General features: G+C 40.4%; 60 protein-coding genes and 1 riboswitch (1 of these 61 cut by a window edge). Of the genes, 25 read left to right on the forward strand and 35 right to left on the reverse strand.

The features are described from left to right. The first annotated feature begins 18 nt into the window (after window positions 1-18). Window positions 19-579 (forward strand): DUF4879 domain-containing protein, encoded by a 561-nt coding sequence (locus OA91_RS01665; RefSeq protein ID WP_197477694.1) that lies wholly within the window; start codon window positions 19-21, stop codon window positions 577-579. 87 nt (window positions 580-666) lie between these two features. Here OA91_RS01665 and OA91_RS01670 read toward each other — a convergent pair whose 3' ends face one another. After that, complete coding sequence (locus OA91_RS01670) at window positions 667-2049, reverse strand: flavin monoamine oxidase family protein (RefSeq protein WP_063337761.1); 1383 nt, start codon at window positions 2047-2049, stop codon at window positions 667-669. A 215-nt stretch (window positions 2050-2264) separates the two neighbouring features. On the opposite strand from OA91_RS01670, the gene OA91_RS01675 reads away from it, so the two are divergent. Both OA91_RS01675 and OA91_RS01680 read left to right on the forward strand, forming a co-directional pair. Beyond that, window positions 2265-2954 carry a response regulator transcription factor gene (locus tag OA91_RS01675; protein WP_063337762.1) on the forward strand — a complete coding sequence of 230 codons (690 nt, stop codon included), beginning with the start codon at window positions 2265-2267 and terminating at the stop codon, window positions 2952-2954. Between the two features lie 15 nt (window positions 2955-2969). After that, the gene (locus OA91_RS01680; RefSeq protein ID WP_063337763.1) at window positions 2970-4256 is read left to right on the forward strand and encodes an ATP-binding protein; all 1287 of its coding nucleotides are present in this window, start codon (window positions 2970-2972) and stop codon (window positions 4254-4256) included. An 11-nt stretch (window positions 4257-4267) separates the two neighbouring features. On the opposite strand, the gene OA91_RS01685 is transcribed toward OA91_RS01680, so the two are convergent. Next, complete coding sequence (locus OA91_RS01685; protein WP_197477695.1) at window positions 4268-5038, reverse strand: MipA/OmpV family protein; 771 nt, start codon at window positions 5036-5038, stop codon at window positions 4268-4270. Window positions 5039-5333: 295 nt separating this feature from the next. Between OA91_RS01685 and OA91_RS01690 the strand changes: the two genes are divergently transcribed. After that, the gene (locus OA91_RS01690; protein WP_063337765.1) at window positions 5334-7199 is read left to right on the forward strand and encodes a di-heme-cytochrome C peroxidase; all 1866 of its coding nucleotides are present in this window, start codon (window positions 5334-5336) and stop codon (window positions 7197-7199) included. Between the two features lie 71 nt (window positions 7200-7270). Here the strand turns inward: OA91_RS01690 and OA91_RS01695 are convergent, their stop codons facing one another. Next, a complete protein-coding gene (locus tag OA91_RS01695; RefSeq protein ID WP_063337766.1) occupies window positions 7271-7879 on the reverse strand; it encodes a LysE family translocator in 609 nt (202 codons plus the stop codon). A gap of 37 nt (window positions 7880-7916) precedes the next feature. After that, on the reverse strand, window positions 7917-8402 hold the full coding sequence (locus OA91_RS01700) for a GNAT family N-acetyltransferase (RefSeq protein WP_082827735.1): 486 nt from the start codon (window positions 8400-8402) through the stop codon (window positions 7917-7919). A 135-nt stretch (window positions 8403-8537) separates the two neighbouring features. On the opposite strand from OA91_RS01700, the gene OA91_RS01705 reads away from it, so the two are divergent. Further along, window positions 8538-9443, forward strand: a complete 906-nt coding sequence (locus OA91_RS01705) for a LysR family transcriptional regulator (protein WP_063337768.1) — start codon at window positions 8538-8540, stop codon at window positions 9441-9443. A 15-nt stretch (window positions 9444-9458) separates the two neighbouring features. Here OA91_RS01705 and OA91_RS01710 read toward each other — a convergent pair whose 3' ends face one another. Continuing rightward, entirely contained in the window at window positions 9459-10214 is a 756-nt protein-coding gene (locus OA91_RS01710; RefSeq protein ID WP_046018331.1) for a helix-turn-helix domain-containing protein, read from the reverse strand. 154 nt (window positions 10215-10368) lie between these two features. Here OA91_RS01710 and OA91_RS01715 point away from each other — a divergent pair, with 154 nt between their 5' ends. Further along, window positions 10369-11322: a hypothetical protein gene (locus OA91_RS01715; protein WP_063337769.1), complete on the forward strand. Its 954-nt coding sequence runs from the start codon at window positions 10369-10371 to the stop codon at window positions 11320-11322. 33 nt (window positions 11323-11355) lie between these two features. Here the strand turns inward: OA91_RS01715 and OA91_RS01720 are convergent, their stop codons facing one another. The 6 genes from OA91_RS01720 to nadN all read right to left on the reverse strand — a co-directional run bounded on the left by OA91_RS01720 (window position 11356) and on the right by nadN (window position 17439). Then, window positions 11356-12024: a glutathione S-transferase family protein gene (locus tag OA91_RS01720; RefSeq protein WP_082827736.1), complete on the reverse strand. Its 669-nt coding sequence runs from the start codon at window positions 12022-12024 to the stop codon at window positions 11356-11358. A 28-nt stretch (window positions 12025-12052) separates the two neighbouring features. Continuing rightward, window positions 12053-13054, reverse strand: coding sequence for an LLM class flavin-dependent oxidoreductase (locus OA91_RS01725; RefSeq protein WP_063337771.1), 1002 nt, complete (start codon window positions 13052-13054; stop codon window positions 12053-12055). 164 nt (window positions 13055-13218) lie between these two features. Beyond that, window positions 13219-13575, reverse strand: coding sequence for a nuclear transport factor 2 family protein (locus OA91_RS01730; RefSeq protein WP_269447891.1), 357 nt, complete (start codon window positions 13573-13575; stop codon window positions 13219-13221). Between the two features lie 162 nt (window positions 13576-13737). Beyond that, window positions 13738-14439 carry a hypothetical protein gene (locus OA91_RS01735; protein ID WP_063337772.1) on the reverse strand — a complete coding sequence of 234 codons (702 nt, stop codon included), beginning with the start codon at window positions 14437-14439 and terminating at the stop codon, window positions 13738-13740. Window positions 14440-14735: 296 nt separating this feature from the next. Further along, the gene (locus OA91_RS01740) at window positions 14736-15263 is read right to left on the reverse strand and encodes a hypothetical protein (RefSeq protein WP_063337773.1); all 528 of its coding nucleotides are present in this window, start codon (window positions 15261-15263) and stop codon (window positions 14736-14738) included. A 337-nt stretch (window positions 15264-15600) separates the two neighbouring features. Continuing rightward, complete coding sequence (nadN, locus tag OA91_RS01745; RefSeq protein WP_063337774.1) at window positions 15601-17439, reverse strand: NAD nucleotidase; 1839 nt, start codon at window positions 17437-17439, stop codon at window positions 15601-15603. Between the two features lie 425 nt (window positions 17440-17864). Between nadN and OA91_RS01750 the strand changes: the two genes are divergently transcribed. Further along, window positions 17865-18731 (forward strand): hypothetical protein, encoded by an 867-nt coding sequence (locus tag OA91_RS01750; protein ID WP_082827737.1) that lies wholly within the window; start codon window positions 17865-17867, stop codon window positions 18729-18731. Between the two features lie 23 nt (window positions 18732-18754). Here the strand turns inward: OA91_RS01750 and OA91_RS01755 are convergent, their stop codons facing one another. The 5 genes from OA91_RS01755 to OA91_RS01775 all read right to left on the reverse strand — a co-directional run bounded on the left by OA91_RS01755 (window position 18755) and on the right by OA91_RS01775 (window position 23586). Beyond that, complete coding sequence (locus OA91_RS01755; RefSeq protein ID WP_063337775.1) at window positions 18755-18955, reverse strand: DUF1289 domain-containing protein; 201 nt, start codon at window positions 18953-18955, stop codon at window positions 18755-18757. A gap of 26 nt (window positions 18956-18981) precedes the next feature. Further along, entirely contained in the window at window positions 18982-19419 is a 438-nt protein-coding gene (locus tag OA91_RS01760; protein ID WP_063337776.1) for a hypothetical protein, read from the reverse strand. A gap of 86 nt (window positions 19420-19505) precedes the next feature. Then, window positions 19506-20180, reverse strand: a complete 675-nt coding sequence (locus OA91_RS01765) for a glutathione S-transferase family protein (RefSeq protein WP_063337777.1) — start codon at window positions 20178-20180, stop codon at window positions 19506-19508. A gap of 181 nt (window positions 20181-20361) precedes the next feature. Beyond that, entirely contained in the window at window positions 20362-22356 is a 1995-nt protein-coding gene (locus tag OA91_RS01770; protein ID WP_063337778.1) for a methyl-accepting chemotaxis protein, read from the reverse strand. Between the two features lie 330 nt (window positions 22357-22686). Beyond that, the gene (locus tag OA91_RS01775; protein WP_063337779.1) at window positions 22687-23586 is read right to left on the reverse strand and encodes a LysR family transcriptional regulator; all 900 of its coding nucleotides are present in this window, start codon (window positions 23584-23586) and stop codon (window positions 22687-22689) included. Window positions 23587-23747: 161 nt separating this feature from the next. Between OA91_RS01775 and OA91_RS01780 the strand changes: the two genes are divergently transcribed. Next, window positions 23748-24197 carry an SRPBCC family protein gene (locus OA91_RS01780; protein ID WP_063337780.1) on the forward strand — a complete coding sequence of 150 codons (450 nt, stop codon included), beginning with the start codon at window positions 23748-23750 and terminating at the stop codon, window positions 24195-24197. A gap of 92 nt (window positions 24198-24289) precedes the next feature. Here OA91_RS01780 and OA91_RS01785 read toward each other — a convergent pair whose 3' ends face one another. From OA91_RS01785 to OA91_RS01805, 5 genes are all read right to left on the reverse strand, one after another. After that, entirely contained in the window at window positions 24290-25141 is an 852-nt protein-coding gene (locus OA91_RS01785) for a nuclear transport factor 2 family protein (protein WP_063337781.1), read from the reverse strand. Between the two features lie 119 nt (window positions 25142-25260). Beyond that, on the reverse strand, window positions 25261-26157 hold the full coding sequence (locus tag OA91_RS01790; protein ID WP_063337782.1) for a helix-turn-helix domain-containing protein: 897 nt from the start codon (window positions 26155-26157) through the stop codon (window positions 25261-25263). A gap of 109 nt (window positions 26158-26266) precedes the next feature. Continuing rightward, window positions 26267-27103 (reverse strand): AraC family transcriptional regulator, encoded by an 837-nt coding sequence (locus tag OA91_RS01795; RefSeq protein WP_331709776.1) that lies wholly within the window; start codon window positions 27101-27103, stop codon window positions 26267-26269. Between the two features lie 117 nt (window positions 27104-27220). Beyond that, window positions 27221-27565 carry a DUF1330 domain-containing protein gene (locus tag OA91_RS01800; protein WP_063337783.1) on the reverse strand — a complete coding sequence of 115 codons (345 nt, stop codon included), beginning with the start codon at window positions 27563-27565 and terminating at the stop codon, window positions 27221-27223. A gap of 11 nt (window positions 27566-27576) precedes the next feature. Then, window positions 27577-28086 carry an SRPBCC family protein gene (locus tag OA91_RS01805; RefSeq protein WP_063337784.1) on the reverse strand — a complete coding sequence of 170 codons (510 nt, stop codon included), beginning with the start codon at window positions 28084-28086 and terminating at the stop codon, window positions 27577-27579. Between the two features lie 256 nt (window positions 28087-28342). Between OA91_RS01805 and OA91_RS01810 the strand changes: the two genes are divergently transcribed. After that, window positions 28343-29287, forward strand: coding sequence for an aldose epimerase family protein (locus tag OA91_RS01810; RefSeq protein WP_063337785.1), 945 nt, complete (start codon window positions 28343-28345; stop codon window positions 29285-29287). 84 nt (window positions 29288-29371) lie between these two features. On the opposite strand, the gene OA91_RS01815 is transcribed toward OA91_RS01810, so the two are convergent. From OA91_RS01815 to OA91_RS01825, 3 genes are all read right to left on the reverse strand, one after another. Next, complete coding sequence (locus tag OA91_RS01815; protein WP_063337786.1) at window positions 29372-31516, reverse strand: methyl-accepting chemotaxis protein; 2145 nt, start codon at window positions 31514-31516, stop codon at window positions 29372-29374. Window positions 31517-31807: 291 nt separating this feature from the next. After that, entirely contained in the window at window positions 31808-32017 is a 210-nt protein-coding gene (locus OA91_RS01820) for a hypothetical protein (RefSeq protein ID WP_063337787.1), read from the reverse strand. Then, on the reverse strand, window positions 32018-32320 hold the full coding sequence (locus tag OA91_RS01825) for a monooxygenase (RefSeq protein WP_063337788.1): 303 nt from the start codon (window positions 32318-32320) through the stop codon (window positions 32018-32020). A 151-nt stretch (window positions 32321-32471) separates the two neighbouring features. Here OA91_RS01825 and OA91_RS01830 point away from each other — a divergent pair, with 151 nt between their 5' ends. Together OA91_RS01830 and OA91_RS01835 are read left to right on the forward strand one after the other, a co-directional pair. Further along, window positions 32472-33392: a LysR family transcriptional regulator gene (locus tag OA91_RS01830; RefSeq protein ID WP_063337789.1), complete on the forward strand. Its 921-nt coding sequence runs from the start codon at window positions 32472-32474 to the stop codon at window positions 33390-33392. A 267-nt stretch (window positions 33393-33659) separates the two neighbouring features. Then, a complete protein-coding gene (locus tag OA91_RS01835) occupies window positions 33660-34475 on the forward strand; it encodes an SDR family NAD(P)-dependent oxidoreductase (RefSeq protein WP_063337790.1) in 816 nt (271 codons plus the stop codon). A 76-nt stretch (window positions 34476-34551) separates the two neighbouring features. On the opposite strand, the gene OA91_RS01840 is transcribed toward OA91_RS01835, so the two are convergent. Beyond that, window positions 34552-34986, reverse strand: coding sequence for a hypothetical protein (locus OA91_RS01840; protein WP_063337791.1), 435 nt, complete (start codon window positions 34984-34986; stop codon window positions 34552-34554). Between the two features lie 33 nt (window positions 34987-35019). Between OA91_RS01840 and OA91_RS01845 the strand changes: the two genes are divergently transcribed. After that, window positions 35020-35397, forward strand: a complete 378-nt coding sequence (locus OA91_RS01845; protein WP_063337792.1) for a hypothetical protein — start codon at window positions 35020-35022, stop codon at window positions 35395-35397. A gap of 105 nt (window positions 35398-35502) precedes the next feature. Here OA91_RS01845 and OA91_RS01850 read toward each other — a convergent pair whose 3' ends face one another. After that, complete coding sequence (locus tag OA91_RS01850) at window positions 35503-36492, reverse strand: zinc-dependent alcohol dehydrogenase family protein (RefSeq protein WP_063337793.1); 990 nt, start codon at window positions 36490-36492, stop codon at window positions 35503-35505. 170 nt (window positions 36493-36662) lie between these two features. Between OA91_RS01850 and OA91_RS01855 the strand changes: the two genes are divergently transcribed. Next, window positions 36663-37553, forward strand: coding sequence for a LysR family transcriptional regulator (locus OA91_RS01855; RefSeq protein WP_063337794.1), 891 nt, complete (start codon window positions 36663-36665; stop codon window positions 37551-37553). A 27-nt stretch (window positions 37554-37580) separates the two neighbouring features. Here OA91_RS01855 and OA91_RS01860 read toward each other — a convergent pair whose 3' ends face one another. From OA91_RS01860 to OA91_RS01870, 3 genes are read right to left on the reverse strand one after another with little or no spacing between them, the layout of a single operon-like run. Further along, a complete protein-coding gene (locus tag OA91_RS01860; protein WP_063337795.1) occupies window positions 37581-38168 on the reverse strand; it encodes a Crp/Fnr family transcriptional regulator in 588 nt (195 codons plus the stop codon). Between the two features lie 33 nt (window positions 38169-38201). Next, on the reverse strand, window positions 38202-39185 hold the full coding sequence (locus OA91_RS01865; protein ID WP_063337796.1) for a DMT family transporter: 984 nt from the start codon (window positions 39183-39185) through the stop codon (window positions 38202-38204). Between the two features lie 2 nt (window positions 39186-39187). Next, on the reverse strand, window positions 39188-40042 hold the full coding sequence (locus tag OA91_RS01870) for an arylamine N-acetyltransferase family protein (RefSeq protein WP_063337797.1): 855 nt from the start codon (window positions 40040-40042) through the stop codon (window positions 39188-39190). Between the two features lie 215 nt (window positions 40043-40257). On the opposite strand from OA91_RS01870, the gene OA91_RS01875 reads away from it, so the two are divergent. Further along, window positions 40258-40611: a hypothetical protein gene (locus tag OA91_RS01875; protein ID WP_063337798.1), complete on the forward strand. Its 354-nt coding sequence runs from the start codon at window positions 40258-40260 to the stop codon at window positions 40609-40611. 43 nt (window positions 40612-40654) lie between these two features. Here the strand turns inward: OA91_RS01875 and OA91_RS01880 are convergent, their stop codons facing one another. Further along, the gene (locus OA91_RS01880) at window positions 40655-40972 is read right to left on the reverse strand and encodes a helix-turn-helix transcriptional regulator (RefSeq protein WP_063337799.1); all 318 of its coding nucleotides are present in this window, start codon (window positions 40970-40972) and stop codon (window positions 40655-40657) included. Window positions 40973-41235: 263 nt separating this feature from the next. Between OA91_RS01880 and OA91_RS01885 the strand changes: the two genes are divergently transcribed. Then, complete coding sequence (locus tag OA91_RS01885) at window positions 41236-42789, forward strand: MFS transporter (RefSeq protein ID WP_063337800.1); 1554 nt, start codon at window positions 41236-41238, stop codon at window positions 42787-42789. 86 nt (window positions 42790-42875) lie between these two features. On the opposite strand, the gene OA91_RS01890 is transcribed toward OA91_RS01885, so the two are convergent. The 3 genes from OA91_RS01890 to OA91_RS01900 all read right to left on the reverse strand — a co-directional run bounded on the left by OA91_RS01890 (window position 42876) and on the right by OA91_RS01900 (window position 45583). Then, complete coding sequence (locus OA91_RS01890; protein ID WP_082827738.1) at window positions 42876-43889, reverse strand: Kelch repeat-containing protein; 1014 nt, start codon at window positions 43887-43889, stop codon at window positions 42876-42878. A gap of 110 nt (window positions 43890-43999) precedes the next feature. Further along, complete coding sequence (locus OA91_RS01895; protein ID WP_063337801.1) at window positions 44000-44941, reverse strand: NADP-dependent oxidoreductase; 942 nt, start codon at window positions 44939-44941, stop codon at window positions 44000-44002. A gap of 15 nt (window positions 44942-44956) precedes the next feature. After that, window positions 44957-45583, reverse strand: a complete 627-nt coding sequence (locus tag OA91_RS01900) for a putative quinol monooxygenase (RefSeq protein WP_063337802.1) — start codon at window positions 45581-45583, stop codon at window positions 44957-44959. 181 nt (window positions 45584-45764) lie between these two features. Between OA91_RS01900 and OA91_RS01905 the strand changes: the two genes are divergently transcribed. Then, the gene (locus tag OA91_RS01905) at window positions 45765-46682 is read left to right on the forward strand and encodes a LysR family transcriptional regulator (protein ID WP_063337803.1); all 918 of its coding nucleotides are present in this window, start codon (window positions 45765-45767) and stop codon (window positions 46680-46682) included. Window positions 46683-46734: 52 nt separating this feature from the next. Here OA91_RS01905 and OA91_RS01910 read toward each other — a convergent pair whose 3' ends face one another. Both OA91_RS01910 and OA91_RS01915 read right to left on the reverse strand, forming a co-directional pair. Next, window positions 46735-47874 carry an L-dopachrome tautomerase-related protein gene (locus tag OA91_RS01910; RefSeq protein ID WP_063337804.1) on the reverse strand — a complete coding sequence of 380 codons (1140 nt, stop codon included), beginning with the start codon at window positions 47872-47874 and terminating at the stop codon, window positions 46735-46737. Between the two features lie 225 nt (window positions 47875-48099). Beyond that, entirely contained in the window at window positions 48100-48990 is an 891-nt protein-coding gene (locus tag OA91_RS01915; protein ID WP_063337805.1) for a LysR family transcriptional regulator, read from the reverse strand. Window positions 48991-49140: 150 nt separating this feature from the next. On the opposite strand from OA91_RS01915, the gene OA91_RS01920 reads away from it, so the two are divergent. From OA91_RS01920 to OA91_RS01960, 9 genes are all read left to right on the forward strand, one after another. After that, window positions 49141-49758, forward strand: coding sequence for a cysteine hydrolase (locus OA91_RS01920; RefSeq protein WP_197477697.1), 618 nt, complete (start codon window positions 49141-49143; stop codon window positions 49756-49758). Window positions 49759-49903: 145 nt separating this feature from the next. Next, the gene (nhaC, locus tag OA91_RS01925) at window positions 49904-51376 is read left to right on the forward strand and encodes a Na+/H+ antiporter NhaC (protein ID WP_063337807.1); all 1473 of its coding nucleotides are present in this window, start codon (window positions 49904-49906) and stop codon (window positions 51374-51376) included. 98 nt (window positions 51377-51474) lie between these two features. Beyond that, window positions 51475-52395 (forward strand): DMT family transporter, encoded by a 921-nt coding sequence (locus tag OA91_RS01930; RefSeq protein WP_063337808.1) that lies wholly within the window; start codon window positions 51475-51477, stop codon window positions 52393-52395. A gap of 173 nt (window positions 52396-52568) precedes the next feature. Further along, on the forward strand, window positions 52569-53063 hold the full coding sequence (locus OA91_RS01935) for a hypothetical protein (RefSeq protein ID WP_063337809.1): 495 nt from the start codon (window positions 52569-52571) through the stop codon (window positions 53061-53063). 12 nt (window positions 53064-53075) lie between these two features. Next, a complete protein-coding gene (locus OA91_RS01940; protein WP_063337810.1) occupies window positions 53076-54707 on the forward strand; it encodes an ABC transporter ATP-binding protein in 1632 nt (543 codons plus the stop codon). A gap of 137 nt (window positions 54708-54844) precedes the next feature. Beyond that, window positions 54845-55153 (forward strand): DUF6482 family protein, encoded by a 309-nt coding sequence (locus tag OA91_RS01945; RefSeq protein WP_063337811.1) that lies wholly within the window; start codon window positions 54845-54847, stop codon window positions 55151-55153. A gap of 251 nt (window positions 55154-55404) precedes the next feature. After that, a riboswitch (guanidine-I (ykkC/yxkD leader) is annotated at window positions 55405-55515 on the forward strand. Between the two features lie 58 nt (window positions 55516-55573). Beyond that, window positions 55574-56623 (forward strand): putative urea ABC transporter substrate-binding protein, encoded by a 1050-nt coding sequence (locus OA91_RS01950; protein WP_063337812.1) that lies wholly within the window; start codon window positions 55574-55576, stop codon window positions 56621-56623. A gap of 69 nt (window positions 56624-56692) precedes the next feature. Then, window positions 56693-57508, forward strand: a complete 816-nt coding sequence (locus tag OA91_RS01955; RefSeq protein ID WP_063337813.1) for an ABC transporter permease — start codon at window positions 56693-56695, stop codon at window positions 57506-57508. Window positions 57509-57516: 8 nt separating this feature from the next. Beyond that, window positions 57517-57671, forward strand: the 5' portion of a protein-coding gene (locus tag OA91_RS01960; RefSeq protein ID WP_063337814.1) for an ABC transporter ATP-binding protein. 676 nt of this gene lie beyond the right edge of the window; only the first 155 of its 831 coding nucleotides appear in the window; it begins with the start codon at window positions 57517-57519; the stop codon falls past the right edge of the window.

Here is a 57671-nt window from a genome sequence, read left to right on the forward strand (position 1 = left end):
TTTAAAGGATTCAAACACATGAAAAAGCAACTTATTAGCCTTGCTCTTATTACAGCAGGCATGACAGGAAATGCAATTGCTGCTGATATTGAAGCAGGCGTGGTAAAACGTATAGCCGATCAGAGCAAAATGGCACCAAAAGGTATCGCACCATTAGACCTATCGAACATCAGCATAGACACAGGTGCCAAAACGCTATCAAGTTTTGCTCCTGCAACAGGTATTACTTATTTTGAAATAGGTCACATAGGCTCTACTAACTATGGCGGCTGGGAAGCTGTTTCAAGCTACCAAAGCAGCACAGTCAATGACCATGGTGGTACAGAGTTATACGCTTATGTATGGCAGTTTGGTTACGGTAATATTAGTTCTGCTACATTTAACGGAGTTAGTAAAACACCAGAGCAAAGCCAATATCGCTGTGGTACCGATTTGCATGTTTGTGCAACAGGTGAAACAGTGACAGGCTGGGCTTATCTATACAATTTAAGTGGCCAAGAAAGTGGCACCTTCAACGTTTCTGCTAATTCAGTCGCATCCCCGTTTGGTTATTGGAGCGATTCAATCTATATCCAATAAAATTTTGTAGGCCTGTATTCAATCACTTTACTCAATACAGGCCATACTACAAGCGGCTCTTTTTATAGATGCATGCTTAATAATGCTCTACTCAAGATGCATAGAAATAATTCGGTTCGCTTCCCTCTCCCCAGATAAATAGGCCCCATGAACTGTGGCAGAATATTTCGCATGGGTGGCTTCTCCAGCGAAAAACACCTTGTCATACATGGGTTCAGCTAACTTATCCCTCATACTGGCACTCACACCTTTAGGCACATAAGAGTAAGAACCATAACTAAAAGGATCTTGGCTCCAACGGGTAATAATGTTGCCTGTAGGGTCTGGAATATCCTTCCCATAAATCTTTCTTAATTCCCCCATAGCCAAACTGATGATTTCTTCATTCGAGAAGTTCTCAACTTCTTTGCCATACTGGGCCACATTAAATGCAGTCAAAATTGGTAAACCTGTCGCTGGCTCAAGGTTAATCCAGTAACTCCAATGGCCTTTTTGCTCACTTACCTTAGCAAGATTGGTCACATCCTTATCCCAAAATACATCATCAAAGGCTAGATAGACCTTATTAAGTACCCCTATAGAAAGGCTATTGATCGCCGCTTGTTTTTGCTCTGGTAACTGAGGCTCAAAGGCAATTTTGTTTTTCTTCAACACCCCTAAAGGTACAGTCACTATCACGTGATCCGCTTTAAACACACCATTACTGGTACCTACTTCAACTTGCTTATTGGTGTAATTAATACTGCTTACCCAAGTATTTAGGCGAACATCGAGACCTCTCGCTAATGCTTTTACTAAAGCATCATAACCTTCTGGAAAAATAACATCTGGGCCATCAAAACCTTCATCCTTCCATAAACCTGCCAATGAGATATCTCGGCTATCGGCTGCTGCATCTTGCTCTATCATGGCATTGGCAAAAAACTCGACTTCAGCTTGGCTGAAGTTGTTAAAATCGCCACTTTTTACACCCACATCAATGGCATCCTGCACACTTGCTTCACTGTCATTAAACAAGGCTTTGGCTGCCCAAAAATAAAAGCTATCTTGCTTCTCTGCTAAAGCATCATCTATTTTTGTCGTCTCATTACCATCAATGTCATAGGTAACTTGGTTTTCATAATCCCACTCGTACATGGGGAGGCCCAAATCTTTCGCTAAAGTATGGATAGGGTTACCTTCTATTCCATGAATCCAACTGGCGCCAAGATCCACAGGCCTACCAAGAGAGTCATCACTCCAGACACGCCCACCAATTCTATCTCTACCTTCAAGCACTGTGACATCAAACCCTTGTTGGTTTAATTGATTGGCCGCCTTGATACCAGACATACCAGCGCCAATAACAAGCACACTGATTTTGGCATTCTTCGCACCTTGGCTAACAGACTGCTGATTATCTGTTGTGGCGCTACATGCAAACAGTGTCACGGTTGAGAGCATAAGCCCTAATTTTTTATATAACCCCATCCTAAACTGCCTTGATCGTTTCGATTATCATGTCTAAATCAGTCTAAAATTTAACAAACTCACTCAGGTAAGGCTGTCAGCCAGTCTTATATTTTGTCAGCTGATGTAAGCTTGTCACTTTTAATAGATGAAAAAGCTTAAAATGACTGTCACCTGTTAAATAAGCTCAGCACCTTTAACAGAATGAAAGAAAGCCATAAAAGTAAGGATAGTAGGTGAAAACTAACGATAAGTTTAATCTTCTCATTGTTGAAGATGACCAAAGAATCGCCAAGTTATTAATGCAATTTCTTCGCTTAGAAGGCTTTGAAGTAGACTGGCGAGATACAGGAGAAGCCGCCATTGACTATCTTCAACAGCACTCCCCCGACCTTATTATTCTAGATTTAATGCTACCTAAAATGGATGGTCTCGAAGTTTGTGAAGCCATTCGCCCCACATTTAAAAACAGCATATTGATGCTGACAGCCAGTGAAGGCGACCTACAAGAAGTCACAGCATTAAACGCAGGCATTGATGATTTTTTAAATAAGCCTATTCGCACTCATGTGTTACTGGCACGCATCAATGCGTTAATGCGCAGACAAGCCCCCAAAGAATTGAGTGTTTTAAAAATAAAAGACTTGCTGATTGATAATAAAAAGCGCCAAGTGACTCGAAATGACACCCTGATTGATCTCTCAGGTTCTGAATTTGAATTACTCTGGGTCATGGCAAATCGCGCCGGTACAGTGATAAAAAGGGATGACCTTTTCTATCAATTAAGAGGAATAGAATATGATGGCTTAGACAGATCCATTGATATGCGAATCTCTCAACTTAGAAAGAAATTAGCAGCACCAGATATCAGCACAGATTACATCAAAACATTACGCCAACTTGGCTACTTATTTATGCAGGATTAAAGGAAGACTCTTTCCATGCGCTCATTGGTCATCTCACTCTACATTTTAGTGCTTGGTTGCATGTTTCTCATTAGCTTTGTGGTGGAACAATGGGGCGAATCTTATTACAAACAAGAGACAGGTGAAGAGTATCTTGCCTATTCGCAAAAACTGGCGCCTTTAATTGAAAAAGACATTTTAGAAAACCCGCAGGACACTCAAGGTATTTTACGATTTTGGTCCGACATTATTGAAGATGACCCTGAGGCAATTCAGATCATAGAACTTGGCGCTCTAAATCAAAAAAGCACAGCAAGTTTAGAGGCTTATATCGATACGCTAGACATCACAAACCAAACGGATCATGTGCATATCATTAGCCCGTTTAAAGACAGTTCACTGCAAAACCAAGCCATTTCATTCACTTATTACGACAGTTTCTCAGATGCCATAGTGATTAAGTATTACATTGGCCGCTTTATTATTTATGCCTTCATGACATTAATTCTGACCTTAATCGCTTGGCTAGTTTATCGTTATATCAATCAAATTAGCCAAGTAGCTAAATCTGTCTCCTCTGGCCGTTTTGATCTTAGAATGCCTAATAGCAGGCTTCAAGCTGTGCAAAATTTGGCAACAGACATCAATAATATGGCTGCCAGTATCGAAGAGAAGAACAATGAAAACCTGATTCTCACTGGCGCAATACACCACGAACTTCGTATCCCCATCACGCGAATACGTCTCGCCTTAGATATGCTAATTCAGATGAAGCAGGACACTACGTCATTAGAGTTATTAGCAGATATGGATCAGGACCTTGAAGAGCTCTCAAGTTTGATGGAAGAATTGCTTACTATCTCACGTTTACGCTTAAGAGGAGTCGAGCTGGATAAAGAAGATATTTCCTTATCTCAGCAAGTCTCAACTCTGGTTCAAAAGCTGAATCACGACAAGGTTCATCTTAGTATCCATGAAGACTTAACCCTTCAAGCCAATCAAACTCTGTTAGACAGAGCCTTAATCAACATTATCAATAACGGCATTAAATACTCAGACACAAAGCTCGTCATTTCAGCGAGAAAAGAAGCAAATCTCTTTATTCTAACCTTCGAAGACGACGGTATTGGTATCCCAGAAAATGAAAGAGACATGATTTTAAAGCCTTTTTATCGAACAGATAAAAGCCGCAACAGAAATACTGGCGGCTTTGGTTTAGGCTTGGCTATTGCTGATCTTGTGATTAAAGATTGCCAAGGTCAGATTAAAATAGCGCAAAGCGAGCTTGGTGGCGCCGCTATCTCTATTCACTGGCACCTTTAGTTTTAAAGCTCTTAAAACATGTAAGAATAAAGCAGTCCAAAGCTCGTATTATGGGATTTATCCGCTATGCTACTTTGCTTAATTTCATCAGAATAAAACGTTGTAATAAGCGATAATCCAATCGAGTTATGGCTATTTAATTCATATTCTGCATTGATACCAGCTGCGTAATTTATCCCAGAATCTGGTGTATATAAGGCTCTGGAAGCGGTTACATCCTCCGCTTTGACGCCGTAATAATACGCCGCTGATTTCTTATCAAACCATTGAGCACCCACCAAGGGCATCAGGCTCCAGTCCTCTAAATACACTGGGTAGCTATAACTCAAGCTAGCAAGGTTACCCTTATGTTTGCTCGACACATCGGTTGTTAATGTGGCTTCTATCGCACCCCAAGATGCTTCTTGCTCAAAGGTTAGATTCATCACCACTACATCCGATAGCTTCGTCATATCTGCCAATGCTTTACTGTCGCCCCTATCACTATCACCTAGAGAATCGGAGCTGATAGAGGCTGAAATACCCCAAGAGTCTTCACCATATAGATAAGCTCCTAAAGACTCTCCATCAAAAAATAATGGCCCCCAGCTAATGCTAAGATAAGGCGTAATTTCAGACTCTTGCTGGCTACCTATATAGGGTGTTTGAGAAACAAAGTAACCTAAGCCGATGCTAGTTTCCCATTCAAACGCTTCTTTCTCAGTGTATTCATTTGCCAATGTGTTCCCAGCACTTAATACCAAGACCCCAGTTAAACTTAATGCCTGAATATAATTCGCCATGCTCTGCCCTTCCATACTGTGTTTAAGCCTTTAATTTCTCATAATAAATAACTTAGGTGACAGGACACATAGCGGCTGACACTAGCTGACAATTCGCCGCTTAAATTGACATTAGAAAGTAGTTGAACTCGCCTTAATAACCTTTTCTTGCTCACTAAATAACCATGCTGTAAGTAGGTGTAATATCACTTATTACTCATATAGGATTAGCTTGCAAATATGTTTAAGCAGTATCAAAAAATGACACTTTTTGATTTGAGCACTTATGCCATTAATTTATACAAGGAATTGTAATATGACATTGCCCTCTTACTCGAACAAGCTAATAGGCGCCTCTTTGGTATTAGGCCTAGTTGGCTGTAGTAGCCTCTATACCCATCATGAATGGTACAGTGAAGCCGAAGACATCACGCCACTGCAATCAGAACAAGATGTACCAGAAAGGGTGACCTTAGAACAAGCATGGAATGAAGACACACGACAAGGCTTTTGGTACACAAGCCAAGGCTCACAAATCATCCCTTATTCTTGGTTCACCTGGCTTGAAGTCGCCGATTCAAAAGACCTGTTTCGCAGTAACGAACACATGAGCTACCTAGGTTACTTACCTATGGAATCTTCCAAGATGAATCCATCGGGTCTGCCTATTGGTTTTGCTTTGAATATGGATAAGAAAGGCGATGCTTGGATGGGGATGACCTGTGCAGCTTGCCATACAAATCAGCTAGACTATCAAGGGACACAATACTTAATTGAAGGTGCACCAACATTAGGTAATTTTGTTCTTTTCTTCGATCGTCTTACCGAGGCAATGAACGCGACAAACTCTGATCCTCTTAAATTTACCCGCTTCGCTAAAAACGTCCTAGCAGATGACTACTCCCTTAAAAGTGCCGCCAAATTGAAAGTCGCATTTGATGCTATGGCATTTAAAATTGCTCAGCGACAAGCGGTGAATGCGCTACCTACAGATTACCCTGAAGATTTTACCAGTTATGCCAGACTCGATGCTTTTGGCAATATTCAAAACGAAGGCACAGCCTTTGCTCTTCATGATGTTTCCAATAAAAATACACCTAATGGCCCAGTGTCCTACCCATTTTTGTGGGGCACACATCAATCTGATGTAGTGCAATGGAACGCCTCTGCGCCTAATACACCTATCGTTGGCCCCCTTGCTAGAAACATAGGCGAAGTCGTCGGTGTATTTGGTGGTTTAAGTATTGAGAAAGCCCCTTTCTGGAAAAGAATCTTTGGTATCAAAACTACCTATTCATCCAGTGTCGACATGCTAGGTTTAGGTCAATTAGAGACTTGGGTTAAAACATTAAAGTCGCCACAGTGGCCAGAAAAAATGCCAGCGATTGATATGCAAAAAGCCGCTTCTGGTAGCATTCTTTATCAACAACAGTGTGCAAGTTGTCACCAAGTGATTGCCCGTAAGAATGAATACAGACTGTACGATGCGGTTAAAACACCAGTTGCTGATATTGGCACAGATCCTAAAACGGCATGGAACGCTGAGTTCCATCAAGCCAAGTCGCTTATATTAGAAGGCACTAAGGAATTTATCTTAGCGGGTGATAAATTTAAAGCCGAAACCGATGCCATCAGTGTGCCGGTAAATGGGGTTGTCGGTATCATTCTAAAAGACCCTGAGACAGCACTTAAAGCAGGCCTGATGCCACTGGGTGAGAATGCAAAATCTCGCACTAAGTCCTTGGTTGAATATGCTGAGCTTAACGTACTAAAGAGAAAGACAATTCACGACCCTACCGTGAACAATACTGGCTTTAAAGATAATGGCGAGCTCAACCTAGCAGGTTTAGTGTATAAAGCGCGTCCTTTAAATGGCATCTGGGCAACAGCCCCTTATATGCATAATGGCTCGGTCGCGAACCTTTGGGAAACTTTACAAAAACCAGAAGATAGACAAACGAATTTCTGGGTAGGTAACCGTAACTTTGACCCAGTGAAAGTCGGTTTTGTGAATGAGGCAGCACCTGCAGGCAAGCTCTACCCTAGTCCATCAAATAAATTTGAAGTATTGGGTAAAAACGGCAAAATTTTTCCAGGTAACTCAAACCTAGGACACGATTTTGGTACAGACCTAACGGATAAAGAGAAATGGGAACTGGTTGAGTTTATGAAGACTTTATAAATCAAAGCGTTAAGTCGAGCTTACTTTTTAAAAGTAAGCTCGACCATTTCCCCGTTACTTTGAGAAAAACGTCAAGCTTTTAAAACAAGTAACGCGCCACAAGAAGCTAAAATACTACTCGATATTTTATTCAAAATACCTTTATCACCTCTTATAAAGTTTCGTGCCTTAGCCCCTGCACAAGCGTACATTGTTAATACGCCACCTATGGCAAAGCTGGCAATCATTATTATGGTTAGCACTTCGTAAAAACCAATACTCGATAACTCAACAAAAGCAGGAAAAAAGCCCATATAAAATAAGATGGCTTTAGGGTTTGAAATGCCCACTAACAATCCCATAATTCCATTAGATATCAGCCCCGTATTTTTCTGCTCTTCGGGTTGATCCAAACTCACATCAGCCCGCCAAGTAAAATACGCTATTACCATCAAATAAAGTGCGCCAATGTATTTTAGATAAATAGAAAGCTCACCTAATAGTGAGGCTACTGCTAGCAACCCAGATAAAGCAAGGGCAATAAATATATAGTCAGCCAGCAGTATTCCAAGGGTCACCATCAAGCCACTTTTCACGCCAAAAGTGATAGATCGAGAAATCACTGTCATGACACTTGGTCCTGGGATAAGCGCAGAAACTAACATAGCAAAGAAGAGCGCAATTGCAGAAAGTAATGTCATTCAATCTCCTTACAAATCATAGCGTCAGAGCGAAGTGTTACCCTTTTGCAAAATCCACCAAGGTTTGCCCTGTCATACGATAGCCAATCCACTCATCTTGCGATTTTGCGCCAATGGCTTCGTAAAACTCACGGGATGGCGTATTCCAATCTAAACAGCTCCATTCAAACCGAGCACAATCTTTTTCCAAAGCAATTTGAGCCAAGGTTTTAAGCAATTTAAGCCCAGCCCCTTTACCTCTGTATTCAGGCGAGACATACAAGTCTTCTAAATAAAGTCCAGATTTTGCTAACCAAGTTGAATAATTAAAGAAGTAAATGGCAGAACCCACTGGCACACCATCAAGCTCACAAATCAAAGCATAAGAATGAGTGTCGGAGGCAAATAAGGTGTTGTTAATCGTCTCTTCTGTGGCGAGTACTTCATGCTCTGCTTTTTCATAGATGGCAAGGTCAGTGATAAATTTCAAAATGGTCTTGGTATCTTTGCGGCTGGCTTCTCTTACAATTAAATTGCTCATCATTTTTCCTTTTCAGATATAGGGCTAACTTACGTTTAAAACCAGATTAATCCGCTTTTCAATATGACACCAGTGCATTCTAATCAGATACAGCTGTATAATATTCATATCACTAGTTTGCTTAATCCAGAGGTATCGATGGACCTTCATCAAATCGATTTAAATCTACTGATATTATTTGATGCTCTTTATCGCCATCAGTCTGTCTCCCTCGCCGCCGACGAAGTTTGCATCAGCCAATCCGCCTTTAGCCATGGCATAGCAAGATTAAGAAAGCGTATGAATGACGAGCTTTTCGTACGGGTAAATAACCAAATGCAGCCCACTCCAAGAGCCGAAGAGATCGCCCAACATCTACATCAGGCCCTGCCATTTATTCATAATGCGATTAACGACAGCGATCACTTTGATGCCAGCATGGATAAGAGTGAGTTTAAAATCTCAGCAACAGATTATACCGAGTTCAGTTTGCTTCCTAAGTTGGTTGGCCAAGTCAGTCGCCAAGCGCCAAATATCAAGCTCACCGTGGTGGGTGCCAAAGCGCCACAGCCTTTGACTCACTTAGAAAATAACGAGGTAGATTTTGCCTTAGGTTTTAGCCATGAAATAGAAACATCTAGCCTGATAGAGCACCATACTTGGTTGACTGATAACTATTGCACAGTGGCTCGAAAAAACCATCCTGCATTAGCCCAAGGGTTAGATTTAGACTCTTTCTTGGCATTAAAGCATGTAAGAGTGTCACCTTGGGGCGAGAAGCAAGGCATAGTCGATCAGGTGTTAGCTCAGCATAAATTGAAGCGCCATGTGAGTCTGCAACTGCCCAGTGTCTTGGTTGCACCCCACACCATCATTCACTCAGACATGATACTCACCATGCCACGTATCGTGGCCGAACAAGTCGCAAAACAGGTTGAAATAGAAATCTTCACGCCTCCTATTCCTATCCCTGATTACCATTTAAATATCTACTGGCACAAAATCAATGCCGATAAAGCCAGCTTCAAATGGATGAAGCAGCTGTTTCAAAACTTAAGCTTTTAGCCTTTTCTATCAAGCTTAGCGCTCCAGTTCGGGCAACTCCCATTCCCCACAAATATTAAAAGGCGAGACCAGTGTGGTCCATTTCACCGGAATAAGTTTGTCCTTGGGTAAAAAGCTTTCATCTTGATAAGCCTGTTTACGATATTGGCGCGATAAGTTAGCTAAATCTTGATTTAACGCCATCAAGGTATGCTCACTCATAAAGCGAAAGGCACTGCTAAACTGTGTTCCTTTCTCGCCATCATGTTGCACTACATAGTTAAGAAACTGCTCGTTCTTTTGCAAAATATTATGATGCACAGGCCCATGTAACTGCATCAATAACTTGCCTTGAATACGCAGTTTATAGCTATTATTTGGGCCTAATTCGATCAAACCTTCTCTGTCTAAATCCCTTAAATAACGAAACACACTCACATCACTTAAGCCATAGGTGGTTTGTATTTGTTCAATTGGGTGGTCAGTGGTCAGCAGAATCAAAAAGTTAAAATGGTATGGGTTTTCTCCCAAATACACCTGTTGTTGGTAGCTTAATTTAGCCAAAGGCTCATTGTAGTTTTTGGCAAAATCTAACAAGTCGAATATAGATAAATCGATCAAATCACAAATGTCATTCAATCTGGTTAAAGAACAATCTTTATCTCGAAATAAGCGTTTTATCGTCTTCTCTGAAAGGTCTAGTTTTTCGGCCACTTCTCGATACGTCATCCCTTTGGATTTCAGTGCGCCTTTCAAAGCATTGGTAATTTCAGCATTTGCCGCGGTTCGCATATGTCACCTTAAAGTCAGAAATAGAGACATATATTGTCCCTTATTTTTACAAGCTTGAAGCTTGGTGTCGTTAAAGGCACCTTAGCACAAGCTTTAGAGCAGACACAATTGCTCAAATCTAAATTAACTAATTCTTAAAGACAGGATGACATTCATGAAAAATACAAGACTAAAAGCACTTACCAACTCACTAACAAGTGCCTTAACACTTTCTACTATCACACTCACGGCTTTCTCTTTTGCATCTCACTCCCTAGCATCTCAATCAGTAGAAAGCACACAGTTAAAACCCGTGTGGGAAGTTTCAGGTTTTAAAACCCCAGAGTCAGTCGTATATGACAGCCAAAGGCAGCAATATTATGTGGCCAACATTAACGACAACCCAATGTCAGCAGATGGTAATGGCTCAATTGGCTTAATCAAACAAGACGGGAAATCGTCTGTGATCGAATGGGTAAAAGGTCTTAGCTCACCAAAAGGGTTAGAGGTAAAAGGGAATAAATTGTATGTGGCAGACGTACACGAACTTGTGGTGATTAATCTTGATGACGCCAATATTATTGCCCGCTATCCAGCCCCAAAAGCCAAGGTATTAAATGGCATTGCCATTAGCGATTCGGGCCAGGTTTTTGTTTCCGATTGGGCAGGTAACGCCTTGTATCAATTACAAGATGGCGAGCTAGTTAACTGGCTAGACAGTGCCAAGCTTGAAAGCCCAAATGGGCTATTCGTCAATCAAGATTACCTTTACATCGCCGCTTGGGGTGCCGATATTCAAGCCGATTTCACTACCCTAACCTCAGGTAACTTAAAGCGTGTTGCCATTACTAAAGGAGCTCAAATACCTCAAACAAGTAAGGTAGAAAGTCTAGGTGATAAAGCTAGTTGGCAGAACCTTGATGGTCTTCATGCTTATCAAGAGAGTAACTGGTTAACCACTGACTTTCTCAAAGGCCAGTTGCTTAACATGAACTCTCAAGGTGACATTGAAACCATCTATAAACTAGAGCCAGGTTCTGCTGACTTCTATTACCGTAAAGATAAAGACTTGGTGATAGTGCCTTACTTTATGTCTAATAAAGTCGTAGCTTACAAGCTAAATAAATAAGCTATTAAAAGGTAAAAACTTACTTTTGAGCCGCTAGTCCAGCTCAAAAGTAAGTGACTCCTGTGCCATCATGCTTTGAATAGAGGGCAAGGCTAACATAGCCTGCATGTGCTGTTTTAAATGAGGAAAGTCCTGTGCTCTAGAACCATAACGTCGACTCCAATAGGCGATCATGAAAAGGTGATAATCTACCCCAGAAACACTATCACCTAATAACCAAGGCCCTTGTTTTGCAAGATCATTTTCTAAAATCTGCCAACATCTTGCGAGTTCTTGAGTCGCTTTATCTACCACATAACTAAGGCTCTTTGCCCTATCTTCAGACACGTTAAACTCAAGATAATGTTCAGGGTGAGCCCAACGATTTGCCGCTTCTTGTAAGGTACTCGCCATCCAAAATAAGTACTGATAATAAGACCCTCGTTTGGACGAATTTAACCTTGGAGCCAAGCTAGATTCAGGATGTTGATCCAACACATAAGCCAAAATTGCAGCCGACTCATACACAAGGTGATCACCCTCACTTTTATGATGAATAAGGCTAGGAACCTTGCCATTTGGGTTAATGGCCAAATACTCAGGAGACTTTTGCTCACCTTTTGAAAGGTCAATTTCTACCAATTTATAGTCCACACCTAGCGCTTCAAAAAGTGCATGAGTGGCCATATTAGCGCCACCTTTGTCCCAGTATAATGTATAGATATGACTCCCCTCTTCTTTCTATTTAACGTTAAGATTGTGTGTTCAGCGTTAGAATTGCTTGTGAAGCTAAACTAAAGGATTTATGCCGCGCTTCTTGATCAAAAATAGGGCCGTTTATCATAACTTCATCTGGCTGGTATTGATCAATCAAGCCTGCAAGTTGTGCTCTCACCTTGTCTGGCGTACCTGAAGCGGTGCAGCTTAATGCTGAATTCACTCTCGCTAAGGTTAACCCGTCCACATGCTGCTCGATATTTTCAACTGGCTTAGGTAATAAGCCAGGCTTACCCAAAATCAAGTTGGCAAACGCCTGTTGATGAGATGACATAAGATAATCTGCTTCGGCCTGAGTGTCTGCTGCAAATACATTCACGGCAAACATAAAGTAGGGTTTATCTAACACCTTCGAAGGCTTGAATTTTTGACGATACACTTTAGCTGCTTGCCCTAAAGCATCAGGGGCAAAATGGGAGGCGAACACATAAGGCAAGCCAAGTTCTGCCGCTAAATTCGCACCATAAAGGCTAGAGCCTAATATCCAAATCGGCACATTCGTCCCTTCACCGGGTATAGCACGTACATGCTTTTGCAAAGGGTCGTAGTCGCTTAAATAGGCTTGTAACTCAGCAAGGTCTTCTGGGAATCTATCTTGGTTTGCTAAGTCTCGTCTTAGGGCTTTAGCCGTTATCCCATCAGACCCTGGCGCTCGGCCAACACCTAAATCAATCCGATTTGGGTACAAACTGTCTAAGGTGCCATATTGCTCCGCAATCACAAGAGGTGAATGGTTAGGCAACATAACACCACCCGCCCCTACTCGTATTTTTTGTGTGCCAGAGGCGATATGCCCCACCACGATCGACGTGGCCGCACTGGCAATGCCCGGCATACTGTGATGCTCAGCCACCCAAAAGCGCTCAAAGCCTAGTTGCTCTGTATGTTGTGCTAATTTTAATGAGTTATGCAGCGACACGGCCGCGTTAGAGCCTTCCACGATAGGAGAAAGGTCCAATACTGAATAAGGAATCATAAGCGCCTTCTTTGATGTCAGCCATGATCTTAAATCAGGCTAAAAGAATAATGTTTGAATAGGAGAGATATGGTGCTGGCCGATTAGGATTAAAAGGGTGAAGGCGTTAAACAATTAAGAAAAGAATGAGGATGGGGGCACATAAAAGAGCTTAATTATCTACCCTACCCAACTACCGCTGAAACAAACTCAAAACTCGCACAAGGCGTACCTTGGTGGTATTGCATTTGCCAGCTTTGCCCTGTGAATACCCAAATAGACGAACACTGAGTAAAGGTACTAATCACACAACTTTCATCAACCCAAGCTGATTTATATAACAGCAGCTGTGTGTAAGGTTCTAACTCAATACATTCATAGTCTTGAGAGTGTATAAGTCCTGCTGAGTTCGCTTCCCCCTTTAACGACGCTAAGGTTTCTTCGTAGTCAAAGCGGTTGCCTGAGCGGCCGACTTCTCTAAAACTTGGGTGTAACAAGCGAGTGACAACATCAGGATTCTGACGAGTATTATAACTATGCAGCGCTCTTTCCTACTCAATTAAAACATCCATTGTTTCTCCCATTCTGAAACGAATAAACACTTAAAATTGATTTAAATACAATACATAACTACTTAAAATAATACTAAAGCAGACAGCCACCTAAAGGATAGATGGCAGTCTCGTTCGGTTTGATAAATAATTCTAATTTAATTCAACCCGAACTTTTTCCCATTGCCCATATTTATTTTTATTAAGTTGATAAAGCAACATTCCATTTTTATCATATACTTCTTTAACCAAACGACGACTAGAGCCTGAACCTGGCTGACTACTAATCCAAACGCCTGACTTAAAGAGCATTTTATTAGCCTCAATCCTCTCTCCATAAGTTTCATAAGTACATAGTCCAAGAACAAACTGACATTTACTATCATAGCCTCTTGCTCGATAAACATTTCCCTCTGATCTAACATGCATCACTCCATTTTTCCACATTACATAATCAACATCTTGATTTTGTATAACTCCATTTTCATCAAGAGGAGAAAAGTAAGCTGCATTATCAACAGTCTTACTAAACTTATATCTATGAGGGAGGTCGAGTGTTCCATCGCTATTTGGTGTAAGGTTTTGAGTTCTATATTCAAAACCTTCCTTAATATCAGACATATCAATTAAATCAATGTCGGATGGGCTAAGAATATCATCATGGTACTTTTCTAATATGTTTAACAAGACTTGAGAGTGAGGTTCATCACGTATCTCAAAGTTGTAAGTCATCAATGAATTACAAGCACTCAATTTATCAGTATTAGCAGTCATGAGACGAACTTGTTCAGAAATTGCTTCATTACCCCCTTTGGAAATTAAAAGCTTTGTTGATTCAGGTGTTATGTCATCCATTACACCTACCCAACAATCACAATATTTTTGATTCCCATTATGCCTTCTCGAACAAAGTAAGTTATTAGCATAATTGTACATACCATTCACATCATTAGCTTTAGGTATACTATTATACTGAGACTTATGTGTTGAACCACAGGCACTAAGAAGTATGCCTAGTCCAAAGATTATAAATATTCGGCTCATAGTTTTTTTCATCTCGATATTTGATATATTTTTTCAGGGAATAAAAAATGGGCAGGCACGATTTAGCTTTAGAAACTGCCCAGTTACGCTCTTTACTGCTCTGATACTTAAAGATTAATCGCTTCCGGTTCAACGCTTTCCTCTTCCATAATACAGTTAACATTGTAATTAAAATAATATGGTGTAAATACAATTGACCAGAATATGTTAAACCTACTTAGATCACCTTTATTTAATTCACAATAGGTATTCATTCTATTTCTTACTTTTACAGCCCAAACTACAATCATGATAAAGATGACTAAACCTGAATATGTATCAATATCTAGTAATAAAAGGTATATATTAGAAGCAACATCAGAATTAATTAAAAAAGCCACAAAAGAATCTCGAATAGAATCAATTAAGAGCAAAGCTTCAATAAAAACCATTGAAAGTGAAAAATAAGATAATACAAATAATACTGATATAAACTCTTTAGAAATTTTTTCTTTATCACTCACTACTGTGTTAATAATTTTAGATTGCCTTGCTATATAGTGAGCCCAATACACTGTAAGAGTAACAATTGACAGTATAACTAATCTCCATGTCCCCTGATGTTGTAGCTCTTTTATTAGATTTAAATTTTTCACTGACTCTCCTTAGTATCACAGGGCACTTTTCTCATTAAAAAGCTTATATCCCTATTTTTGCTATTAACTTGTATATTAATAACCAAGTTCTAATGAATAGTGAGTGTACAACTCATTGTTTCAAAAGTGAATAAAACTCAACGCCAGCAGAGCTGACAGGTATGCATTCCAATCGTGGAGCATTGGAACGAGTAGAGAATTTCTTTATCTTTTAGAGAGTTTGATAAGCACTGATCTGGTTTAAGTTTTTTAAACCGCACAAAAAAACGGGGAAGTATTTCTACTCCCCCGTTTCATACTCAGATTTTATAAAATCCGTATTTATTAAATCGAGTGATTATTGCTGTACACCCTTTTTATTAATATAAACTTGGGTTGAGTACTCATCTAGCGGCAGTTTTTCGATTGTGCCGACTTTGATTACGTAATCAACAAAGCTTTGAGCATAATCTAGGTAGGTGTCGACTACACGGCCTTCTTTAACGACTTTACCAAAGGTTTTGTAGCCGTCTTTTCCGCCTGCGATATAGTCATTGGTAGCGACTTTATAAGAAGCGTTTAGATCAAGAGCCGTCCAGCTTTCGCCTTTTCGCATTACTTCTAATTCAGAGAAACGCTCGCCTTTAGGATGAGACGCATCGACTTTCCAACGCATACCAGAGGCATAAGGGTAAGCACCTGATGAACCGCCTTCGCTGATTGCATAATCCAAGGCTTCTTCTAGAACGGTTTTCAGTTCATTACCTGTCATATCCAATTCAACAATGGTGTTTGAGAAAGGCAGTAGTGTGTAAGCATCACCAATGGTTAGCTCACCTTCAGCGATATCAACACGTACACCACCACCATTTTGAATCGCAATATCAGAGGTTTTACTCATATCACGGAAGGCTTTAGCAACAATGTTTGAAATATCGGCACCATGGCTTGCTGTCATAGCGCGATCACACAGCTTAGAACGACCTTGACCAGGAATACGCTCTAAACATAGGTTTGATGCTGATTTACCAATGACTTGGCCTTTCATGGCATCAACTTGTGAAGAGAATGTCGCCAAAGTTGCCGCTGCCGCGGCATCAGCTTCGACAATAGATACGGCGCTATTCGCTTCGATATCTGCGTAAACGGCTTGACGTGCTTGACCTGTTAACTCAACACGCTTGCCGTCAGCGTTTTTACGTTTAAAGCTATCAGCCAATAACAAATGTGGTGTACCAGAACAACTAGTCACAACGCCGTTCTCATCCCATGCAACGTTTAACTCACCAACGACTGCAGAATATTGCCATGCTTGAGCAACACATACAGGGTTACCTGCTGCATCGGTTAATTGAGTTGGGTAAGGCCCAGCTGAATCAAGACCAACTGACTTAAAGTCACCTAATAGCGTATGTGAGTCACCGCCAATAATAACGTCTGCGCCTTTTAATTTAGCCGCTAGTTTTACATCATTTTGATATTGGTAATGGGTCACAAGAACAATTTTATTGATGCCCATACCTTGCAGTTTATCTATGTACTTCTGAGCTGTTTTTGCTTCATCTAAGAAAATGGTTGTCTCATCTGGGCTAGACGAGTTTTTGGTTTTCTTGGCAATATCAATACCAATGAAACCCACTTTTTCACCATTATATTCTTTGATTGTATAAGGCGTGAAATAGTCTTCTGCACTATTTAGCGTTAAAGGAGAGACACCAACTTCTGGTTGAACATTGGCAGAGATGACATCTGTGCTACAGCCAGGATCAGACTTTAACCAATCTAGGAATTTAACCAAGCCAGCATCGCCCGCATCAAACTCGTGGTTACCTAAGGTAAAGATATCAAAACATGCTTCGTTCATTAATGCAGCGTCTGCTTCACCCTTAAACAAGGTATAAAAAAGGTCACCTGTGATAGCATCACCCGCGTGAACTTTTACGAAAGGCTCGCTGGTGTTTGTTAACTCATTAATCTTGGTGACAACAGAAGGGAATCCACCCACTGCGACACGCGTTTTCTCACCACCCAATTTCATGTCTACACCTTTATCAGCACTTAGGTGAGAGTGATGGTCGTTTACGTGAACAATTTTGAGTTCTAGAGGTTGTGTTGCCACAGAAGATGTCGAGATTGATTGACAGCCAGTCAGAAAAATAGACGCAGTGGCCGCTGCTACTAAGGTTTTTCTAAACATAGAAATTTCCTTTATGATTATTGATGTTTAAAAATTCGTGTTAGTTCCGATTTATAAAAACAGTCATCGGTCCGATCGTCTTTCTACTTTTTATTATTAATCTGTAAATTGTCAGCCTCATAAAGAGTTTGAGACGGCAGTTAAAGATTTGAAAACTTGAAGGAAATCCCAAAAGAATCAATTATTTAGTAAGCAGTATTTTTACTCTCAGATAAATTGACCTTATCACTTAATAGAAAGAATTCTTTGTATCCCACACCCTTCAAGCGATAAAACTATGCATTAACTTGTCTAAATGATCAACAATATTGAAAGCTTATTCATTTTAATCTTCAGAAGCTGCAATTAAATGACACAGCTTTTAATATATCTTGATGTTAAGCCAGCGATTCAGCCGAACAATAGAATAGGAGACAGAACAAGAAATGGAACTGAAGATGGATATCCTAACGCTAGATCAAGAACTCAATGATAAAGAGAGAGCCGAGCTTTTATTTGCCGGCAATTTGCTGGTATTTAAACAACGCCCTGCCATGCTTGAGTTAATCAAGGTTTGTCAGCAACAACTCGAACGCGCCCTATCCGGCTTAGATCCCATGTTTGCACAACAAGCATTAGGGGAAACTGAGTTCATTAGGATAACAGCCCAAGTACAGGCTAAATTCAAGCAAGATAAAGACGTGAGGCAACTCTTTTTCCAAGTGCTTGAGGAATGCGGACTTGATACAGAATCCGCCTATTACGATCATTTCCCTTTAAGAGTGGTACCTGCTAATCATGAAAAGAATGGTACCCACAGATCTTCCATTGCTCACCATAGAGATACTTGGGGCAGTAACTTAGATAGCCAACAAAATTGGTGGGCACCTTTATACCCTCTTACTCAAGAAAGAACCATTGCCTTCTTCCCTGAATATTGGACAACACCTTTGGCAAATAATACGGATACTTGGTCCTTCGAAGACTATCTCGCTAAGCGCAAGCAAACCTTAAAACAAGATGAAGTGGGCTACCCTATTGCGCCCATGGCAAAAGAAGCCGTGGATGAAAGCCAGATAATTAAACTGGTAATCGGACCTGGGGATGTTCTCAATTTTGCCAGCGCTCAATTACATGCCAGCGTCCCTAATACAACAGATGCAGCGCGATATAGTGTGGAAATGCGAACCCTTAGTTTAGAGGATATAAACCATGGCAGAGCGGCCCCCAACGTCGATAATGCTGGGACAACCCCTATGTATAATTGGTTTAAACGAATTACAGATGATGAGAGGTTAAGGTTTAAACCCTAAACTTTAAACTCTGGTTTTTCGGCTTATTTATTTGACTCTCTATTCGAGTGGCTCTGTATCTGTGACATTCTCTTCTTAAGCTCTTTCTGAAGAATATTCATGTGATAAGGCTTCATTGACTTCCATTTCTGGCATTCAGGTTTTGTTCTACCACAACCTAAACACCATCCCTTAGGGCCTGAAAAATCACATACATCGATACAAGGGCTCTTTTGCATTTTCATTTCTTTGATCTCAACGTTTAACGGGCTTAAAGCTTAAACAGTACCTTTTCAACACTGGCTTCAAGCACTCGCAGACGGTTAAATTCTTCAAATAACTTTTGCTCTAAATTTTTAAAGTTTAGCGGCATTGTGCGTCTGCAAATATCATAGTTATTTTCTAAGGTTTTATAGCCTTTCCAGCCCTTTATTCGATCACCTTCAAGTGCCATAAACTCACGAATGAATTCAGATTGATTGGGACAATCTTCCTCGACATGCATGCACACAGGGAATGACTTTTGTTTGATTTGTGGCGCTTCGATAAATGTCTCAAAATGAATGCCACCTTGGTTATGATTAAACCAATTGTTTTTATAAAGTTGCAGGTAGCTCCCTCGATTATAAATTTCCCATTCATCATCGAACCAGCTTGCCTGTTGCAGCATCTTCTCAAGATTACGGAATACACCTTTTACATCTTTCATAAAGTCTTTCCACCTTGTGTTCTTTGTAGGTTATCAAACCTAAAAATCACTAATTACAATGGTCTATCTCGTTATAAAGCCGCAGCTTATAAAGGTAGCACCATTGAATCACGTCCATCTTCTCGCTTAGCACGGATAAAGGCAGGCCTTTCTTGAATGCGTTTTAACCAAGCAAGGGTAAGCGGATAATCGTCTGTGATAAAGCCACGTTTATGGGCAGATTCGAGTGGGTAGCTTAATAAAATATCGGCTAAGGTGAGGTCTTTCCCACCGAACCACTGGGCGGTCGCAAGATCAACTTCGGCTTGTTCAAGCAGCTTTACCATGCGTGCTTTGGTAAAGCCTGCTGATGCTTTTGCCAATACAGGTTTTATCACTAGCCTTAAAATACCAGGCACACGTTTTTGAATGATATGGAAGATACTTTCCATCAACATAAGCGGCATGATGGAGCCTTGCGCTGCATGGAACCAAAACAGGTGTCTTGCTCTATCTGGAGAGCCAACTTCTGGCCTTAAAAACTCATCTGGATGCAAGTCAATTATGTAGTCCATGATGGCTGCGGTTTCGGATATGGCTCTATCACCATGGGTAATCACAGGCGCTGTGCCCATAGGAGAAATCGCTTTATATTTTTCTGGCGCAAGGTGTGTCACTGGGTCTCTATTATACTTTTCTAGACCATATTCAACTTTCAGCTCTTCTAGCAACCAGAGGATACGAAACGATTGAGAGTATTCTAAGTGATGTAAAATAATCATTTTTTACCTTTCCTTTGGTTTATCTTATAACGCATCTTAACATCGCATATTTTAAACGTTTAGGACAAAACCTAATACCATTAATTACTTATAAAAAAGCCCACCTCTTATTTAAGAGATGGGCTTTTTATCGCTAGCGAGTTCTTAGGTTTGCAGCTAAAGCATGCAGTTAGTAAAAATCCTAGGCAATTTCGAACTCGTCACTCAAGGCTTTCAACTTCTTACTTTGAGAGCTAATGTGTGAGCTAGATTCAGAGATCTCACCCATGCCCATAGAATTTTGCTTCGCGGCTTCATTAATGGTGACAAGCGCCTGATTAATCTCTTCAGAAGCAGCAGACTGCTGCATGGCAGCGGTTGCAATTTGGCTAGCATCTAGGCTAATCACTTCAGCTTCTTTGAAAGAAAGATTAATCGACGCTTCTGTTTCTTGTGTTTCAGCCACAGATCTTTCAGCAATATCATTACTGCGATTAATCACATTAACCACCTGTTTCACATCTTCTTGAAGCAGGTTAATCATGTTTTCAATGTCAGAAGTAGAGAGCTGTGTTTTTTGGGCAAGCTGTCTTACTTCATCTGCAACAACTGAGAAACCGCGACCTTGATCGCCTGCTCGTGCTGCTTCAATCGCAGCATTTAAGGCGAGTAAGTTAGTCTGATCTGCAATACCACGTATTACTTCCAGAATCGCACCAATCTCTTGGGATTTACTGTCTACCGTTTGAATCGAGGCTTTTGCATTACCTAGCTCACTAGATAGGCTAGCGATGGTATCGATTGTTTTTGTTACTTGATTCTTAGCTTGAGCAGAAGCATTTTTCGCTGACAAGCTAGATTCAGCCACATGCTGTGCATTTGATGAAACATCTTGAATAGTGACAGACATTTCGTTCATGGCAGTCGAGACACTTTCGATACTTGCTTGCTGCTCTAACAAAGACACATTCACCTGCTCTGAAGCCACACTACTCTGGCTCGCACCGGACGCCAAAGAGTGAGACATCTGATTAATGTTGCCTATCATCATGTTGAGCTGTTTATTCATTTTTTGCATTGAGCCATAAATACCCGAATGCTGTGTAGCCTGATCGAATTTCGATGTCAGATTACCCTCAGAAATAAGATGCGCTATCTTGCTTATTTTATCTGGTTCACCACCGATAGGACGTGTAATTGAGCGAGCCATGCTCATGGCAATAAAGACGACAATCAATACAGTGATAGCAATCACAATCAACATGATATTTCTTAGTTCAATCACAGGAATCAAAGCTTCAGCTTCATCAATTTCAGCTAATAACACCCACTTTAAATCATTTAGCTTTAAAGGAGCATAGGCTGATAAAACTGGATTACCATTGTAATCAATTACGATTTGGCTATTTGTTTCACCAGCTAAAGCAGCATTTACTGCAACTGAGTTGATTCCGTTCTTAGCCACTGTCCCTGCAAAGCTTGCTTCTACCGTATGGTTAATCGGATCTAGGAAAGAGTCAGAGCGCATCTTGTGGTCCGAACCAACTAGATAGCTTTCACCGGTTTCGCCCATGCCGTCTCTTTGTTGCATCAACTCATTAATATGATCAATAGAAAGTTTTAACACTAAAACACTATCAAGTTTGCCATGTACCAAGATAGGCGCAGAAATAAAGGCTTCTGGCTTGTTGTTATTGGCAGGGTATGGCGAAAAGTCCTCAACATGAGTCACGTTATGCTTAGTTTCTGGCAAGGTTTTACTAAAAATACGACCAAGACCAGTACGGCTAAATGGCCCAGTAATTAGGTTAGTCTGATAGTCACCCAGCTTTTCAACACTGTAAAAAACATCACCATCAGGCTTAATTAGAAGCAAATCATCATAACCATAGGCTTTAATAAAGTGATCAAAATACCCTTGGTTTGCTTCAGCCGCTTTGATTTCATCCGCTTTTGAATGAGTATCTTTAAAGATTAGACTTTCAACCGCATGCTCAAGCATGACAATGTCAGCTTCTCTTTGCTCAAAGTATTCTTCTATTTGAGTTTCTTTAATCTCACGCACTGCCTCTAGTTTTTTAAAGGCTTCTTCTTCTAACGACACAGTTGCTAAGTGGAGTGACAGGTAACCAAAAAAAGCCAGTGGAAGCAGTCCAATTGCTAGAAACGCGAGCATAATTTTGTTTTTCAATTTCATCGTACACTTAACCCTATTTTAATATCGATAAAGCAGATGCAAGGAAAATGCATCGCTTAATTTTTTTAAAAATGACATCAGACCCATGTATAAAAAGCCTTCCTTAAAAAACAATACACTTGATATATGTCAGTTTTCATAAAAAATCAGCAACCAGAATACTCATATAAAATGAATTATCAATGAATTTCACAAACAAAAGTTAACAAGCTGGCACAAAACTGACACTCTTGATATACAAACTATATAAAAACGTAATGAGATCAATATCAAAATTACATAAGTACACATTGCTTCTTGATTTAAAATAATGTGTACCAAATAATGAAATTAACCTATTTTTTCTAGCCTAGATCTAACATGCGCCTTAAACGCTGTTTGCTTCAGCGTGGATTGTTGATCTTTTTTAAATATGAGATACAAGTTTTTTTGTGGTAGTTCTGGCTTTAACTCAGGAAAAATAGGCACAAGCTCACCGGCATCTAAATCCGCCTGTATGGAAAGATCGAGTAACAAACCTATCCCTAAATTGGCCTTTACACTTTGGTAGATACCTTCAATATCATCACTTCTGTGAAGAGGTAAAAGGTCTGGTTTGATATTCTTCTTCTGGAAAAACAACTTTAAAGCTTGTGATCCATGAAGAGGTGACATGAGAATTAAACGGTGATTAGCTAAATTAGAAAGGCTTTCAGGTTTACCAAACTGGTCTAAGTAACTGGGTGTCACACAGGCAAGCAATTGGGTTTTAATTAATGGCGTCGCAATGACACTGCTACTATCAGTAAGCTCTCCCAGTCGAAATGCAAAATCGATTTTATTCTGATGAAGATCGACTAGATCATCACTGAAACTTAGGTCTAAGGTTAACTTAGGATGCTGCTTAATAAAGTCCGAAATAATAGGAATCACTGGGCCTCTAGCCAAAACCTTTGGCAAGCTAATGGCTAACTTTCCTTGAATTTCTTGACTCTCTTGGTAGAGCAAGGATTCTGCCGTCAGAATGTCCAACATAACCTGTTTACAAGCGGGATAAAAGCGCTCACCAGAAGCGGTAATTTCAAGCTTTTTATGGCTACGGTTAAAGAGTTTAACACCTATATTATGCTCAAAATTAGCGAGCTGTTTACTCACAGCAGCAGGCGTAATATTTAAATGCAAAGCGGCTTTTGCAATACTCCCCAGCTCAACAATGGCAATAAATACCTGATAATGCATAAGCTTTGACATTCTACTTCTCCCTAAGATTTAGCTAATTTTAACCCTATTAGTCCTCAAGCTGCATTCCAAAAAGTTAATCAAGTCTTAACCTTTAGTTCCTTTAAGTATTTTTATGCTTCTTTAAACTCACTCAGACCTAAACGTTCCACGTCCAATTTAGAGGAAATACCATGATTCCATTAACTAACGTGTCCTTATCCATAGAACAAGACATTGATACTGTATTTGCTTATGCAACAAATCTAGAGAATTATGCAAATTGGTTTGAAGGTGTGATTGATATTAAATCAGCTAATAATTTAGGCCAATTCGAACTAGGTAAAACCTATCAAGAAACACTGCTAATTAATGGCCAAGAAGCCATGCTTACCATTAAAGTTCATGAATGCTCTCAACCTAATTTATTCGTCACTCAGGGGGATCTAGCCGGTTTTTTGCCACAAATGACCATGTCATTCGAACGGTTAGCAGAACAAGAAACCCTCTTCCATCTTACTTATGCCAGTCGAGAAACTTCAATTGCAAAAGACGATGCTTTTTTGACTTCATTAAAAGCTGACTTAACAGTAAGAGCACAAAAAGCAGTACTTAATTTGAAGAGTATTTTAGAAAGTCACTAAGCAAAAAGCGGATAGGTTTTCGATTAGAAAAATACACCCTATCCGCTTTCTATTGTTGGTTTGATAGTGACATCAAAACCACTTAAACTCTCTTAGAATTTACCGTTCGCGTTTTGTCTTTTAGCTTCTGGTAAAATGGTTTCGATAACATCCCAATGCTCTACAATCTTGCCGTTTTCAACACGAAAAAGATCATAAAAGGCGGTGTCTTTACCTGCAAAAGTCCCTTCACTTACTGACAATACAAAGTTACCTTGTCCCAATACTAGGTGATTTTTGTTATATACCATTTCAATGCCTTGAGATGCCATATAAGCCAATGCTTTGCTTAAACCTGACAGGCCATCTGCAACCTGAGTATTATGTTGTAAGTAGTAATCTCCTTCGAAGAAGTTACCGACTTTATCAAACTCACCCTTCATCAAGATAGTCTCAACAAAATCAGCCACTAGAGCTTTGTTGACTTCAGTTTTATCTAGATCAACTGCTTTAGTTGCACCATCTAGCTGTGTGCGGCCACTTGGATTAGGTGAGGTTGCTGTTGGCTGCAAGTTATCCCAATGCTCAACCATTTTGCCATCTTCAAAACGGAAAATATCAAAACCAATCTCTGGCTCAAATAGATTGTAATCTGTGTGAGTAAAGACATAATCACCATCGCTGTAAGCTCTTACCACATCTGCTTTCACACCCGTTTTAGGCAAGATAGATAAGAAGTGTTTTAAGCCTTCAATACCATCTGCAGCCATTAGGTTATGCTGCACATATTTATCAGAATCGATATAGGCTAAAGCAGCTTTGTCTTTTGTTTCAAAGCTAGTAATTAAAGCTACAGCTTTTTCTTGGTTGGTAAGCTGCACTTCTGCATTATCTTTAGTATTACCGCCACAAGCGGTTAATAAAACACTGGCAGATATCGCTGCGATAGGAAGTAATTTGTTCATAATGACCTCTGAGTTAAGTTTCGGTCATAGTATGTTTAAGGAGGAATAAGAGGCAGGTTAAAGACGACTTAAAAAAGGTAAATATCGTACCTCTTTTATCAGATCAAAGTGAAAGTGTTTTAACTTGATAAGCTATTTCTAAATTTTGCCGGAGTGAACCCAGTGTGCTTCTTAAAGTACTTCACAAAGTTACTAAGCTCATCAAAGCCTAATTCAAACGCCAATATTTGGATTTGGCACTGGCTAATAGCAAGCTCTCTTTTAGCTTGTAGTATCACCTCTTCATCTATCAGGTGTTTAGTGGTTTTATTTGCCACCAGCTTACATAATAAATTTAACGATTTATAACTCATGCTCATCATATTGGCGTATTCTGCAGCGCTTTTGATGGTGCGACAATGGCGAGTCAATAACCCCATAAATTCACTAAACTGTTCCACTTGCCTTGCACTGAGTAAGTTCGAAACCCCATGATCTCTGTGTTTATCAAGTTTTAATAAGATACTAGAGAATAAAAGCTGTAACATGAGAGGGTCACACTTATCCTCTTTATGCTCCTTTAATAACTCCCCCAATAGCACTTCAAAACTTTGCTTCACATCTGCATCTAGCTTTATCACAGGAGATGAGCCCTGAAAGTAATGCATTGGGGCAAACAAATGGGTACGAATATTCGTTCTCGCCTTTTCAATAAAGTCTTCTGTAATGAGCAAGAGCTTACCTTCAGGACGGCTATTTAAGTCAAAGGCATGTACCTGATGACGATTAATAAAAACACAGGTATCCGCATCTAGAGGGTAATGATTAAAGTCGATAAAATGTTGGCAATGACCCTTTTCAATATAAAGAAGACAGTGAAAATCGACCCTATGGGGTAAAAAAGGAGAATGGTCCAAGCTCTCTTTTTGATAAAGAGAACTTAGCTCAACAATATCTAACCCTATATCAACTTGATCGGCATTATTAAAATGCACATCTGGAATAGCAGCGTGTTTGTTTGCTTGAGTTCGAGACATGCTATAAGCCTAGGTTCCCTAGTAAAATCATATTACTGAATATGCTATCTCAAGAGTTAGCCAAATCACAGAATTGAATTGGCTAAATCAAGCTATCTATATTAGTAAATTAAGCTGACTTCCTCTGTACTGGGATATGTAAATACAGCTCGCTTTTAGGGTCTGCAATATTAAAGCCTTGGCCATAGAGCTCAAAGTCTGGCTTTTCTACATAATCATAATCAGACTTAGGTAACCAGCTTCCCCAAATATACTTTAGAGTTCGCTCTAAGTTTGCCACCGATCCCCTATGCACAAATTTCGCATACATTTGCTCAGGGAGTTCTCTGCTTATCATTCCTTCTGGAATATTATCAAAGTTTTCAACTGCGACTGTGCAAATATAACTAAAAGACACATCATCTTCTTGTTCTTGATACGACTCATAAATACCAAAACTATCCGTACCTAATCGGTTTGGAATACTGTCTCTATAAGGTGCGAACGCAGACCATAATTTTGGCAAGCTTAAATCAGCACTGTCGTATTGTCGTGCGACACCCACCAGTTTTATTGCAAGGCGAATGATAATTTCTGGCTCCATGCTGATTTCATTTTGTAAGAAACTCAGCATGTGCGGGCTAAATTGATCCTTATAAAGCAAACGAAATGGCTCATTTTGTTTGCGATATTGGGCTGGCGTAATATTAAACAAGCTCTTAAAGGCACGTGTAAAAGCCTCTTGTGAATCAAACTGACACTCAAGAGCAAGCTCTAAAATACCTGTATCATCCTGCAATAACTTGTTTGCAGCCACTGTTAACCTGCGCTTGCGCAAGTATTCTTTCGGCGTATCTCCCACCAAGGCTTTAAAGATACGGCTAAAATGGTAAGTCGAATAAAAGGATGCCGCTGCAATTTCATGTACAGAAATCTTATCGAACAGATGCTGCTCTATATAATCAATACTTTAAAAAAAACGTTGCACCTTATTTCCTTGTAAAAAATGTTTGAAGCTAGGTTACCTGGCTTGATTTGTAACTCAGAACTTCATTCAGACGCCTATTCATTTGCTATTCGCATATTATAAATGCTCACTACCTATATAAAAGGCGACTTGTTTAAAGGCTAAATCCCTATCTGGTACCAAGGCCTGATAGGCAGACGCATTAAATAAAGCCAAAATACTCTCTCTATCAGGAAACGAAATGACTGCTATTTCTCTCGATACGGGTTCGCCCTGTACTTGAGCTGAGTTATTCATCTTGGCTGAACTTAATTGCAAAGCAATATCATAACTTGCAACTGGCACAGCCCCATAAGTTTGGAACACACTAGGTACTTTTGCTAAATAACAATTAAGCGCCTCAGTTTGCTCTGGATCAGGTACCGCTTCAATCAATAAAAAGACAGGTAAAGGCATTTCCATCACTGATACCCTTACACGCTTTTCAGCTTACTAGCAGCTGAACTCTGAGTTAGGTGATTTTCGGCATAGTTTTTTAAATCTTTTAGTAAGCCTTTAAACGCCGCACCAGCGCCTAGTTTTAATAAAGGGTATAAAGGATAGACAAAGGCTTTAATTTGAGGACGAGATACCCAAATTACTTGCGATTGATTCCTACCTAGGGATTTTACCGTCATCGACACTACATTTTTCTTAATAGGTATAATCGCAGGCACATTGGTAGAAGTCACCTCGAATGTCAGACTCTTATTAGCCTCATCAAAGGCAGTAATGACCTCTTTAACTTTAGCGCCAACAGCTTTATCACTCAGATGACAAATACGCCCTTCCATTGGTGCTCCTTGCTTACTATTACCAGTACCAATCGCATAGGAATGCGGGATAGGTCCCATCCATAAATGTGCTTGGTCAAAATCATAAGCAATAAAATTCCACACTAAGTCAGCAGGTTGGTTAATCACAATCTTCTTAGTAATTTTCATAATAATCTTCTCTCTATAATACGTTTCTAAGCCCTTAGGCGATGAAGATAACGATAGGGATTAAACCGCGTGTTTTTTTGATATTTCTTGCTGTGTTTTATTTTAAGCAGATAGATGAATTTACATAAGCTACTGTCACTTAACGAAAAAAAACGTTGTGTAACGAAAGCCTATTGACTTAATAAAGTAAAAATATGAAACTCAGTTCCAAATAATAAGCATATAACCATTTCATAACTTTAAATTAGGATAGGCAGTGAAAATCACGTCATTTGTACTAAAGAATGAGATTGGTGATTGGGTAGAAATACTCAATTTTGGCGCTCGCATCATGAAGTGGAGCACCCTAATTGACCAAGAAAGCCGCAATATTATTTTGGGCTACGAGCATTTAGATGACTACCTTGAAGACCCATTCTATATGGGTGCAATTGTGGGCCCTTATGCCAATAGAATTGGCAATGCAGAAACCTCGATTCTAGACACTAGGATTAACTTAGATCCAAACCAAGCGCCTCATCATCTTCATGGAGGGAACTTCAATCTGAGTAATCAAATTTGGACCGCAGTCGAAAAAAGTGGCAACAGCCTCACGTTAAAATGTCAGCTTGAAGACGGGTTAAGTGGCTATCCAGGCAAACGCGTTTTTTCTGTCAATTACCATCTATCAGACGATGCTTGCCTCACTATTAAATTACAAGCAACCAGTGATAAAACCAGTATTATTGGCCCTACTAGCCACCCTTATTTTAACTTATCAGGTGCTGGCAAGAATCACCTCGGACATAAACTTCAAATATTTGCAGAGCAATACACCAAGCTAGATGAAAGCAGCATACCAACAGGGGAAATCACCTCTCTAATCGGCACTGAGCTTGACTACCGGCAACGAAGGAAACTGCAAACAGCCTTAGACAAAGACAGGTTAGATCACAACTTTATTCATGCCTCTAAACTCAGCCCATTACAAGCTATCCTTACTAGTCCAGATGAAAAACTGACCTTATCAGTCTCAAGTAATTATCCCGGTTTACAAGTGTATACGGGCAACTACCTAGACCAGCCTTTTCAAACACAATCCGGTATTTGCCTAGAGCCACAGTTTTACCCTGATAGCCCTAATCGAACAGCGTTTCCGTATCAACATACAAAACCAGATGCTGTGTTTGAAAAAATAATCCAATATCAGTTAGTGAAATAAGTGCTCTAATCGTAAAAGCCAGTTGCACCTTTAGTGACAACTGGCTTTTCTTTTTAAGTTTTGAGTTTGCTTCTTTTTAGGCCTCTATTTTTGCGAAACTTGGAACTCACCTACCAAAGAGTTTAATTTCATACTGGATAGACCCACACGTGAAGAACGTCTTTGCAAAGCGGCAATAGAACGTTTCATTTGTTCGGTTGCTGCTCCCATTTCTTGTGCTGTATTGGCATTCTCTTTATTGCTCACGTTAAGCTGAAGAATATCTTGGAACATATTATCGACCAGTTCATACAAGCGATTATTCTGATCATTCTCCTGCTCATTGACTAACAGGCTCTTATCAACATTCTCCGCTTCTTTTTCCATAAAGTTCACAGCAGATTGCGTCTCTTTCTGAATACCTTCAAGCATGGTTTGTATTTCTTCTGCGGCACAGGCTGTACGAGATGCAAGATTTCTCACCTCATCCGCCACCACTGAAAAGCCACGACCATGCTCACCAGCTCGTGCCGCTTCTATCGCTGCATTTAAAGCCAGTAAGTTAGTTTGATTAGTTATCTCAGTAATAGTATCGATTATGCTGGCAACTTCATTGGTTTTTTCATCCAAAGATTTAACCGATTCAGCTGTCGTACGCACCACGTCTCTTATCCCTTGGGTACTTTGTTTAACTGCATTGATACGAGATTCAGCCTCTTCAACAACCGTGTCCATCGTTTGCTTTAAGGTTTGAGCTGTATGAGAGGCCTCTTGAACTTCTGTGATCTGTTTTTCGAATACATTAAGCATGGACTCTACGGTTTTTTCCAGATATTCGGAGGCTTGGCGGGCTTCCTCATTAGTGTGAATCATAAATTCGTTTGAGCACTTCACATTGCCACTGGCAGAGATAACTTGCCCCATGGTGTTATCCAAATTATCAATAAAGCTATTCATCCAGCGGCCCATATCACCCGTTTCATCTGCTTTCAGGCCTTCCTCTTCTAGCCTTTGCTTTAAGTTGCCCTCACCTTCTGCAATTGTCTGTATGACATTCGTCATTTGAGTTAAATGCTCACTCACATCTTTGGGGCCAAATAAATGAAAAACATAACCTGCTAAAATCAAGCTTGAACCCGTTAAACCTGCAATCAAAAGAGTGGAAAGATCGGTAAATGAGGTTAGGCCAATTTGCAGGGCAAGTGGAATACTGGCCGCAATTGCGTAGCCTTTCATCAAGCGTAGGTTGAGCGAACGACGACGATACACTTCTTCCAAATCACCTTCACACATCATGCCCCAAATATCAGGGCTACCTTTTAGCTGAAAAGTAACCCCCTTACCTATGACAGGAATATGTCTGTAATCTGAATAACCTGGATAAGTGACAAAGAGATTCTGCCCATTTTTGATGGTTTCACGAATGCCCGGGTGTAGCTCTTTCGTTGCTGGATCAGTAAAACGTATTTCAAATTCTGTATGTTGATTAACCTTTACGACACCCCAATCAGTCGTAACACCCGACTTAAGATTTTCACCATGGCTAAAAGTATTATCTTCAAAACGAGAGCGAGATAAGGCAGTACCGGGTAAAATGCCAGCATCAAAATTTGCTTCCACCATGAATAAGTAATTATCACCCGATTCTTTATAAATATGCCCTGCTTCCCTTTGGATCAAATCCCCAAGCACATCATTAGGTACACGAGCACAAACGGCTCCTAGCACTTGATCTCCACGCTTAATTGGCAAGTAAAACATTAAGGTAACAGCATCATGAAACTTAGAACTTGTAGGCCCTATTTTCAGGGTATTCTGATCAATATAAGGGCCATGAAGAAATGGTGCAGTAAGCCCTTGAGATAAAGCATTCGCATTCAAATCTTGTTGATTTTTATGAGCTTTGTAGGTGGAGTTGATCACCTTGCCTTGATTATCAACCACAAAATACTCTGACACATCGCGGGCAAGTTTTAGCCTTTCTTCTAACAAGCTTAAATCAATGACTGGGTAGGATTCTGAAAAGATTTCTAATAAAACATCAAGATGGGACCATTGGCTGTTCACCCAAGTATTTAATAACTTTACTCGAGTATTGGCGATGCCTTCAAAGGTCTGTTCAACGGCTGGATAAATCCCTTTATTCAAATAACAGGACCAAGAAAGTGAAAGTTTGCCATTGTCACCAAACCAAGGAAGCCAGCTTTTTTCTGCTTGGGTTAAGGACATGAGTGAACTTTTAAGTGCCATGTGTGCTCCATTTTGTTTTTATATACAAAACGAAACAAAGCAATAGACTTGCCAACAGATAAATTAACTCTTATTTAACAATTAGTTAAAACATTCCACTGAATAAAAGATATACGACACTATCTTTAATTATTGGAGTAAGTAACAAAGTGTATACAAGAAAGGCATAAGTAGATATTTAGCACCAAATCAATGCATTAAAGATCAATAATAGTGCGAATTTATTATTGGTAGGCTTCCTATTAAATAATAGTCTTGAATAAGGGCAGCCCCTTATCCAAGGAGTTAGATTCAAATAGCGTCATTTAGCTTCTTAATTAAAGCTTGGTTTTCTGGTGTATCTTTACATAAAAGGCTGTCTTCATGTGACGCGACAGGGGAGGTTTTAGTATGAGGAAATGGGTCTTTACTCGCTGAATAAAAGACATCATAAATATCCGGTGTATAAGCAACCATATAATCTAAACTGCTTCCCTTTGATAAAGCAGCAGTCTGAAACAACTAAATTGGCCCCGAGTTTATTTGGGTAAGACTATCATTAATATCAAAAATAACACCTCGAATATCAGTGATGCCCATTTCACTTAATCGAGCAGAATGCATTTCTAGATAGATTTGAGCTGATGTTTCATCTTTAAAAAGATAAACCCCACCCCCTAGTTTTTCCTTTTCACTCTCTGTCCAAATTTTCCAAATCATGCCGGGTTCATTGTTAATTGAATGTGCAATGTCTTCTAGCGCTGCGCTCATTTCATCACCAAAAGGACCATTAAATTGAAAGTCTACTTGTAATAATTTTTGCATCTAAATCTCTCCAAAACGAATTATTAATAGGCTTTGACACCAACAGACTCGTTAAAAAGTCAGTGGGTTAATGCCAACAAGGTGATAATACCTTTAATAATTAGACTTAAAAGTTCATAATTTAATCACTTATTGTAGAGAAAATAGACAAATGAGATTGAAAAGCACCTTAGAGCAATGGGTGACACTTCAAGCTGTTGAACGCTGCGGTAGCATTCAATCTGCTGCAGAGTCACTCAATAAAAGTCACACCACACTGATTTACGCCATCAAAAAATTAGAAGATCAATTAGGTCTCAGCTTAGTTGAGGTTAAAGGTAAAAAGACCCATTTAACCCAAGAAGGAAAAGCCATTTTAAGACGTGCTGATGCCATGATAGAACAGGCACAGCAATTAGAAATAATCAGCCAACAGCTGCAAGCAGGTACTGAAACAGAAATAACCTTATCCATAGATCATTTATGTGACCCCAATTGGATCTATCCAGTATTGGCTCGTTTTTATCAGGACAACCCAACAACCTCTATTCAGTTGGTCGAAACCACCTTATCCGGCACCCAAGAAGCCGTTTTATCCCAAAAAGCCGATATAGCTATCATTAATATTCCAATTACAGACTACCCGGCTGATATATTTGGAAATACTAAGATGCTGGCGGTAATTGCATCACACCACCCCCTGGCTCAAAAAGAAAAGCTCTCTTTTTCGGACCTTAAAACTATCACTCAAATAGTAATTCGTGATGCAGCATTTGAAGCGAATGTCACAGCATTCGAACAAGAAAACAAACAAGAGAATATCAATGTCGGCTGGCTTAAAGCAGAACAGAGACTGACGCTTGATAATTTCGAGCAGGCCCTTAGTGCAGTAAAAGCGGGAGTTGGATTTTGCCGCTTGCCAGAGCACCTCATTCAAGCAAATCAAGACAATAAATTAATACAGCTTAAGCTAGATAACTCCGCTAGTTATCAGATACCAACACATATCACATTGCCCAAAGGAGAGAAAACAGGCCCAGCAGCTAGACAGCTCTATGAGCTTCTACTGGCCAGTGCATCTGAGCGTTTATAATAAGAGGTGATAAAAGCTCATGCTGAGCTAATTATCAACAATTTCTATAAAGTCATTCACCCTGAATACCTATTATCATAGGCAGTAAGTAAAAATATACTCTATTCCATGGATTTGAGATCAAACACCTTTAGATAAAAGTGGAAAGCTAACCGTTAAAAAAAGCATACCACTGTGTATTTGATCTCTCCCCAACTCACTAAAAATTGAGCACAAGTCATACTATCTAAAAAGATTGATGATAAAGCTAAGCCTTGGAGAAATGAGATGAGCAAAACAATACTAATCACAGGTGCTACTGATGGTATCGGCCTAGTGACAGCCCGTAAATTAGTAGAATCAGGCCATAAGGTTCTGCTGCATGGCCGTAATGCCAGCAAGCTTAATGCTGTTATGGAATCCTTGGCTGAATATAAAAATCAAATCCAAGGCTATATCGCAGACTTGTCTAATCTAGAACAGGTGACAAAACTTGCCCAAGAACTGCTTAGAACACAGACTCAAATAGATGTTTTAATTAATAACGCAGGGATTTTAAAAGCACCTAAAACCCAAACCCAAGCAGGGTTAGATGTACGCTTTGTTGTAAACACGCTAGCGCCTTACCTTTTAAGCCAAAGTTTAATGCCACTTTTTAACAAGGAAAGTCGAGTTGTAAGTCTTTCTTCAGCAGCGCAAGCACCCATTGATATTCAAGGCTTGTTAGGTAATAAAGGTTACCACAATGACATGGCAGCCTATGCACAGAGCAAACTGGCGCTAACTATTTGGTCTAAAGGCTTAGCCGACGAACATGCAGAAACAGGCCCTTCTTTTATCGCGGTCAACCCAGGCTCCTTGCTAGCGAGTAAAATGGTGAAAGAAGGTTTCGGTGTTGCAGGTAATGATCTAAGCATAGGGGCAAACATCTTAATAAAAGCAGCCTTGTCAGATGAGTTTAGCCAAGCCAGTGGCCAGTATTTTGATAATGATATTGGAAGGTTTTCAGACCCACACCCAGACGCTTTGGATAAAGTAAAAATTGAAACTGTCATGAGTGCTATTCACACACTGGTAAAGCCTCATATTAATACCTCTCTTTAATGGCTTATCCAGTTAGTAAACTAACCTAAAAAGACAAAAGCATGAGAAACAGGAACGCCCTTAGCTTCACTGTTTCTTATGCTGGTCTGCTAGCGCGCCTTGTCGTCCAAAAGTATGCCGTAATGCTCAACAAAGTTAGCCCAGCCATAACGTAATAAGCTGCTGCTAAACCAAACCATTGCACACTTAAACCTGCGATTAAATAAGTGATTAGCCACCAACAATGAGAAAGAGAAAAGTGTGCCGCAAAGTAAGGGGCTGTTTCTTTCCCATGACAGGTTTTAACTATGATTAAACCAGCGGTAGTTTGAATACAGGACATGCCAATTCCCATTGCCAGACAAAATACAATAAAGCCTAGCCAGTTAGCTGTTATTACAGGAATAAAAAAAGCCCAAAAGACGGTCAGCATTCCTAACCAATGAAAGCGAGTAAAACTGAAATTTTTAACCCAGTGAGGCAGGCCCAAAGCAATAAACATAGAGCCTAAGCCAACAGCCATCATAGCCATTGCCGTTTCACTCTCACCTCCTTTTAATATGTCATGAACATAAACCAAGAAGCAAAAAGCCAATTAGTTCAGAGTCAGCCTGCACAAGATAAAACGCTTATGTCAGATACTCTCACTATAGTGTTAGAAAATGGCGAAGCTGCGGAGTTAAAAGTGGCGTTAGCCAAAGGTTTGTATGTTGATTTTGATTGGCGCGCCGATGCTAAAGTCAATTTTGATAACCACGGTGATTCAAACAAGATACGCTATCACCCTTACTCAAAAGGCAAAGGCGTTACCGAGGATAAAGGCCGCATTCAAGCTGCATTTGACGGCTACCATGGTTGGTTCTGGCGTAATCGCTCCGGCAAGCAAGTTAGCTTGACCATCAATTTCACTGGGGAATACACCAAGGTTAAACGGGTTTTATAAAACTTTTACTTAGCCTTAAACAAAATGGCAGATATTTAATTATCTGCCATTTATACACACCTGGTTCAATTTTTAAACGTTAATCACGCGATTAGAAAGCAAAGATTACTCAATTTCAACTACCACTTTACCCATGCCTTCACCACTAGTTAGTCGAGCATAAGCATCATTAACTTGATCAAAGCCATAACGATTTTCGTCTAATACAGGTGTTAAGCCACCCTCTTCAACAATTTTTGCTAAAGAAGATAAGACCTCAGCATGATCCTGACGCTTATAGTTGTGCAACATAGGAATCAGCATAAAAACAACATGTAATGACAAGCCTTTAAAGTGAGCAAGAGTCAGGTCTAAATCCACCATAGAAACGGTTGAAGCCACATGGCCATTTAACGCAGCCGCTTCAAAAGAGTTAAGCATATTCATACCACCAACCGAATCATAAACAATGTCAAAACCTGCTCCTTGAGTATATTGCTCAACATAGTCAGCAACGGATTCAGTTTGGTAGTTAATCGCTTTTGCGCCTAGTTTTTCAATCAAGCCTAACTGGTTATCGCCGCCACCTGTGGAATAAACATCAGCGCCAAAGTAGTTGGCTAATTGCAAGGCAACATGACCTACACCACCAGAACCACCATGAACTAACACTTTTTGACCGGCTTGGATTTGAGCACGCATTAGGCCTTCATAAGCGGTAATACCGACTAAAGGCAGGGCTGCAGCTTCACGCATGGATAAGTTGTTAGGTTTAAGCGCAACGAGATTTGCATCAACAAGCATGTACTCAGCCAAAGCACCTTGTAAGTCAGCTAAACCACCAGCACAACCGTAAACTTCATCACCCACTTGGAAATTTTCAACACCTTCACCCACAGCTTCAACGACACCTGCGAAGTCCATTCCTAGTATCGCAGGTAGCGCTGGTGATAAAGGTAAATCAGGGCCCATCAGCTTGATCATGGTATCCACAGTATTCACACTGCTTGCAGCCACTTTCACCAGCACACTTCCCGTAGTCACGGTTGGTTTTGCTTGTTCATTGCTTTCAAAAGTGCTGTTTTCGCCATAAGTATTCAAGATTATTGCTTTCATAGATCCACCTTAGATTGAGCTTTCATCTAGCGATAAGAAAAACGCTAGGATAGTCGTTTATTGGCTCTGACTCTTGCCAGAAATAATTAATGACACTGAGTATATGAGTTAGCATTTCTATTGATAATTAGGCAAAATATGAAATCACTTTATAGCTTTTATTGATAATCATGAATATTGATCACTTAAGACTTTTTGTCCGTATTGCGCAAACCCATAACATTAGCCAAGCAGGACAAGAGCTAGGTTTATCTCCTGCAGTAGCAAGCTCTCACATCAATAAACTTGAGTCAGGCCTTGGGGTAAGGTTGATTCACCGTACTACGCGTAAAGTCTCATTAACGGAGGAAGGGATTGCTTTTTTCCCTCACGCTGAAGATGTCATTGCCAGTGTTGAAGCCGCCCAAGCATCCGTTGGTGCAGGAAAAAGCACCCCCAGTGGCACCCTGAGAATCTCAACACCCGCCTCTTTTGGCCGAATGCATGTTTTACCTGCCTTAGCCGACTTTATGGAACGCTACCCTGAGATTAAGATCGACCTTAAGCTTTCAGATACCATAGTCGATCTCGTTGAGGGAGGGTTTGATATTGCCATTCGAATCTCGCAACTCAAAGATTCAAGTTTAATCGCTAAAAAGCTTTCTGATGACAAACGCATACTATGCGCTTCGCCTGGTTATATTAAAAAGTATGGTGTACCGAGTAACCCAGAAGAACTTCATCAGCACCAATGCATTTCTCTCATTGGCCTTGAAGATTGGAGTTTTGAAACAGCAAAAGGTCCAGTCAATTTTAAAGTAAAAGGTAAGTTTCGTACGGACAATGGCGAAGCGGTGAGAGATGCAAGCATAAGCGGTATCGGCATTACGATTGGCTCTAAATGGAGCGTCTACAAACAGATTCAATCCGGTGAACTGGTACATATCATGCCAGAGCACCCTCTCATATCAGAAACAGCCATCTGGGCGGTTTACCCAAGCTCACGATTATTAGCCCCTAAAGTCAGGGCCTTTATCGATTACTTCAGTGATTATTTTGGTGATAAACCTTACTGGGAATAAAAACTTCTAAGGCTTTAAATGAGTATATTATGTACGCTTGAGCCTTTGTCTTATGCGGCTTAACGCCACTGGGGTGATACTCAAATAAGAGGCAATTTGTTGTTGGGGGATCTTGTCTTTTAGCTCAGGATAATCAACACAAAAATCAAGGTAGCGCTTTTCTGCTGAATCTTTCACAAAGCTGCTTTCTTTCTCTTCTTTGAGAATAAAGATCTGCTCCATAAAATGGCAATAGCACTCTAAAAAGCCCTTATCTTGTCGCATCTCATCAAAGAAACTGTGCCAAGGGTAAGAAATGATCATGCAGTCCTCAAGAGCTTGGATACCAAATAAGGCCTTTGTGCCTTTTATTGTCGCCCTTGTAGAACCTATGATTCGAGGTGATTTAGCAAAAGACTGGGTATATTCTTTGCCGGTTTCAGACACACTGACATAACGGACTTGTCCTGTGTGTAAGAAATATAAACGATCAACTTTTTCCCCTTGCTGAAATAAGAATTCGCCTTTGCGTACAGGCTGTATTTGCATGGATTGAGTAAAATACTGCCAATCTATGCCATAACCCATTTGATCAAAGTAGTGTTTAAAGCTTGCTTCTAACAGTGCCTTATCCATTCGGCTTCCTTTTTCTAAATACGCTTTAGCTAATTACGCTTTTTCTGGTACTTGTTTATTCATGTTTTCTTTATTTCGGCTTTCCTGTGAAGGTTCTACCTCAATCAAAACAAATGCCAGCCATAATAAACCCAAACCTAACATAAAGCCGAGGTTAAATAGCTTATCCAATACGTTATTCGCAAAAGCGCTATAGAGTGCCACCCAAACAGGGATACTGTAAGAGAAGGCTAATAACCGATTCGCTCCAACACTTGCTACCAAATGCTGCTGTAAAATGAAGGTAAACAAGGTCGCAAACACGGTGAGATAAAGGCCGTTAAGCCAAAAACCTTTTGCTAGCCAACGAAGCTTATCAAGCTCTCCCCAGATAAGGGCGATGGGAATAAGCCAAAGCGTACCAAACAGCATTATCATAAAAGCACCTGATAAGGGTGCGAGCTTGCGCCCCCACTTTTGTACACTTACCACATGTATGGCTAATAGCACACAGGCAGCAAGAAAGATGAGATCCCCCCTATTCCAATTCAGTAAACCGAGTTCAGCAACGTCTGAATTTATGTCATTTTGACTATTAAACAACACCAAACAAGCCGCAATCGACCCTAATATAAAACCTAATAATTTGATGCCGTTTAACCTTTCACCAAGCCATAGTTTTGCAATAAAAACGCCCATTAAAGGCACCAGAGTATAAAGTACTGAGGTTTTAAGAGGAGTCGTGTATTTAAGCGCCACAAACAGACCAATAAAGAAGCCGACTAAGGCGCCACTTATCAGCACATACTGCAGGCACAATATTCTTGATACAAACAAATCAGATAATGCTTGGGTCCGATTTATTCCCGCCCGCTGCCAGTTAGCAAGCAACAAACCAGAAATCAGTACAAGGGCCAAAACAAAGCGAAAAGCGGTGGTTGCGATTGGGCTAGCAAAGGCTTCCATATTGCCTGATACAACAAAAGAAGATGCCATCAACCAAGCCCAAACCAATAAGCTAGAAACCCCTTTCATCATTTTTAATGGCCTAGCTTAGGCACAAGAAAGCGGTCAAACAAATGCGCCGTAATCGCCTGATCCAGAGCTAAACCAAAGCTCTCTGTTAAAATATTGTGCAATGCATCTGCCGAGTTAACCTGTTCAGTAAGCTCAGTACGTTGACCTGATTCATCGGTAAAACGGGTTAACAATTCATGGTTTTTTAAGGCGATAATCACCTCATCATTTTTTAGACTCACCACCAAATTATTAACAAATCCCGCCTCTGGATACTTATGAGAGAAGAAGTGACTTAACTGGCAATCTGCATCTGAGTAATCGGCTAAATCAAAACGGTATAAAGTGAAGAACTCACCGCCTTTAAAGATTTGCACGTCATATTCTAGTGTCTCCAACTGCTTTTGCTCAGACAGTGAGATGATACGATAAGTTTCTCCCCCTATGTCTTGCTCTTTATCTAACTCAAGAGTAAGCGGTAAACTTGGGCCATACGCGCCAAATCCAGTATCAATCAGATAAGTTTCGCCCTGAAGTTTAACTAAGCTAACCCTGTGGGTTCTAGGTGCTTTTTTCTCTTGGTTATAAAGGACACGAGCTAGCTTTAATTGCACTTCATAACCTAATGCACTTAATAATTCATAAGTAAGCTTATTATGCTCAAAGCAATAGCCACCCAAACCTTGAGTCACTATCTTATGGCTTAAGCTATCTGTGTCCAAAGGTAGCTCTTCACCCAGTACAACTGCCAAGCTATTAAAGCTGTATTTAGCAATATGCTTATTTTGCAAAGCTGCAACAAATTCTAAAGAAGGCTCGCCCTCGTGGGTTAGCACTAAGTCGTCTAGGTAGTTTTGTAAACTGCTTGATAAAGTCATGTTCTACTCCTGTAATGTCATTCAATGAATGTCAGAATATGGGAGTCAAAGAGAGAAGGAATTAACCCAGGTTAATTTTGAGAAAGTTTTTTAAAACACGCCATTCTTTAAATCTATTTCACCAAAAGCTAATTAAGACTGTTTCAGTTTTTGCACTTTTTCATGCATGAGTATTTCGCTAGCATAAATTGAGCGCCGTTCAGAAAAATCAATTTATGTTTATCTTTATTAGCGCCTTTATTGCTGGTGCACTTTTACCTCTCATCATCTCTGCGCTGACGTGGAAGTCTGAACCAAAATTAAGCCGTAACCTGTTTATTCTAAGCTGCTTTTTGTACCTGCAAATTTTGGGGGAGATGCTCTTCAAAGTGAATGATTTAGGGGCTTACATTAAATACTTATCTGCATTTTTTGTTGTCTTTAGGTTAGTTCACCTCGCTTACATCACTCAATTAGGCATCAGGCTAATTAAAAGAGCAAACCCCTTACCTAAGCTACTTCCAATCACCTTAATTCTAAATACTCTTGTCTGGCCCATGGTATTGATTAGTCTTGTCAGTAAGTTCTAAAGGCACTCTCTTCACATAAACTTACTGACATGACTATCTAAATTCAAAGATTAGAGAGTAAACCCATTAGCCCAGGAAACTCTTCTTCCAACTCTTCCCGCCTTAACTTAGCAAGAGAATGGTTTCCACGGTCGATATGAGAAATTAAACCCACATCCTTCAATAATTTAAAATGATGAGAGCGTGTTGCCTTAGCCACAGTTAAGCCAAAAGAAGTACAGTGTCTTTCTGCCCCATTTTCATCATTAATGAGATCCACAATGATTTGCAAACGTATTGGATGAGCTAATGCTTTCAGTATTCCCAGCATAGCCCCTTGCCTATTGCTCTTATCAGCGCTCTTTTCTATCTCGCTAGCCATCTCTTCTCCTTTCTTATCCTTTAGATCGGCCTTAACTTTTTATTATACCCTTTGTGACACAACAGCTAACTAACACCTTAAAACATGCACAGCTATTGACATAAAAATCATGTCACTATAAGGTTCGATAAAATTCGAACGTATATAAAATAAAGGACGTACCACGTTTTCTATACGTATAGAATATTTCTTACCATTCTAGTAAGAAATGAAATAACTGTCATGGATTATCGACACAACAAATTTAATGGAAGATTTTAGCAATGCAGAAAGCAAAACAAACCAGTCAAAGACTCACCCTCTTCACAGTGTTATTAGCTGTATTTGTCGTACCAAGTTCTATCTCAGGCACAGCGATCGCACTACCTTATATCAATGCAGATATTCAAACAGATCTTGCCAGCTTACAATGGGTGGTTAATGCCTTTAATCTAACATTCGCGTGTTTTACCCTAATTTGGGGCAAAATATCCGATATTTGGGGTAAAAAGCGATCTTTCTTTATTGGTGCTTTTATTTATACCTTAGCGTCCGCAGGCTCAGCACTTTCAACGAATGCGCTAGCGCTTGATATATTTAGAGCGTTTGCAGGTGTCGGTGGTGCTGCCATTTTTGCATGTGGTAGTGCGATATTTATTCATACGTTTGAAGGTGATGCAAGAACCAAAGCCTTTGCCCTATTTGGTACAACAGCAGGCCTAGGGATTACCTTAGGCCCGACTATTTCAGGTATTCTTCTTGATTCGATTGGTTGGCAAGCAATCTTTTTCATGCATGCTGCCGCTCTCTTCTTGGTTTTAATTGTCAGTGTCAAAATACCAGCAGGTCAGGCTCAAGGTGGCTCTATTGCTCACATAGACCTTGAGGGATCTTTTATCTTTATCTCTAGTATGTTTATGCTAATGCTAGCCCTTTCTAAAGGTTATGACTGGGGCTGGAAAAGTGAGGCTATCTTGCTCAGCTTTGCTGGTAGTGTCATCTGCTTCCTTGGGTTTATGTTGCATATTAAGGTTGCATCATTCCCACTTCTTAAGATTGAGTTAATTAAAAACCATACATTCTTAGGCTTGATCTTGGTACCTGTTGTAGCAAGTTTCACCTTTGTGACTCTGTTAACTTACTTCCCAACATTTTTAACCGGCTCAATGCAATTTACTGCATCTAAAGCAGGCTTAATCATGCTGTTTCTAACCGCACCCGTTTTGGTTTTCCCCTTGCTTGCGGGCAAATTATCAGCGAAAGGCGTCAGCACAAACCTACTCATGTACTTAAGCATTATCAGTATGCTAATCGGTGCGATCGCGCTTATTTTTGCAGTGCAAAACCATATTTCTATCATCACAATAGCCTTTGCTTTGATACTCATTGGTATAGGTATGGGGATGTCAGCAGGTCTTGTGGATGGCCAAGCTCTAAGCAGTGTCAATGAAAGCGATGTAGGCATGGCTGCTGGTTTGCTAAATACCTTCAGACTCGGTAGTGAAGCAATTGGCGTTGCTATTTATGGGTCATTATTAAGCTCTCTTGTTAGCAATATGGTGCCTATACAACTTAAAGAGCACATCGTTTTGAACACAGACAGTTGGGTTAATGCGATTTCCTCAGGCAACTTTATGAGTATGTTACCCCAAGGGAAAGCTGATCAAGCGGGCATATTTGAAACCATGTCTAGCATCTATAACAGCGCTTTTGTTACGACGAATATCGCACTAACAGGGATGGCGCTTATTGCCTCTATCTTGGTTGTTTTTCTTCTTAGTAAAGAAAGGAGAGAAAAGAAGAAACAAGCAATCCAAGAGAAAGCTTACAACCTTTAGTAAAGTACATTTATAAAGGCTAAAGGCAAAAAAGAGAGGCCTAGATGCTAAGCCTCTCTTTTTGTTTGTTATACCCTATCTAAGGTTTATTCATTCGTATCAGGTGTAAAGGCTTGATTCAAATTAACCGCATTCAAAGAAGGCGCAGTACTGCCACCAAATACATAGATCTCCTTTCCAACACTGGCTGCGGCTAATCCATGTCTGGCTGTAGGCATAGCTTCAACTTCCCCCCAAACATCTGTTTTTGGGTCATACACCCAAGTACGATTAAAAATCACTTCATTTGGAAACCACTGCTCACCACCAAAGGCATACAGTTTGTCATCCATGACAGCCACTGCAAGGCCAGCCTGAGCCAGAGGCATTGCGGCTTTAATCTGCCATTTATCTGTTTCTGGATCATATACTTCTAGAGTATTAAGGTTGTTAAGCCTGAGTTTACCCTCTGGATCATGTTGATTTTGACGACCACCCACAACATAAATTTTGCCATTAATCACCCCAGCTGCCGCACTGTTTCTTGGTGTCGGTGCATCAGCTAAACGAGTCCAAGTATTCGTCTTTGGGTCATAAACTTGTGTCAGCTTTGTTTCCACATAATCATCTAGATGTTTGGTATTAGGCGTTTCAGCTAATCGTCCACCTATAATATAAATTTTATCCTTAACAACCGCACCAACATGTTCACCACGAGGTGTTGGCATATCACCTGCAGATGCCCATACATCAAGCTTAGGGTCATATACAAAGATAGAAGACTGCACCTGCCAATCTGGTACAGCACCATAAAAGCCACCCATGGCATACACCTTTCCCTGCACACTAGACAAAGTAATATGATGACGCTTTGCTGGCAGTGGTGATAACAGCTGCCAAACATCATTTTTAGCATCGTAAGCACTAAATTGGTCAGTAAACGTATTCTTGTTGCCAACAAAACCACCTGCCACATAAACTTTGCCATCCAAGGTATCCGTATAGATTTCTTGGACCGCTGTTGGCATAGGCGCCACATTACGCCAATCAGCAAAAGATGGTGTTGCCAAACTAATCGCAGCACTCGTACAAAGGGTTAAAGCCAAGGTATGTAAGCGCATCGCCTATATCCTCTAAATGTAATTTCTATTGAGATAATTGTTCGTTAAGCGTATGAGTGGCTAATAACACTTAGCCACTCGCAAAAGCGTTAAGACAGACTACGTAATGGCTAAAGCGTGACTATCACTTTACCAACACTACGACCAGCTTCGATTGATGTATGCGCTTCACCCAGTTTTTCAAATGCAAAGGTTTGAGACACATGAGGCTTAATGGCACCGCTTTCTAACCAGCTACTTAAAAGTTTCATATCCTCGCCATTAGATTGAACCAACAATTTATCGATAGAAACCTCTAGCGCATCAGCTTTTGCCTGCAAATCAGCTGGAATCTCCATCAGCGTGATAGAAACCAATCGACCGCCTTTACCAAGAACCGTTAGCGATTTTTCTGCCGTGTCTGCAGAGACAGTATCAAAAACAAGATTCATATCTGATACGGCCTCTTCAAATGCTTGAGTACGGTAATCAATATGCTCATCTGCACCTAAAGACATAACAAAATCGAGATTTTTGCTTGAACTCGTTGATACGACATAAGCACCCATTTTTTTAGCGATCTGAACAGCAAAGTGTCCAACTCCACCAGAACCTGCATGTATGAGTACCTTATCTCCTGGAGAAACACGGCCCTTAAGTGCTTGCAATGCCGTTAGTGCTGCCAAGGTTGTTGCTGCTGCTTGAGTGAAACTGGTGCCTTTTGGAATTGCAGCAAGGTGAGACTCTGGTGCAGCCACGTATTCGGCATAAGCTTTACCATGGCCAGGAAAATTAACCATACCAAATACCTTGTCACCAATTTGATACTGGCTCACTTTATCGCCAACCGCGACAACAGTCCCTGCGATATCCCAACCCAAAACAATAGGACGCTCTGGGCTAATCAACATATTTAGACCTTCATTTGAGTATTTCACCTTGGTATCAGCAGGGTTAATACTGATTGCCTGGTTTTCAACTAGGACTTCATTATCTTTCAATTCAGGTTTAGCGATATCTTTAAGGATAAGGTTTTCAACGCCACCAGCTTGTTCAAGTAAAATTGCTTTCATTTTGGATGCTCCTTTTTAAGCTAATTGAGTTACAAAGTTCATGTATTGCTGCATATCACCTATCACGCTCTGTTCCATTAATTGGCCGGTGGTGACTGCATAAGGTTGATGGAAGTGAATGTCCCAAACATCTGACTCTTGACGCCAGTGCTCATAAACCACCAAGGTGTCTTCTTGGCCTTGCACTTCATAAAGGTCAAACAACAAACAGCCAGCTTCATGACGAGTCTGTTTAATGTGCTCTTCAAACTGAGTTAATAACGCCGCTCTGTTTTCCAACGAAATTTTGAAAATGAAAAAGATATTAAATTTAGGATCAGAGTCATTCGCTTTAATTGGAGCAACAGGAAATGGTTGAGTATCCGTTAAGTGAAAACTCTCTGCTGGTATCTCCAAGGCTTCTCGCTCTAATTCATTTAATACTTTGCGGTGAATAAGTGTTTGGTGATGATCAAGTGCGACGTCATCTTCCCAACGGGTATATATGAAAAAAATATTAGGGTCAGTATTATCTTGATAAAGACGTGCAGCTAGATTGCCAGCTTCCTTTAAGGTTAAGGCTTGCACCTCTAATAAAGCTTGTGAAACAGCATCTTTAAACTCTGGTTTAGCAGTAAATTTTTCAACTTGGGTAGCAGGCATGATACTTACTCCTAGTAAATGTCTGTGCATTGATTAAGTAAGATGCATATTAATAAGTTTGAATTTTGGTATCATCTAGCTAAATTAGGAATTATATTCCTTAATTTTGGGATAATATTTTCATTTAGCTGTCATATCAGGCTAAATTCGACTCATGCTCTCTCTTCAAGCTGGAAACAAGATGAACTTAGATCTGAAAAATTTAGCCCTTTTTTTAAGGGTGGCTGAGCTAGGTAAGATTGGGCGTGCTGGTGAAGAATTCGAGCTTTCTAGTACTAACGCTAGTCAGCGAATTCAACAACTGGAAACCCAGGTAGGAGTAAAACTGTTTCATCGCACCACGCGTACTGTCACACTGACTTATGATGGCGAGGTATTTCGCGAGCATGCTAAACGTATTTTAGATGATGTAGAAGAAGTCTCTAACGTCTTTAAAACAGATAAAAATAAGGTAAAGGGGAAAATTAAAATCAGTGTTTCTTCGTCATATGGTCGAATTTACATCGTGCCCTTTATTCCTGCATTACTAAAACGCTACCCTGATTTAGAGATCGATTTAGATCTCAGCGATAAAAATATCGACCTTGTTGAGCAAGGTTATGATCTTGCCATACGTATTGGAGACCTCACCTCTAACAGTCTATTAGCCAGAAAGCTTGCTGATAACCCAACACTTTTGGTTGCCTCACCTGACTATGTAAAACAGCACGGCATGCCAAAAGCACCAGAAGAGTTAAAACAACACATCTGCCTACCCTTTGCGAACCTAAACAATTGGACTTTTAAAGATACACATGGAGAGCTGATAGATGTCACGGTAAAAGGCCCGTTAACCATAAATCTTGGTGATGCAATAGGTGATCTTGTAGAAGCAGGTATGGGCATAGGTATGGCTTCATACTGGCACGCTGCTCCTGCAATAAAAGCAGGTAAGCTAGTTCAAATATTGCCAGACTTTCCTATCTGGCCAGAAACCAAAATATGGGCGGTCAGACCAGCAGGTCGCATTATGCCTACTAGAGTAAAAGCCTTTTTAGACTTCATTGAGAAAGTCATTTTTGAAACCAATCAAAAGCGCTATGGCAGTCTAATTAAGTAGTGAGTGATTAAATCAACACAGAGGCCAGAAGCCTCTGTGTTTTTTACAAATACTAGTTTGCTTGATAAGAGAATCGGTACAAGGTGTAAGGGGCTTTCGCATTCCCTAACCCTTGGCTAAAAACAGGATGCTGATGCAACTGATCTTGTGTCACATAAACATAACCATTACTTAGGGCAAAACTATCTGGCCAAGACAAACGCTTATCTTGTACTAGAACTTGATACTTGCCTTTGGTGGTTAAGCCAACTGCACTGTTTTCAAGGTCTGACACTATGATGCCCTGCTTAGAGTAAGCGATACCATCACTTGGGTTCTTCGGCCCAAAGACTTCGATCTTGCTTTCGATTTGAGAATCAGACAGTGCATTATTCACTAGTGCCATAGCTGGTACACGATAAATTTTAGTACCAGTAAAAGCACCAAAATAGATCCACTCACTCTCTTCATCCATAGCAATTGGGTTTAAACCAAAACGCAGTTTAGTCGTTTTACCCTCTGCTGATTTTGATGCTAAAAGAGACGCTTCTATCACGATGTCTCTGTCTTCTGGCATCAAGGTATCCGCATTTTCAAGGGCACGTTTAGCTTGACCAGAGGCAATATCGACTACAACAAAGGCAGGTTTAGTTGCTCCAGCAAAGTTTCCAAATGTCATATCAGCAATGATGATTTTCCCGTGTTTTTCATCTATCACAAAATCTTGCAAGAAAGAATTTGCGGCAAGTGCAGAAGCTGGCAGTTCAATATTATGGGATAGTTTATTGAGCACAGTATCCCAAGCGATCAATTTAGCAGGAGACGCTTCACTGCCCATGTCTAGCATCCATACCACCCCTTTGCTATCTGAATGCACACCAATAACCGCAGACAAACCTACCTTGCCTATCTCTGGACCATCCGCCCAATCTTGAGTAGGAAATGGACGCTTAACCCCATTTGCCATCACTTCGACAACTGTTACCTTAGGACCATCAAGTGGGTGCATACTGATAATGATGCGACCTTCTGGCGTAATTGTAATACCGCCACCACGATAATCTTCAAACTGAGTTACCGCTTCTAACGCACCTATTTTAAGATTATGTGCTGTATGCGCTTGATTGTTTGAAGCCGCAGACACTCCCATCGATAAAGTGGCTCCCATAATAGATAGGCTCAATAAAGTTGCAGATAACTTAACGTTTTTCATGTGAACTCCCGTTTAAATAATTTAATCAAAATAGAAGAAAGCAGTGTCTGCCCCTTCGATAAAAGCCATATTAATGGCGGATTAAATCTCTTTAAACAGGATAATAAATGAATCTTTATCTAATATTTTTGGATAATAGTGTAATTTAATCCCTACTTACTAAATACTATTGAGGACATAGATAAGTAAATTTAACAATTTTTGAGTAATATTTTGATCTAGCAATCAGCTTTCTACCCCATGAGAGACAATCCAATTTTGTAATTGAACCTCGGCCGATTTTTCTGAAAGACTTTTATCAATCGCCACCACATACCAGGTACATCGAATCACTCGGTCATCTAACTTTATCAACTCACCCGATTTTAATTCCTTTTTGCAAATCCGCTCATCAGCCAAAATAATGCCCTCCCCATCCACTGCGGCATCAATAGCTAAAGACAAATCGGAATAAACTCTTCCGTCCTTCCAATGAGAACTTTTTGGCTGAAACTTTTCGTACCATTTACGCCATATTTCTCTACCGTTATCGTGAATTAAAGGGAAATCATGAAAGTTATCAAGATTCTTACTTCGCTTTAATTGCTCGTAAAGCACAGGGGAACAAGCAGGAAAGCCATCAATAGGAAGTAGCTTTTGATAATAGTTTTGACCTAAATGTGAGATTCTTTCTTCAAAGTGAATAATCATACCTACATGATTTTCACCTAACTTTGGAGGAGTCCAGGCAGGCTTTAAATCGACTTGAATATTAGGATGTAGTTCACAGAATTGAGTGATTTTTTTACGTAACCATCTAGAAGATATAGCAGGCTCAACACTGACAGTTATGGACTTTTGCGACCCAATTCCCAGCACGCTATCACAAGCGTCTCGTAAAGTTTGAAACGCATTAGCGACTTGCGGTAACAGCATCGCACCTTCTACTGACAGCTCAATTCTATTGCCATAACGAATAAATAAAGATGTCTCTAAACGCTCTTCTAATTTTTTAACATGCTGACTAACCACACTGTGACTGACGTTCAGTTCAGCCGCCGCTTTCGCGAAACTGCAATGACGAGCAGCAGATTCAAAGGCTCTTAACGCATTTAAGCTTCTTAATAAATCAGCCATAACACCCTACTTTAGATTCGGTTTGAGTTTTCAGCGTATAAAAAAGCTTCGCTGAACGCAATTTAAATCTAATTTTCGGATCAGTGTGATGCTCCTAATATAACGCTAGACAAACGCAGGCTATTAAAAATCGTCATTAGAGGCATCATAGTGAAAAATATAAAACGAGATCTGATCGAAGGAAAAGCAGCATTATTAGTTATCGACATACAAGCAAGTACATTTATTGATGATAGTGAAGTTCGCTCTATCGCCAATATGGAAGGCTTTAAGCAGAGAATGCTTAATTCACGTATTGCGATAGATAAAGCTCGCGAAGTAGAAATTCCAATTATTTATGTTCAAGAAATACATAGAGCAAACCTGATTGACTTTGGGCGAGAGCTAGACGGAGATGAATCAATCCACTGCTTAGACAATCAGCCAGAAACAGAACTAGCCAAAGAAGAAATGGGCTACCAAGAAGGTGATTACGTTATACAAAAACGGCGTTATTCATGTTTTTTTGGGACAGACCTCGAAATCCTATTAAAGGGATTAAAAGTCGACACCCTTATATTAGTTGGCGCTTTAACAGATGTATGTGTGCATTACACATTTGTTGATGCTCACCAATCCGATTATTTCTGCCGTGTCATTGAAGAATGCGTAGCTGGCTCCTCTCTTGAGGCTCATCACGCGTCTTTAAATGCGATGGAATATCTGCAAACAGGCGCCATCAGAAGCTTAACGCAAACAATCGAAGCCATGTCCAAAACTCAGATTTAACCTTTTTGTGACTGCGTCAACTGCACTTAACGGCTAAATGATTGATAGAAGATACACGCCCGACAATCAGCAAATATCTTAAGGTACTCAGTCAATCTTAGCGACGCGACACATCATTCTAAAAATAAAATAATAGGCTAGAAAGATGAATACAAATATACCCACTTACGCTCGAAAGCCCTTCCTATGGGAAGCGTTAATCTCATTGTTATCCCTTATCTCTGGGGTGACTTTTTCTATTGTAAAATATGGACTAGATCCTCAAATTCCGATGATTCTAGGAGTTATTGTTGCTTCTTTAATTGCATTAAGATGCGGTTTTAAATGGAAAAGCATTCAAAACGGAATGGTTAAAGGTATCTCTTCAGCAATACCAGCCGTCATCATTTTAATTGTTGTCGGTATCATGGTGGGAATCTGGATTTTAGCCGGTGTTGTCCCTGCGATTATTTATTATGGTTTAGAGCTTATTTCGCCAACCTTCTTCCTACCTGCCACCCTAGTTATCTGTGCCATTACATCCGTAGCAACTGGTACCAGTTGGGGGACAACCGCAACCGTCGGTGTCGCTTTAATCGGCATTGGAGGCGGACTAGGTTTTCCTTTACCCCTTGTAGCAGGTGCAGTTTTATCTGGTGCCTATTTTGGCGACAAGATGTCACCTTTATCCGATACCACAAATATCGCCTCAGCAATGGTGGGCATCGATGTATTTAAACATGTAAAGCACATGTCCTACACAACCAGCTTTACCTTTGTACTAACCTTTATCATAGAACTGATTATTGGATTAACCTATGACGCAGGTGCGGGAAATTTAGCCCGTATCAAGCATATCCAGTCAATTTTAGCTGCCAACTTTAACCTTAATCCTATTGTTTTTGCCCCCATACTCATTGTTATTGCTGTTTCTTATAAGAAGGTACCTGCAATTCCTGGGATCACTATTGGTGCTTTAGTCGGCGTCTTATGTGCTGCGCTATTCCAAGGAGCAAATTATGAGTCGTTAGTACAAGTAGCCTCCAGTGGTTTTGAATCAATTACAGGAGATCCTGATGTAGATACCTTATTGACTCGCGGTGGTATGGATTCAATGATGTTTGCTATCTCTTTAATTTTCACCGGTATGATGTTTGGTGGTGTCATGGAGAGGACTAGTCAACTACGTGTCGTGGCTGAAAAGATTTTGACCTATGCACGTTCAACGGGCTCTTTAGTCGCGACAACAGCATCAACATGTGTCGCAGCGAATATCATTTTATGTGATCAATACATGGCAATTATCATGGGGGCTAGATCATTTTCTACTGCCTATGAAGAGCAAGGTCTTGCACCAGAAAACCTTTCAAGAGCGGTTGAAGACTCTGCAACAGTTACTGCAAACCTAGTCCCTTGGAATGCTGGTGGGGCCTATCAAGCCGCCACACTTGGTGTACCAACCTTTTTATATTTACCCTTTAACTTCTACTGCTGGCTATCGCCTTTAGTCACTATCTTGTTTGCTTACATGGGATGGACCATGACTCGACTAGAAGATAGGGAACCAAAAAACCAACAAGTCGTTAATGGTCAAGCCCCCGAAGATGAATCCAAACTAGCAAATAACCTCAAAGTTTAAATTTGTACCCTTAACCCTTTGCGAAGTTGGCTCACCACTGGCTTCGCTTTTTTAATGCTACTTCTTCGCATAAATCTAAACCAGATTAAGGATTCAACATGGGTTTAAACAAAAGCATGCAAGCAGCAACGTTAGCCATATTGGCTTCTGCTATTTTAAGCTTTACAGATAACTTTGTCGGCCTTGTGTCCCAAGAAGCAGGCCTATGGCAATTTCAGTTATTTCGTACACTCTTCGCCCTACCTATTTTATTTTTTGGACTTTATCTATTCAAAATACCTTATAAAATTAAGAGCTTAAAATTAGTCTCTATTAGAAGCTTTATTATTGCCTCGGGGCTTTTAGTCTACTTTGCTGCCTTAGGTTTTTTACCTGTAGCCCAAGCAGGCGCTGGCCTTTTTAGCGCCCCTATTTGGGTGTTAATCTTCTCCATTATTGTCTTTAAAAACAAAGCAAAATCATCCCAAATAGTTGCCATTACACTGGGCTTTATTGGCGTGCTTATGCTGTTACAACCAAGCACTGAGTCCTTATCCTTTATGTCACTTTTTCCTCTCATTGCTGGGGCTTTTTATGGGTTTGGCATGCTTATCACGCGCTACTGGTGCGCTAATGAGTCCGCTTCAACATTAACTATTGGCGTCTTCATTACTATGGGGTTAGTGAGTGCAGTAATGCTCATTATTTTATCGATTTGGCCAGTAACGTCTAAAGAGTTTCTTTGGCAAGAGTGGAAAACAATTACACCTACATTCATTACCCTTACCTTAGGCCAGGCTTTAGGTGGCGTCATTTCTGTCGTCCTCATCACTCAAGCATATAAAATTGGAGAGCCCTCTTTCACCGCTGTCTTTGAATACACTTTTTTAATCTTTGCCGCGCTATGGAGCTATCTCCTATGGGAGCATACAACCAATACACTGGCGATAATTGGGATAATGATAATTCTAATTTCGGGTACAAGCTTATCTATTTTGTCTAGCAGTAACAAAACAGCCAGATCACTTAAACCTAGCTAAAAAGCCTTGATACCATCATCAATTCAAACTAACAGCCATACACACCAAATCATTACTAGTTTAAATAAAAGAGGTTTTTAATTACAAACGATACAAATGCATTTGATAACCATTTGCATTTAAACCTTAATTCCATTTAAATAGCCGTAACGTTTAACTAAAGGTGTGTTTAGATGAGCTTACAAGATTGCTGGACTAACTATTTAACGGCGGAGCAATTACTTGAAGATGGGCACTGGTCTGCTGCTCATCAGATGTTTGATAAGGTGCTTCAACACCTCCCCCAACATATTCAGGATGCCTTAACTGATGAGGATACAAGACCTTGTCAGTTTGCTTGTCTATTAAGGGGCTTAAAGGATGCGAGTGTTTCCCAATCTGAAATCCTGAATCATATGGGTGAGTACGATGCCGCCTTTGATCTGCTTAATCAGTCTTACGCGCTTTTGCAGTTTATCTACCTTGAGCCAAATCTATTGGTAAAACACTCTACTCAATCACTAGAGTCGAATAGTGATGATTTACTCAAACATATGACGGCGTTTTGTGCTGCCCATGATGAATCTCATTGGGCTCGTGAGCTTCAGCAAGTACAAGAAAGCCACCATCATTTTAGGAGCCTCACCCAACACAGAGTAATGAGCGCGCAATCAGTCGCGCTTAATTGATAAGGAAATCTCATGTCACACGCCCCTATTCTTGAGGTCAAAAGCCTCTCTATTAGTTTTGCCTTAACCCAAGGCACATTGGATGCTGTTAAAAATTTAAGCTTTGAACTTTACAAGGGAGAAACCCTAGCGATTGTTGGCGAATCCGGTAGTGGTAAATCGGTTTCAAGTAATGCCCTGATGCAACTTTTACCTAAGAACGCCAGCATCAAGGCAGAGTCTAGTATTGTCTTTGAAGGTGAAGAGATCTTATCCAAATCCGAAAAAGACATGCGTCAGATTCGTGGGGATAAAATTGGCATGATCTTCCAAGAGCCCATGACCTCACTTAACCCTTATTTGAAGGTTGGCACTCAAGTCGCTGAGGCCATGTTATGCCATCGCTCTGTTTCTAAAAAAGTGGCAAAAGCTAAAGTATTAGAACTCTTTAACCTAGTACATCTCCCCTTTCCTGAACAAGCTTATGGTAAATACCCACATGAGTTTTCCGGCGGGCAATTACAACGCATCATGATCGCTATGGCGCTTATCAACGAGCCAGACATCTTGATAGCAGACGAACCTACCACAGCTTTGGATGTGACAGTACAGGCAGAAGTATTAAACCTGATTAAAGAAGTTCAGACTAAAATGGGTATGGCTGTGCTCTTTATCACCCATGATTTAGGTGTGGTCAAGCACCTTGCCGATAGAGTCTTAGTCATGTGTAAGGGCGAACTAGTGGAGCAAGGGGAAACAACAAGCCTGTTTGAAAATCCGCAGCTTCCCTATACTAAGATGCTAATCGACTCGACACCAAGAGGCCAAAAGGATGAGCCACCTAAAAATGCAACCGAGTTACTTAAAGCCAACGACATTAAGGTGAAATACCATATCGGCACTCAGCTCATTAGCCGTAAGAAGGAATACTTTGAAGCCGTTAAAGGCCTCTCATTAAATTTAAAACAAGGTGAAACCCTAGGCATAGTGGGCGAATCTGGTTCAGGTAAATCCACCCTAGGCAGAGCCTTAATTGGCTTATTACCATCAAGTGGCCAAATAGAATTTAAAGGCCAAGATGTTAGCAAACTCAGCAAAAAAGACAGATTTGATCTTAAAAAAGATATTCAAGTCGTCTTCCAAGACCCTTATGGTTCCCTTTCACCACGTATGACTGTAGGCGAAATTATCACCGAAGGGCTTACGGTTCATCGTCCTGAATTATCTAAAGCAGAACGCATGCAAAAAGCCCGTAAAGCGTTAGAGGAAGTTCGTTTAGAAGCTCACTCCATCAATCGTTATCCCCATGAGTTTTCGGGTGGGCAAAGGCAACGTATCGCTATTGCCCGCGCTTTGATTCTAGAGCCTTCTTTTATCTTGTTAGATGAACCCACCTCAGCCCTTGACCGCTCAGTCCAGCTAACAGTCATCGACTTACTGAAGAATATTCAAAAGCAGCACAATATTGGCTTCTTGTTTATCAGCCACGACTTAAGCGTGGTGAAAGCTTTGTCTGACCGAGTAATGGTGATGCAAAAAGGGGAAGTGATGGAAGAAGGCTCAGCTGAAGAGGTTTTCAAGAATCCAAAAAGTAGCTATACCCAAAAACTCATTGCCGCATCTTTTGACCTTGAGCCTGAGATTAATGAAGGCAAGGTTGCTTAAGTTTCAGATATTAAAGAACTTATAAGCAACCGATTAGTTCTACTTAAACAAATACCGCCCAAGCTAATCAGTTGAAGGATTCGCAGCTATACTAAAACCTTAACTAGGCAAGCGAATCCTTTAGCTTTGGAGTCATGATGAAACTTAGTCAATTAGAGCAATACTCAGAGATAGAAAAGCTTATTTTTAATAGCTTGGACCCTGCTTTATATACGGTTAGCGCCCTTATTTCAGGGGGAGATGATGCTGAAGAGCACATGATTACAGATGAATCTGAGATAAATTTAAAGGGTAACAATGTGCTCAGCTTACAAAAACAGCTCCGTAAGGTTAAAGCGGCTAAGCATGTAATAAGACACACCAGTGCTTATGATGAGATGATTGGCGGCCCACTTAACGCCACCAACGAAATGGAAGTGCCCGTTGGAGACAGTAAGCTGTATTAACCAGCCTTAACTAAGGCTTAGCAACGGGTTTTATATGCCTAAAAACGCCTATAAAACTTGCACTATAACAGCACACACCGACACACTCACGCCCAAAATAAAGTCAAAAAAGTAAGCTTTTTATTCGAAAAACACGCTAAAACCCCGCATTTACGACTTTTAAAAACTTGGCATCTAACTTGCTAAATCTAAGAACAGGTAATCTTGGCGATGGCTAAAATAGCCTATCAAACGCCTGAACATACAATTTGCAATAGTATAGCTAGGGTTCCGATTTTGAAAAAAGTGTCTGGTCCGAGAGCTATCGACCTCACCTGATATTCTCAGTGAAGGTTACACGGAGGGATAAAAGCCCGGGAGAATCAGTTGGCATTAGCCAAGATTGCTCTTACGTAACCATTAATCACTTGGGAGTTCCAAATGAAAAAACTTACCACCAGCTTATTATTAAGTGCATCTCTTGTTGTTGGGGCGTTAAACGCGCCGATTGTCCATGCCAAAGAAGACTTTAAGGTGTGTTGGTCTATCTATGTCGGTTGGATGCCTTGGGAATATGGTAGCCAATCCGGCATAGTGCAAAAATGGGCGGACAAGTACGACATCAATATCGATGTTGTGCAGTTCAATGATTATGTCGAATCTATGAATCAATACACAGCCGGTGAATTTGATGCTTGCACCATGGCTAACATAGATGCTCTGACAATTCCTGCTGCTGGCGGCGTTGATTCTACCGCCCTAATCGTCGGCGACTTCTCCAATGGCAACGATGCCGTCATCTTAAAAGACGGTGAATCTCTTAGCGATGCTAAAGGGCAAAACATTAACCTTGTTGAATTAAGTGTTTCCCATTACTTATTGGCACGTGGTTTAAACAGTGTTGGCCTTTCAGAACGCGATGTCAGAGTGGTAAATACCTCAGATGCCGACCTTGTCGCAGCATTTACTACCAGTGATGTCACCGCTGTTTCCACTTGGAATCCATTAGTGAGTGAAATTCTTGATATGCCGAATAGCAACAAGGTATTTGATAGCTCTCAGATCCCAGGAGAAATCATAGACACCTTGATTGTGAATACAGAGGTTTTAAACCAGCACCCTAAATTAGGTAAAGCCCTAGTCGGTGCTTGGTACGAAATCATGGACAAAATGAAGCAAGAAGAATCCGTTCGCGAACATATGGGTAAAGCCTCTGGTACTGACTTGTCTGGATTCGAAAGCCAACTTGCCTCAACCAAAATGTTCTACCAAGCAAAAGACGCTGTCGAATTTGTCAAAAGTCCGGCGCTAAAGGACACAATGCAATACGTTGCTGAGTTCTCTTTCGACCATGGACTATTGGGTGATGGTGCAGCAGACGCTGGCTTTATAGGAATAGAAACACCAAGTGGTGTCTTCGGGGATAAGCACAATATCAAATTACGTTTTGATCCTAGCTACATGGAAATGGCAGCCAAAGGCGATCTCTAATCCAATCTTTTTTTAAACACGCAGAGTAAGCCATGAGCTTACTCTCACCCTTAAATTAGAGAGAAAGATATGAAACGCTGGATAAACAAAACACCCTCTAAAACCTTGGCATTTGTATTAGGTGTGATCCCATTTATTCTTGTCATGGCCTTGTATCAATGGGGTTCTGATGCGCGTAAAGCTGAAAACTCTAACGATAAACTTTTACCGAGTGTCGGCCAATTTTATAGCGCGATAGATAGACTTGCCTTTACTCCTAGTAAGCGCACTGGCGAATACATATTCTGGAAAGACACAGTAAGCAGCTTAAAACGCTTATTGATGGGGGTCGCGTGTGCGGCGGCAATTGCCTTGGTATTAGGCTTGATAACAGGGGCGATTCCTTTAATGGCGGCTAATCTCAGCCCTATTATCACCACCCTCTCACTGATTCCTCCTATGGCGGTATTACCTTTACTCTTCATTGTGTTTGGGCTTGGAGAGCTATCTAAAGTCATGCTTATCATAGTGGGAATTACGCCATTCTTGATCCGTGACCTTTATCAGAAAACAAAGGAAATCCCTCAAGAGCAGCTCGTTAAAGCGCAAACGTTAGGTGCCAACTCAGTACAGCTGATTAACCGTGTTTTATTACCGCAAATTTTGCCCAGATTACTTGATGCACTGCGCTTAAGTTTAGGTACAGCGTGGTTATTTTTGATTGCAGCTGAAGCTATTGCCGCCACAGAAGGTCTGGGTTATCGCATATTTTTAGTACGTCGATACCTCTCGATGGACATCATTCTTCCCTACGTCATGTGGATTACCTTTTTAGCTTTCTTATTAGATTGGCTATTGGTACATGCCAGTAAAAAGGCGTTCCCCTGGTATCACAGCGCTAAGTAGAGGTAATTATGACTAAACAAAATAACGCGCAACCAGCCAATAAAACAGATGAATCTGCCCAAACTCAGATTGAATTTAATCATGTGGCTAAGTCCTACGGTGAAAATCTAGTACTAGATAATATTAATTGCGAAGTAAAACGAGGGGAATTCATCACCATGGT

It is taken from the genome of Marinomonas sp. SBI8L, from assembly GCF_001624705.1.
In the GTDB taxonomy this organism is placed as follows: Bacteria; Pseudomonadota; Gammaproteobacteria; order Pseudomonadales; family Marinomonadaceae; genus Marinomonas.

Excerpts from the sequence above, each read along its gene's own strand:
- OA91_RS01665 (WP_197477694.1), top strand. The coding sequence starts at position 19 with ATGAAAAAGCAACTTATTAGCCTTGCTCTTATTACAGCAGGCATGACA.
- OA91_RS01670 (WP_063337761.1), bottom strand. The coding sequence starts at position 2,049 with ATGGGGTTATATAAAAAATTAGGGCTTATGCTCTCAACCGTGACACTG.
- OA91_RS01680 (WP_063337763.1), top strand. The coding sequence starts at position 2,970 with ATGCGCTCATTGGTCATCTCACTCTACATTTTAGTGCTTGGTTGCATG.
- OA91_RS01685 (WP_197477695.1), bottom strand. The coding sequence starts at position 5,038 with ATGGCGAATTATATTCAGGCATTAAGTTTAACTGGGGTCTTGGTATTA.
- OA91_RS01690 (WP_063337765.1), top strand. The coding sequence starts at position 5,334 with ATGACATTGCCCTCTTACTCGAACAAGCTAATAGGCGCCTCTTTGGTA.
- OA91_RS01695 (WP_063337766.1), bottom strand. The coding sequence starts at position 7,879 with ATGACATTACTTTCTGCAATTGCGCTCTTCTTTGCTATGTTAGTTTCT.
- OA91_RS01700 (WP_082827735.1), bottom strand. The coding sequence starts at position 8,402 with ATGATGAGCAATTTAATTGTAAGAGAAGCCAGCCGCAAAGATACCAAG.
- OA91_RS01705 (WP_063337768.1), top strand. The coding sequence starts at position 8,538 with ATGGACCTTCATCAAATCGATTTAAATCTACTGATATTATTTGATGCT.
- OA91_RS01710 (WP_046018331.1), bottom strand. The coding sequence starts at position 10,214 with ATGCGAACCGCGGCAAATGCTGAAATTACCAATGCTTTGAAAGGCGCA.
- OA91_RS01715 (WP_063337769.1), top strand. The coding sequence starts at position 10,369 with ATGAAAAATACAAGACTAAAAGCACTTACCAACTCACTAACAAGTGCC.
- OA91_RS01725 (WP_063337771.1), bottom strand. The coding sequence starts at position 13,054 with ATGATTCCTTATTCAGTATTGGACCTTTCTCCTATCGTGGAAGGCTCT.
- OA91_RS01735 (WP_063337772.1), bottom strand. The coding sequence starts at position 14,439 with ATGGATGACATAACACCTGAATCAACAAAGCTTTTAATTTCCAAAGGG.
- nadN (WP_063337774.1), bottom strand. The coding sequence starts at position 17,439 with ATGTTTAGAAAAACCTTAGTAGCAGCGGCCACTGCGTCTATTTTTCTG.
- OA91_RS01750 (WP_082827737.1), top strand. The coding sequence starts at position 17,865 with ATGGAACTGAAGATGGATATCCTAACGCTAGATCAAGAACTCAATGAT.
- OA91_RS01755 (WP_063337775.1), bottom strand. The coding sequence starts at position 18,955 with ATGAAAATGCAAAAGAGCCCTTGTATCGATGTATGTGATTTTTCAGGC.
- OA91_RS01760 (WP_063337776.1), bottom strand. The coding sequence starts at position 19,419 with ATGAAAGATGTAAAAGGTGTATTCCGTAATCTTGAGAAGATGCTGCAA.
- OA91_RS01765 (WP_063337777.1), bottom strand. The coding sequence starts at position 20,180 with ATGATTATTTTACATCACTTAGAATACTCTCAATCGTTTCGTATCCTC.
- OA91_RS01770 (WP_063337778.1), bottom strand. The coding sequence starts at position 22,356 with ATGAAATTGAAAAACAAAATTATGCTCGCGTTTCTAGCAATTGGACTG.
- OA91_RS01775 (WP_063337779.1), bottom strand. The coding sequence starts at position 23,586 with ATGTCAAAGCTTATGCATTATCAGGTATTTATTGCCATTGTTGAGCTG.
- OA91_RS01780 (WP_063337780.1), top strand. The coding sequence starts at position 23,748 with ATGATTCCATTAACTAACGTGTCCTTATCCATAGAACAAGACATTGAT.
- OA91_RS01785 (WP_063337781.1), bottom strand. The coding sequence starts at position 25,141 with ATGAACAAATTACTTCCTATCGCAGCGATATCTGCCAGTGTTTTATTA.
- OA91_RS01790 (WP_063337782.1), bottom strand. The coding sequence starts at position 26,157 with ATGTCTCGAACTCAAGCAAACAAACACGCTGCTATTCCAGATGTGCAT.
- OA91_RS01800 (WP_063337783.1), bottom strand. The coding sequence starts at position 27,565 with ATGGAAATGCCTTTACCTGTCTTTTTATTGATTGAAGCGGTACCTGAT.
- OA91_RS01805 (WP_063337784.1), bottom strand. The coding sequence starts at position 28,086 with ATGAAAATTACTAAGAAGATTGTGATTAACCAACCTGCTGACTTAGTG.
- OA91_RS01815 (WP_063337786.1), bottom strand. The coding sequence starts at position 31,516 with ATGGCACTTAAAAGTTCACTCATGTCCTTAACCCAAGCAGAAAAAAGC.
- OA91_RS01825 (WP_063337788.1), bottom strand. The coding sequence starts at position 32,320 with ATGCAAAAATTATTACAAGTAGACTTTCAATTTAATGGTCCTTTTGGT.
- OA91_RS01830 (WP_063337789.1), top strand. The coding sequence starts at position 32,472 with ATGAGATTGAAAAGCACCTTAGAGCAATGGGTGACACTTCAAGCTGTT.
- OA91_RS01835 (WP_063337790.1), top strand. The coding sequence starts at position 33,660 with ATGAGCAAAACAATACTAATCACAGGTGCTACTGATGGTATCGGCCTA.
- OA91_RS01840 (WP_063337791.1), bottom strand. The coding sequence starts at position 34,986 with ATGGCTATGATGGCTGTTGGCTTAGGCTCTATGTTTATTGCTTTGGGC.
- OA91_RS01845 (WP_063337792.1), top strand. The coding sequence starts at position 35,020 with ATGAACATAAACCAAGAAGCAAAAAGCCAATTAGTTCAGAGTCAGCCT.
- OA91_RS01850 (WP_063337793.1), bottom strand. The coding sequence starts at position 36,492 with ATGAAAGCAATAATCTTGAATACTTATGGCGAAAACAGCACTTTTGAA.
- OA91_RS01855 (WP_063337794.1), top strand. The coding sequence starts at position 36,663 with ATGAATATTGATCACTTAAGACTTTTTGTCCGTATTGCGCAAACCCAT.
- OA91_RS01860 (WP_063337795.1), bottom strand. The coding sequence starts at position 38,168 with ATGGATAAGGCACTGTTAGAAGCAAGCTTTAAACACTACTTTGATCAA.
- OA91_RS01865 (WP_063337796.1), bottom strand. The coding sequence starts at position 39,185 with ATGATGAAAGGGGTTTCTAGCTTATTGGTTTGGGCTTGGTTGATGGCA.
- OA91_RS01870 (WP_063337797.1), bottom strand. The coding sequence starts at position 40,042 with ATGACTTTATCAAGCAGTTTACAAAACTACCTAGACGACTTAGTGCTA.
- OA91_RS01875 (WP_063337798.1), top strand. The coding sequence starts at position 40,258 with ATGTTTATCTTTATTAGCGCCTTTATTGCTGGTGCACTTTTACCTCTC.
- OA91_RS01880 (WP_063337799.1), bottom strand. The coding sequence starts at position 40,972 with ATGGCTAGCGAGATAGAAAAGAGCGCTGATAAGAGCAATAGGCAAGGG.
- OA91_RS01885 (WP_063337800.1), top strand. The coding sequence starts at position 41,236 with ATGCAGAAAGCAAAACAAACCAGTCAAAGACTCACCCTCTTCACAGTG.
- OA91_RS01890 (WP_082827738.1), bottom strand. The coding sequence starts at position 43,889 with ATGCGCTTACATACCTTGGCTTTAACCCTTTGTACGAGTGCTGCGATT.
- OA91_RS01895 (WP_063337801.1), bottom strand. The coding sequence starts at position 44,941 with ATGAAAGCAATTTTACTTGAACAAGCTGGTGGCGTTGAAAACCTTATC.
- OA91_RS01900 (WP_063337802.1), bottom strand. The coding sequence starts at position 45,583 with ATGCCTGCTACCCAAGTTGAAAAATTTACTGCTAAACCAGAGTTTAAA.
- OA91_RS01905 (WP_063337803.1), top strand. The coding sequence starts at position 45,765 with ATGAACTTAGATCTGAAAAATTTAGCCCTTTTTTTAAGGGTGGCTGAG.
- OA91_RS01910 (WP_063337804.1), bottom strand. The coding sequence starts at position 47,874 with ATGAAAAACGTTAAGTTATCTGCAACTTTATTGAGCCTATCTATTATG.
- OA91_RS01915 (WP_063337805.1), bottom strand. The coding sequence starts at position 48,990 with ATGGCTGATTTATTAAGAAGCTTAAATGCGTTAAGAGCCTTTGAATCT.
- nhaC (WP_063337807.1), top strand. The coding sequence starts at position 49,904 with ATGAATACAAATATACCCACTTACGCTCGAAAGCCCTTCCTATGGGAA.
- OA91_RS01930 (WP_063337808.1), top strand. The coding sequence starts at position 51,475 with ATGGGTTTAAACAAAAGCATGCAAGCAGCAACGTTAGCCATATTGGCT.
- OA91_RS01935 (WP_063337809.1), top strand. The coding sequence starts at position 52,569 with ATGAGCTTACAAGATTGCTGGACTAACTATTTAACGGCGGAGCAATTA.
- OA91_RS01940 (WP_063337810.1), top strand. The coding sequence starts at position 53,076 with ATGTCACACGCCCCTATTCTTGAGGTCAAAAGCCTCTCTATTAGTTTT.
- OA91_RS01945 (WP_063337811.1), top strand. The coding sequence starts at position 54,845 with ATGAAACTTAGTCAATTAGAGCAATACTCAGAGATAGAAAAGCTTATT.
- OA91_RS01950 (WP_063337812.1), top strand. The coding sequence starts at position 55,574 with ATGAAAAAACTTACCACCAGCTTATTATTAAGTGCATCTCTTGTTGTT.
- OA91_RS01955 (WP_063337813.1), top strand. The coding sequence starts at position 56,693 with ATGAAACGCTGGATAAACAAAACACCCTCTAAAACCTTGGCATTTGTA.